Annotated in this window: 48 protein-coding genes, 1 tRNA gene and 1 pseudogene (1 of these 50 running past the window's edge); 16 read left to right on the top strand and 34 right to left on the bottom strand. The window is 70.6% G+C overall.

Features of this window, described 5'->3' with window-relative positions:
* Positions 1-673 carry the 3' portion of a serine/threonine-protein kinase gene (locus tag ACGFML_RS26980; RefSeq protein WP_393547895.1) on the top strand. The gene continues 1169 nt to the left of window position 1, outside the view, so the window shows 673 of its 1842 coding nt (coding positions 1170-1842); its start codon lies off the left edge, out of view; its stop codon occupies positions 671-673.
* 101 nt (positions 674-774) lie between these two features.
* Here the strand turns inward: ACGFML_RS26980 and ACGFML_RS26975 are convergent, their stop codons facing one another.
* On the bottom strand, positions 775-2061 hold the full coding sequence (locus tag ACGFML_RS26975; RefSeq protein WP_393547893.1) for an adenylosuccinate synthase: 1287 nt from the start codon (positions 2059-2061) through the stop codon (positions 775-777).
* Positions 2062-2297: 236 nt separating this feature from the next.
* On the opposite strand from ACGFML_RS26975, the gene ACGFML_RS26970 reads away from it, so the two are divergent.
* Positions 2298-3188 (top strand): hypothetical protein, encoded by an 891-nt coding sequence (locus ACGFML_RS26970; protein WP_393547891.1) that lies wholly within the window; start codon positions 2298-2300, stop codon positions 3186-3188.
* Positions 3189-3283: 95 nt separating this feature from the next.
* Here ACGFML_RS26970 and ACGFML_RS26965 read toward each other — a convergent pair whose 3' ends face one another.
* The gene (locus ACGFML_RS26965) at positions 3284-3811 is read right to left on the bottom strand and encodes a GbsR/MarR family transcriptional regulator (protein ID WP_393547889.1); all 528 of its coding nucleotides are present in this window, start codon (positions 3809-3811) and stop codon (positions 3284-3286) included.
* Positions 3812-3904: 93 nt separating this feature from the next.
* Here ACGFML_RS26965 and ACGFML_RS26960 point away from each other — a divergent pair, with 93 nt between their 5' ends.
* Together ACGFML_RS26960 and ACGFML_RS26955 are read left to right on the top strand one after the other, a co-directional pair.
* A complete protein-coding gene (locus ACGFML_RS26960) occupies positions 3905-4831 on the top strand; it encodes an ATP-binding cassette domain-containing protein (protein WP_393547887.1) in 927 nt (308 codons plus the stop codon).
* Positions 4828-6471 (top strand): ABC transporter permease, encoded by a 1644-nt coding sequence (locus ACGFML_RS26955; protein ID WP_393547885.1) that lies wholly within the window; start codon positions 4828-4830, stop codon positions 6469-6471. Before ACGFML_RS26960 ends, ACGFML_RS26955 begins: the two co-directional genes overlap by 4 nt.
* A gap of 103 nt (positions 6472-6574) precedes the next feature.
* Here ACGFML_RS26955 and ACGFML_RS26950 read toward each other — a convergent pair whose 3' ends face one another.
* The 13 genes from ACGFML_RS26950 to ACGFML_RS26890 form a co-directional block, all read right to left on the bottom strand.
* Entirely contained in the window at positions 6575-7231 is a 657-nt protein-coding gene (locus tag ACGFML_RS26950) for a response regulator (protein ID WP_393547883.1), read from the bottom strand.
* Positions 7228-8580, bottom strand: coding sequence for a sensor histidine kinase (locus ACGFML_RS26945; protein ID WP_393547881.1), 1353 nt, complete (start codon positions 8578-8580; stop codon positions 7228-7230). Before ACGFML_RS26945 ends, ACGFML_RS26950 begins: the two co-directional genes overlap by 4 nt.
* A 73-nt stretch (positions 8581-8653) precedes the next feature.
* Positions 8654-9430 carry an alpha/beta hydrolase family protein gene (locus tag ACGFML_RS26940; protein ID WP_393547879.1) on the bottom strand — a complete coding sequence of 259 codons (777 nt, stop codon included), beginning with the start codon at positions 9428-9430 and terminating at the stop codon, positions 8654-8656.
* Positions 9427-10722 carry a kynureninase gene (gene kynU, locus ACGFML_RS26935; protein WP_393547877.1) on the bottom strand — a complete coding sequence of 432 codons (1296 nt, stop codon included), beginning with the start codon at positions 10720-10722 and terminating at the stop codon, positions 9427-9429. The genes ACGFML_RS26940 and kynU overlap by 4 nt, the downstream gene beginning before the upstream one ends.
* Positions 10715-11602 carry a tryptophan 2,3-dioxygenase family protein gene (locus ACGFML_RS26930; protein WP_393547876.1) on the bottom strand — a complete coding sequence of 296 codons (888 nt, stop codon included), beginning with the start codon at positions 11600-11602 and terminating at the stop codon, positions 10715-10717. Before ACGFML_RS26930 ends, kynU begins: the two co-directional genes overlap by 8 nt.
* A gap of 194 nt (positions 11603-11796) precedes the next feature.
* A complete protein-coding gene (locus tag ACGFML_RS26925) occupies positions 11797-12210 on the bottom strand; it encodes a DUF3151 domain-containing protein (RefSeq protein ID WP_393547874.1) in 414 nt (137 codons plus the stop codon).
* A 37-nt stretch (positions 12211-12247) separates the two neighbouring features.
* Positions 12248-13798: an MFS transporter gene (locus ACGFML_RS26920; RefSeq protein ID WP_393547872.1), complete on the bottom strand. Its 1551-nt coding sequence runs from the start codon at positions 13796-13798 to the stop codon at positions 12248-12250.
* Between the two features lie 172 nt (positions 13799-13970).
* Entirely contained in the window at positions 13971-14993 is a 1023-nt protein-coding gene (gene fbaA / locus ACGFML_RS26915; protein WP_393547870.1) for a class II fructose-bisphosphate aldolase, read from the bottom strand.
* A gap of 205 nt (positions 14994-15198) precedes the next feature.
* Positions 15199-15741: an orotate phosphoribosyltransferase gene (pyrE, locus tag ACGFML_RS26910; protein WP_393547869.1), complete on the bottom strand. Its 543-nt coding sequence runs from the start codon at positions 15739-15741 to the stop codon at positions 15199-15201.
* 10 nt (positions 15742-15751) lie between these two features.
* Positions 15752-16612 carry an aldose 1-epimerase gene (locus ACGFML_RS26905; RefSeq protein WP_393547867.1) on the bottom strand — a complete coding sequence of 287 codons (861 nt, stop codon included), beginning with the start codon at positions 16610-16612 and terminating at the stop codon, positions 15752-15754.
* A 70-nt stretch (positions 16613-16682) separates the two neighbouring features.
* Positions 16683-17573 (bottom strand): carbon monoxide dehydrogenase subunit G, encoded by an 891-nt coding sequence (locus ACGFML_RS26900; RefSeq protein ID WP_393547865.1) that lies wholly within the window; start codon positions 17571-17573, stop codon positions 16683-16685.
* Between the two features lie 112 nt (positions 17574-17685).
* Positions 17686-19422 carry a polyamine aminopropyltransferase gene (locus ACGFML_RS26895; RefSeq protein WP_393547863.1) on the bottom strand — a complete coding sequence of 579 codons (1737 nt, stop codon included), beginning with the start codon at positions 19420-19422 and terminating at the stop codon, positions 17686-17688.
* Between the two features lie 212 nt (positions 19423-19634).
* Positions 19635-20156 carry a DUF2617 family protein gene (locus tag ACGFML_RS26890; RefSeq protein WP_393547861.1) on the bottom strand — a complete coding sequence of 174 codons (522 nt, stop codon included), beginning with the start codon at positions 20154-20156 and terminating at the stop codon, positions 19635-19637.
* A gap of 911 nt (positions 20157-21067) precedes the next feature.
* Here ACGFML_RS26890 and ACGFML_RS26885 point away from each other — a divergent pair.
* A complete protein-coding gene (locus ACGFML_RS26885) occupies positions 21068-22261 on the top strand; it encodes a pyridoxal phosphate-dependent aminotransferase (RefSeq protein ID WP_393547859.1) in 1194 nt (397 codons plus the stop codon).
* Positions 22262-22695: 434 nt separating this feature from the next.
* Here ACGFML_RS26885 and ACGFML_RS26880 read toward each other — a convergent pair whose 3' ends face one another.
* The 3 genes from ACGFML_RS26880 to clpB all read right to left on the bottom strand — a co-directional run bounded on the left by ACGFML_RS26880 (position 22696) and on the right by clpB (position 26559).
* Positions 22696-23181 carry a hypothetical protein gene (locus ACGFML_RS26880; RefSeq protein ID WP_393547857.1) on the bottom strand — a complete coding sequence of 162 codons (486 nt, stop codon included), beginning with the start codon at positions 23179-23181 and terminating at the stop codon, positions 22696-22698.
* Positions 23182-23286: 105 nt separating this feature from the next.
* The gene (locus tag ACGFML_RS26875; protein ID WP_393547855.1) at positions 23287-23823 is read right to left on the bottom strand and encodes a YbjN domain-containing protein; all 537 of its coding nucleotides are present in this window, start codon (positions 23821-23823) and stop codon (positions 23287-23289) included.
* Positions 23824-23922: 99 nt separating this feature from the next.
* The gene (gene clpB / locus ACGFML_RS26870; RefSeq protein ID WP_393547853.1) at positions 23923-26559 is read right to left on the bottom strand and encodes an ATP-dependent chaperone ClpB; all 2637 of its coding nucleotides are present in this window, start codon (positions 26557-26559) and stop codon (positions 23923-23925) included.
* A 299-nt stretch (positions 26560-26858) separates the two neighbouring features.
* On the opposite strand from clpB, the gene ACGFML_RS26865 reads away from it, so the two are divergent.
* Both ACGFML_RS26865 and ACGFML_RS26860 read left to right on the top strand, forming a co-directional pair.
* Positions 26859-27263 (top strand): pyridoxamine 5'-phosphate oxidase family protein, encoded by a 405-nt coding sequence (locus tag ACGFML_RS26865; RefSeq protein WP_393547851.1) that lies wholly within the window; start codon positions 26859-26861, stop codon positions 27261-27263.
* Between the two features lie 408 nt (positions 27264-27671).
* Positions 27672-28076 carry a hypothetical protein gene (locus ACGFML_RS26860; RefSeq protein ID WP_393547849.1) on the top strand — a complete coding sequence of 135 codons (405 nt, stop codon included), beginning with the start codon at positions 27672-27674 and terminating at the stop codon, positions 28074-28076.
* A gap of 95 nt (positions 28077-28171) precedes the next feature.
* On the opposite strand, the gene ACGFML_RS26855 is transcribed toward ACGFML_RS26860, so the two are convergent.
* Genes ACGFML_RS26855 through dnaK form a run of 4 tightly spaced genes read right to left on the bottom strand, consistent with a single transcriptional unit; the run spans position 28172 to position 32377 of the window.
* Positions 28172-28624: a heat shock protein transcriptional repressor HspR gene (locus tag ACGFML_RS26855; protein ID WP_393547847.1), complete on the bottom strand. Its 453-nt coding sequence runs from the start codon at positions 28622-28624 to the stop codon at positions 28172-28174.
* A 1-nt stretch (position 28625) separates the two neighbouring features.
* The gene (gene dnaJ, locus ACGFML_RS26850; RefSeq protein WP_393547845.1) at positions 28626-29798 is read right to left on the bottom strand and encodes a molecular chaperone DnaJ; all 1173 of its coding nucleotides are present in this window, start codon (positions 29796-29798) and stop codon (positions 28626-28628) included.
* Positions 29799-29843: 45 nt separating this feature from the next.
* Positions 29844-30518 (bottom strand): nucleotide exchange factor GrpE, encoded by a 675-nt coding sequence (gene grpE / locus ACGFML_RS26845; RefSeq protein WP_393547843.1) that lies wholly within the window; start codon positions 30516-30518, stop codon positions 29844-29846.
* Positions 30515-32377, bottom strand: coding sequence for a molecular chaperone DnaK (dnaK, locus tag ACGFML_RS26840; protein ID WP_393547841.1), 1863 nt, complete (start codon positions 32375-32377; stop codon positions 30515-30517). Before dnaK ends, grpE begins: the two co-directional genes overlap by 4 nt.
* A gap of 298 nt (positions 32378-32675) precedes the next feature.
* Here dnaK and ACGFML_RS26835 point away from each other — a divergent pair, with 298 nt between their 5' ends.
* From ACGFML_RS26835 to ACGFML_RS26820, 4 genes are all read left to right on the top strand, one after another.
* A complete protein-coding gene (locus ACGFML_RS26835; protein WP_393547839.1) occupies positions 32676-34943 on the top strand; it encodes a (Fe-S)-binding protein in 2268 nt (755 codons plus the stop codon).
* Positions 34944-35169: 226 nt separating this feature from the next.
* The gene (locus ACGFML_RS26830; RefSeq protein ID WP_393548000.1) at positions 35170-35901 is read left to right on the top strand and encodes a ribonuclease H; all 732 of its coding nucleotides are present in this window, start codon (positions 35170-35172) and stop codon (positions 35899-35901) included.
* A gap of 187 nt (positions 35902-36088) precedes the next feature.
* A complete protein-coding gene (locus tag ACGFML_RS26825) occupies positions 36089-36607 on the top strand; it encodes a GNAT family N-acetyltransferase (protein ID WP_393547837.1) in 519 nt (172 codons plus the stop codon).
* Between the two features lie 112 nt (positions 36608-36719).
* The gene (locus ACGFML_RS26820; protein WP_393547835.1) at positions 36720-37661 is read left to right on the top strand and encodes a Yip1 family protein; all 942 of its coding nucleotides are present in this window, start codon (positions 36720-36722) and stop codon (positions 37659-37661) included.
* A 109-nt stretch (positions 37662-37770) separates the two neighbouring features.
* Here ACGFML_RS26820 and ACGFML_RS26815 read toward each other — a convergent pair whose 3' ends face one another.
* Complete coding sequence (locus ACGFML_RS26815) at positions 37771-39342, bottom strand: ricin-type beta-trefoil lectin domain protein (RefSeq protein WP_393547833.1); 1572 nt, start codon at positions 39340-39342, stop codon at positions 37771-37773.
* Positions 39343-39581: 239 nt separating this feature from the next.
* Here ACGFML_RS26815 and ACGFML_RS26810 point away from each other — a divergent pair, with 239 nt between their 5' ends.
* A complete protein-coding gene (locus ACGFML_RS26810) occupies positions 39582-40142 on the top strand; it encodes a hypothetical protein (RefSeq protein WP_393547831.1) in 561 nt (186 codons plus the stop codon).
* Between the two features lie 147 nt (positions 40143-40289).
* Here ACGFML_RS26810 and ACGFML_RS26805 read toward each other — a convergent pair whose 3' ends face one another.
* The gene (locus tag ACGFML_RS26805) at positions 40290-40787 is read right to left on the bottom strand and encodes a phosphoribosyltransferase (protein WP_393547829.1); all 498 of its coding nucleotides are present in this window, start codon (positions 40785-40787) and stop codon (positions 40290-40292) included.
* Positions 40788-40833: 46 nt separating this feature from the next.
* A complete protein-coding gene (dcd, locus tag ACGFML_RS26800) occupies positions 40834-41409 on the bottom strand; it encodes a dCTP deaminase (RefSeq protein WP_393547827.1) in 576 nt (191 codons plus the stop codon).
* A gap of 565 nt (positions 41410-41974) precedes the next feature.
* On the opposite strand from dcd, the gene ACGFML_RS26795 reads away from it, so the two are divergent.
* Positions 41975-42048: transfer RNA gene (locus ACGFML_RS26795), tRNA-Gly, on the top strand.
* A gap of 229 nt (positions 42049-42277) precedes the next feature.
* Here ACGFML_RS26795 and ACGFML_RS26790 read toward each other — a convergent pair.
* Positions 42278-42649 (bottom strand): annotated as a pseudogene (locus ACGFML_RS26790) (ATP-binding protein); the annotation flags it as partial.
* Between the two features lie 658 nt (positions 42650-43307).
* On the opposite strand from ACGFML_RS26790, the gene ACGFML_RS26785 reads away from it, so the two are divergent.
* Positions 43308-43646 (top strand): MerR family transcriptional regulator, encoded by a 339-nt coding sequence (locus ACGFML_RS26785; protein WP_393547825.1) that lies wholly within the window; start codon positions 43308-43310, stop codon positions 43644-43646.
* 295 nt (positions 43647-43941) lie between these two features.
* Here the strand turns inward: ACGFML_RS26785 and ACGFML_RS26780 are convergent, their stop codons facing one another.
* The 5 genes from ACGFML_RS26780 to ACGFML_RS26760 form a co-directional block, all read right to left on the bottom strand.
* Positions 43942-44727, bottom strand: a complete 786-nt coding sequence (locus ACGFML_RS26780) for a hemolysin III family protein (RefSeq protein WP_393547823.1) — start codon at positions 44725-44727, stop codon at positions 43942-43944.
* A gap of 54 nt (positions 44728-44781) precedes the next feature.
* Positions 44782-45090 carry an SCO5918 family protein gene (locus tag ACGFML_RS26775; RefSeq protein ID WP_393547822.1) on the bottom strand — a complete coding sequence of 103 codons (309 nt, stop codon included), beginning with the start codon at positions 45088-45090 and terminating at the stop codon, positions 44782-44784.
* 178 nt (positions 45091-45268) lie between these two features.
* Positions 45269-46783, bottom strand: a complete 1515-nt coding sequence (locus ACGFML_RS26770; RefSeq protein ID WP_327703717.1) for a DEAD/DEAH box helicase — start codon at positions 46781-46783, stop codon at positions 45269-45271.
* Positions 46784-47130: 347 nt separating this feature from the next.
* Complete coding sequence (locus tag ACGFML_RS26765; protein ID WP_069775160.1) at positions 47131-47334, bottom strand: cold-shock protein; 204 nt, start codon at positions 47332-47334, stop codon at positions 47131-47133.
* A 917-nt stretch (positions 47335-48251) separates the two neighbouring features.
* Positions 48252-48785, bottom strand: coding sequence for a MarR family winged helix-turn-helix transcriptional regulator (locus ACGFML_RS26760; protein ID WP_393547819.1), 534 nt, complete (start codon positions 48783-48785; stop codon positions 48252-48254).
* Positions 48786-49054: 269 nt separating this feature from the next.
* Between ACGFML_RS26760 and ACGFML_RS26755 the strand changes: the two genes are divergently transcribed.
* Together ACGFML_RS26755 and ACGFML_RS26750 are read left to right on the top strand one after the other, a co-directional pair.
* Positions 49055-50125: an alkene reductase gene (locus ACGFML_RS26755; RefSeq protein WP_393547817.1), complete on the top strand. Its 1071-nt coding sequence runs from the start codon at positions 49055-49057 to the stop codon at positions 50123-50125.
* Between the two features lie 81 nt (positions 50126-50206).
* Positions 50207-51121, top strand: coding sequence for an NADP-dependent oxidoreductase (locus tag ACGFML_RS26750; protein ID WP_393547815.1), 915 nt, complete (start codon positions 50207-50209; stop codon positions 51119-51121).
* 629 nt (positions 51122-51750) lie between these two features.
* On the opposite strand, the gene ACGFML_RS26745 is transcribed toward ACGFML_RS26750, so the two are convergent.
* From ACGFML_RS26745 to ACGFML_RS26735, 3 genes are all read right to left on the bottom strand, one after another.
* On the bottom strand, positions 51751-54045 hold the full coding sequence (locus ACGFML_RS26745) for an MMPL family transporter (protein WP_393547813.1): 2295 nt from the start codon (positions 54043-54045) through the stop codon (positions 51751-51753).
* Positions 54039-54881: a lysophospholipid acyltransferase family protein gene (locus tag ACGFML_RS26740; protein WP_393547811.1), complete on the bottom strand. Its 843-nt coding sequence runs from the start codon at positions 54879-54881 to the stop codon at positions 54039-54041. Before ACGFML_RS26740 ends, ACGFML_RS26745 begins: the two co-directional genes overlap by 7 nt.
* A 927-nt stretch (positions 54882-55808) precedes the next feature.
* On the bottom strand, positions 55809-56363 hold the full coding sequence (locus ACGFML_RS26735) for a DinB family protein (protein WP_393547809.1): 555 nt from the start codon (positions 56361-56363) through the stop codon (positions 55809-55811).
* Positions 56364-57157: the final 794 nt, after the last annotated feature.

Here is a 57157-nt window from a genome sequence, read left to right as displayed (position 1 = left end):
GGGCCAGGTCCTGCGCGACGGCACGCCCACCGGCCAGCAGCGCCGCTTCGTGATCTCCCACGGCACGATCGGCGAGGTGGTCGCCAACAGCACCAGCCTCGGCGCGACCTACGAGTGCCGCAGCGACGGCAAGCTGGTCTCCTTCACCACGGACGACGGGCGCCCGGCCCTCCGCCTGGACACCACGGTCGTCCGGTCGATCCCGGCGGGCCGTTGCTCCGCCCTCGGCGAGCACACCCTGCGGCCGGGTCCTGCCGGCACCCTGACCTGGGCGGCCGCCGGCCGCACGGCCACCCTCCGCCGGGACGACGCCGTCAGCGGGACCGTCCCGGATGCCTTCGTCGGCACCTGGCAGCGCACCGACGACGGCGGCTCCGGCACCCAGCGCCTGACCATCAAGCGGGCCCCGGCGGGCAGCACGGTGCTGACCACGGTCATCGACGGCCCGGCCGGCCGCTGCACGGCACACGCCGACTTCTACGCCTCCGGGGCGGGCGCCCTCACGGTCGGCCCCTCGGTGATCGACCGCCCGCTCCCCGGCTGCGAGGCGAGCAGCACCTCCGTGCTGCGGCTGGGCGGTGACGGCACCCTGCGGCGGGAGTTCCGGGGGACGGACAAGGCGCCGCGGACGTACGGCCGGGCCCCCCACGGCCCCCCGGCCACCCCGTCCTGACAGGGCCCGCGGGCCGACGGCGGACGGCCGCGCCCCACGCCGTACGGAGAGAACTCCGGAAGGTGCGGTGCGCGGCCGTCGGGGCCGTACGCGGTCCGGTCCTACGAGAGGAACGAGTTGATCTCGATGGTCTCGTCGCGGCCGGGGCCGACGCCGATCGCGGAGATCGGGGCGCCGGACATCTCCTCCAGCGCCTTCACGTACGCCTGGGCGTTCTTCGGCAGGTCGGAGAAGGACTTCGCCTTGGTGATGTCCTCGGACCAGCCCGGCAGCATCTCGTAGACCGGCTTCGCGTGGTGGAAGTCGGTCTGCGAGTACGGGAGCTCCTCGACGCGCTTGCCGTCGATCTCGTACGCGACGCAGACCGGGATCTGCTCCCAGCCCGTCAGCACGTCGAGCTTGGTCAGGAAGAAGTCCGTGAGGCCGTTCACCCGCGTCGCGTACCGCGCGATGACCGCGTCGAACCAGCCGCAGCGGCGGTCACGGCCGGTGGTGACGCCCCGCTCGCCGCCGATGGAGCGCAGCGCCTCGCCGTCCTTGTCGAACAGCTCGGTGGGGAAGGGGCCGGCGCCGACGCGGGTCGTGTAGGCCTTCAGGATGCCGATGACGCGGCTGATCTTCGTCGGGCCGACACCGGCGCCGGTGCAGGCACCGCCGGCGGTCGGGTTCGAGGAGGTGACGAAGGGGTACGTGCCGTGGTCGACGTCCAGCAGCGTGCCCTGGCCGCCCTCGAAGAGGACGACCTTGCCGTCGTCGATGGCGTTGTTCAGCAGCAGCGTGGTGTCGGCGACGAAGCCCTTGATCTGGTCCGCGTAGCCGAGCATCTCCTCGACGACCTGCTCCGCGACGATCGCGCGGTGGTTGTAGAGCTTGGCGAGCACCTGGTTCTTGAAGTCGAGGGCCGCCTCGACCTTCTGGTGCAGGATCGACTCGTCGAAGAGGTCCTGGACCCGGATGCCGGTGCGGTTGATCTTGTCGGCGTAGGTCGGGCCGATGCCGCGCCCGGTGGTGCCGATCTTCCGCTTGCCGAGGAACCGTTCCGTCACCTTGTCGACGGTGATGTTGTACGGCGTGATCAGGTGCGCGTTACCGCTGATCAGCAACTTGGACGTGTCGACACCGCGCTCGTTGAGTCCGCTCAGCTCGGAGAGCAGGACCGCGGGGTCGACGACGACGCCGTTGCCGATGACCGGGGTGCACCCCGGCGAGAGGATTCCGGAAGGGAGAAGATGCAGCGCGTACTTCTGGTCGCCGACGACGACCGTGTGGCCGGCGTTGTTGCCGCCCTGGTAGCGCACCACATAATCAACGGATCCACCGAGCAGGTCGGTGGCCTTTCCCTTGCCCTCATCACCCCACTGAGCACCGAGCAGCACAAGTGCGGGCACAGGCGTACACCCCTTCCGGGCGGGGCATGTCCAACGTGCGTGGATGGCGTCGGCGTGCTTGTTCACGCGGACGTCATCGCTTCAGCCGTCGGACCGGTGCCCCGGAATAGACGAAGCCCCTGGCGCAATAGCGCAAGGGGCTCTTGCACCGAGATGCTACCTGAGGAAGGACCGAGGTGTCGGCGCAGCCTTCTGGGCACACCCCCGCAGACTCCGTTCGGGGGTACCCCCTGCTCGTGGTCATCGACCCGGTAGCGCGCAGTATCGACGGCGAATCCGTACGGATCGCGCGGGATGTGCTGTGTGCGGGCGCCGGGGCGAAGATCTGCCTGCCGGAGGGGCCGGAGGAATTCGCGCGGGCCCTCGCCCGGCGCGGCCAGCGCCGGCCGGTGGTGATCGGGGACGACCGCGCCCTGCTGCGGGTCGTCGGGCTGCTGCACAAGGAGCGGGAGCTGGCGCGGGTGGGCCTGTCGGTGGTTCCGGTGGGCGCGCCCGCCTCGGTCGCGCTGAGCCGGGCGCTGGGCGTCCCGACGGACACGGTGGCGGCGGCGCGGACGGTGCTGGACGGCGACGAGCGGTCGATGGACCTGCTCACCGACGACAGCGACGGCATCGTCCTGGGCGGCCTGCGGATCCCCGGCGGCGGCACGCCGGCACCGGAGACGTCCCTGCCGGGCGCGGCACACCCGGTGGAGCCCTCCCTCGGCGACCACCGGCCCTGGTGGGGTCCGGCCGCGCGGACGGCCCGTACGGCGCTGGGGCTGCTGGCGCCGGCGACGGGTCTGGGGCTCGGCGGGCGGCGCGGCCGGGTGCCGGCGCAGCGGCTGCGGATCGAGGCGGACGGCGTGGTGCTGGCGGATCTGGACCGGCCGGTGCGAGGGGTTTCGGTGCTGCCGGCGGCGGAGCGGGCGGCCTCCGGCCACGGCCCGGATGCCGACTCCGGCGGGCTGGCCGAGGTCGAGGTGCGCTGGCCGGACGAGGCGCGGCCCGTACGGGTCCGGGCGCGGGCGGTGACGGTGTCCGGCGCGGACTTCCACTACCGGGCCGACGCGGTGGTGGGCGGTCCGGTGCGGACGCGTACGTGGACGGCGCAGGCGGGGGCCTGGCGGCTGACGCTGCCGAAGTGAGCCGGCCCCCGGCACGGCGTGGGGTGGCCGGGCGGTGCCCACCACAGCCGGGTGCGCCGTCGTCCGCGGCCGTGCGGCGAGGCCTCTGAGGCCGGTCAGCTCCCCTGGCCGTCGAGCCGCAGCTGGTCGCGATGACGGCGCCAGCGCTCCATCAGCCCGCCGAGCTCACCCTGCAGGAACTCGAAGAAGGCGAGGGTCTCGGCGAGCCGGTGGCCTGCCGGGGAGCTCTCGCCGAGGCTCTGGACGCCGTCGCGCAGGGTGGCCTCCCAGCGGGTGAGGACGCTGTCCCGGCGGGTCAGGGCCTCGTACCACTGGTCGCTGTGGACGCGGTAGCGGTCGCGGCGGGAGCCGGGCTCGCGCTCACGGCTGACCATGGTGACCTGGGAGAGATAGCGGATCGCGCCGGAGACGGCGGCGGGGCTGATCCGGAGGCGCTCACCGAGCTCGGCAGAGGTCAGGACGCCGGAGTCGGAGGCCAGCAGGCAGGCGAAGACCCGGGACGGCATACGGGGCATTCCGGCGTCGACGAGCTGCGAGGCGAAGCGTTCGACGAACTCCGAGACCGCCTCGGTGTCGCGCTCGTCCACATCCCGCCGCGCCGTCTTCCGCTCCTGCTCCACCATGTCCGCATCATCTCCCCTGATCAGAACCGCAGCTCCAACTTAATACGCTTTCTTAACTTCACAAATTTGTGAATCTAACGTATCTTCAAAATCATGACGAAGGCAATCTCTTCCCCTGCCGCGATCCGGGTGGCCGGCCTCCACAAATCGTTCGGCCGCACCCACGCGCTGGATGGCCTCGACCTCAGCGTCGAGGCCGGTGAGGTGCATGGCTTCCTCGGGCCCAACGGCGCCGGGAAGTCCACCACGATCCGGGTCCTGCTCGGCCTGCTGCGCGCCGACGGCGGCACCACCGAGCTCCTCGGCAAGGACCCCTGGCGCGACGCGGTCGCACTCCACCGCCGCGTCGCCTACGTCCCCGGCGACGTCACCCTGTGGCGCAACCTCTCCGGGGGCGAGGTCATCGACCTCTACGGGAGACTGCGCGGCGGTCTGGACAGCACGCGGCGGGCCGAGCTGCTGGAGCGGTTCGACCTGGACCCGACCAAGAAGGGACGCACGTACTCCAAGGGCAACCGGCAGAAGGTCGCCCTGGTCGCCGCTTTCGCCTCCGACGTCGACCTGCTGATCCTCGACGAGCCGACCTCCGGGCTGGACCCGCTGATGGAGGAGGTCTTCCAGACCTGCGTCGCCGAGGAGCGCGACCGCGGCCGCACGGTCCTGCTCTCCAGCCACGTCCTGTCCGAGGTCGAGGCGCTGTGCGACCGCGTCAGCATCATCCGCAAGGGGCGGACGGTCGAATCCGGCTCGCTCGGACAGCTCCGGCACCTCACCCGCACCTCCGTCATCGCCGAACTGGCGGGACCGCCCAACGGCCTCGCCCGCCTCCCCGGCGTGCACGACGTCGACGTCCAGGGGCTGCGCGTCAAGCTTCAGGTCGACACCGACAAGCTCGGCCCCGTACTGCACTCCCTGAGCGAATCCGGCATCCGCAGCCTGACCAGCACCCCGCCCACCCTGGAGGAGCTCTTCCTGCGCCACTACCAGGGCGAGACCACCGAGAAGGCGGGCGCGCGATGACCGCCACAGCCGCCGCGGCCGCCCTCGCCCCGGCCCGCGGACCCCGCCATCTGGCGGGCACCGGCGCCCTGTTGCGCCTCGCACTGCGCCGGGACCGGGTGATGATCCCGGCCTGGGTGCTGGTCGTCGGACTGACCGTGGCCGGGATGGGCTCGTCCTACGAGACCCTCTACCCCACCACCGCACAGCGCGCCGGACTGGCCGCGTCGATGAACGCCAACGCCTCGCTGCGCGCGCTGTACGGGCCGGTCTTCGGCGACTCCATCGGCGGCCTCGTCGCCTGGCGGATGGCCGGCCTCGGCGCCGTCCTCGCCGCGGTGATGAGCCTGCTGATCGTGGTCCGGCACACCCGCGAGGAGGAGGAGACGGGGCGTCAGGAGCTGCTGTCGGCGGCGATGGTGGGGCGCCGCGCGCCGCTCACCGCCGCCCTGCTCACGGCCCTGGTCGCCAATGCCGCGCTCGCCGTGGTGGTCGCGGGCGGGCTCGCCGGTTCCGGGCAGCCGGCGACCGGTTCGCTCGCCCTCGGCATCGCCGTCGGCGGCGCCGGGATGCTCTTCGCGGGGGTGGCCGCCATCGCCGCGCAGCTCACCGAGAGCGCCCGGCCGGCCAAGGGCCTGACCGGCGCGGTGCTCGGCCTCGCCTTCGCGCTGCGCGCCGCGGGCGACGCCGCCACCGCGGGGGCGTCCTCCCCGCTGCTGTGGGTCTCGCCGGTCGGCTGGGCCGAGAACGTCCGCGCCTACGCCGGCGAACGCTGGTGGGTCACCCTCCTGTTCGCCGGCGGCACGGTCCTCGCGGTCGCCGCCGCCTACGCCCTGACGGCGCGTCGCGACATCGGGATGAGCTTTCTGCCGGCCCGCCCGGGCCCGGCCCGCGCGCCCCGCGCGCTGAGCGGCCCGTTCGGCCTGGCCTGGCGGTTGCAGCGCACCACCCTGCTGGGCTGGACGCTGGGGTTCCTCTGCGCCGGCGGGATCTTCGGCGGCATCGCCAAGGGCGCCTCGGACCTGGTCGGCGGCAACCAGCAGACCCTGGAGATCTTCCGACGGATGGGCGGCCAACAGGGCCTGACCGACGCCTTCCTGGCCACGATGGCCGGCATGCTGGGCATGATCGCCTCGCTCTACGCGGCCGGTTCGGTCCTTCGGCTGCACGGCGAGGAGACCGGCGGGCGCGCCGAACCGGTCCTGGCCGGCGCCGTCGGCCGCCTCCGCTGGGCCTGCGGCCACCTGGCCGTCGCCGCACTCGGCACCGTCGTGATCCTGGGTGCCGGCGGCCTGGCGCTGGGCGTCGGCTACGGCATCAGCGTCCATGACGTCGGCGCGGGACTCGGCCGGGTGCTCGGCGCCACGCTCTCCCAGGTCCCCGCCGTCTGGACGCTCACCGGGGTGGCCGTCCTCGTGCACGGCGCACTCCCCCGGGCGGCGGCCGGCGTCTGGGCCGTGGTGGGCGGCTGCCTGGCCATCGGCTGGATCGGGCCCGCCCTGAAGTTCCCCCAGTGGGCGATGGACCTGTCCCCCTTCAGCCATCTGCCCAAGCTCCCCGGCGGCCAGGCCACGGCCGCCCCGTTCCTCTGGCTGTTGGGCCTCTCGGTGCTGTTCACCGCCGTGGGGCTGGTGGGCCTCCGGCGGCGCGACATGGGCTGACCCGCCGCGCCGCCCCCAGCGTGCGCCGCCGGAGCCGTAGCGGACTCCGGCGGCGCACTTCGCGCTCCACAGGCTGTGGACAACCGTGCGCGCCGGTCGGGCGTCAGCCCCCCGGCGTCACCAGCCGAGCCTCGTACGCGAACACCGCCGCCTGCGTCCGGTCCCGCAGCCCCAGCTTCACCAGGATGCGGCTGACATGCGTCTTCACCGTGGATTCGGCGACGACGAGAGACTCGGCGATCTCACCGTTCGACAATCCCTGCGCGACCAGTACCAGGACCTCCGTCTCCCGCTCCGTCAGATCGCCGATGCGCTCCTGGGCCGGGGCGCGCGGGGTACCCAGGCGGGAGAACTCGGAGATCAGGCGCTTGGTGACGGTCGGGGCGAGCAGCGCCTCGCCGGAGGCGACGATGCGGACACCCTCGGCGAGCTGGCCGGCCGAGGCGTCCTTGAGGAGGAAGCCGCTGGCTCCGGCGCGCAGCGCCTGGTAGACGTATTCGTCCAGGTCGAAGGTGGTCAGCACGAGGACCTTGGCGTCCGCGTCGGCGGCCACGATCTCGCGGGTCGCCTCCAACCCGTTCATCTCCGGCATCCGGATGTCCATCAGCACGACATCGGGCTTGAGGACCGCCACCTTGTGCACCGCCTGCCAGCCGTCGACGGCCTCGCCGACGACCTCGATGTCCGGCATGGCGTTGAGCAGGACGGAGAAGCCCTCGCGGACCATCACCTGGTCGTCGACGATCAGTACGCGGATCATGCCGTGGTCTCCCCTGCCGTGTTCGTCACCGGAATGAACGCCGCGACCTCGAAGCCGCCGTCCTCGGTGGGCTCGGCCGTCATCTCACCACCGAGCATCTGCACCCGCTCCCGCATACCCAGCACGCCGTGCCCCGCACCCGGGGACGGCTTGGCCAGCCGGCTCGGGGCGCCGTTGACGATGCGCAGGCCCAGGCCGCCCAGGACGTAACTGATCTCCACCCGGGCGTCGGCGCCGGGCGAGTGCCGCAGCGCGTTGCTCAGCCCTTCCTGCACGATCCGGTACGCGGACAGCTCGACGCCCTGCGGTAGCGGGCGGGGCGCACCCGTGACGACCGCCTCCACGGTGAGCCCGGCGCTGCGCACGCTGGACAGCAGCGAATCGAGGCTGGCGAGGGTCGGCTGCGGGGCCTCCGGGTCCATCCCGACGAAGGCGTCCGGGTCCTCGGACCGGACCACGCCCAGGATGCGGCGCAGCTCGGTGAGGGCCGCCACGGCATTCTCACGGATCGTGGCGAAGGAGGTGGCGAGCTCGGGCGGGGTGGTCTCCACGCGGTACGGAGCGGCCTCGGCCTGGATGGCGATCACCGACATGTGGTGTGCGACGACGTCGTGCAGTTCGCGGGCGATGGTGGCGCGCTCCTCCAGGAGCGTGCGCCGGGAGCGCTCCTCGGCGGTGACGGTCTGCGTCTCGACGACCTGCCGGCGCTCCTCGCGCCAGGCCCGCACCGCGGCCGCTGCGACCAGCACCAGCCCCGAGACGAACGCCACCGGCGCCAGATCACCCATGCCGTCACCGATGAGCGCGGCCGGCACCGCCGACACGGCGAAGGTGACCAGCCACATCTCCACGGCCATCCGGGGCCGGGTGCGCAGCACCACCAGCGTCATCACCGCGAGGTGGGTGGGGAAGACGGTGCCCGAGAAGATGCTGCCGCCGTACGGGGAGAAGACGGGAGCGACCACCGACACGAGCAGCGCGAACATCGACAGCCAGTAGGCGCCCACCGGCCGGAAGAGGGTGATCGCCGCGGGGACGGCGACCAGCGCGGCGCAGCCCGTGCTGAGGATGCCGCGCACCGGCCCCTCGCCGTAGATCGAGGCGGAGGTCGCCAGGAAGACGCACGCGGAGAACAGGCCGACGGCGAGGTGCGGCAGCCAGCGTGCCCAGTTCCGGATCTTCTCGGGCAGCCACGGCACCCACCGGGCGACCTTGGCGTCCTCCAGCGGCGGCAGCGGGCGGAAGGCGAAGGCATCGACGAACAGGTCCTGGCGCAGCCGGTGCAGCGCGCCATGGGCTATCCGTGCCTCGGAACGCAGGGAGCTCTGCGTCTGGGTCGTCTCGTTCACGCAGTCAACGGTAAGCAAGACCGGCCGCGGGGGCGTCCGCTCCGCCGCGTATCTTCCGTCTCCCCCGCAGGTACTACGCGACGGAGGACCGCCCGCGCGTGCCCACCCGCGCGAGGAGCTCCCGGCAGGCCGCGGTGCCCGGGGTGACCGGCGCGTAGTGGCCGACGCCGGGCAGTTCGTGCAGGTCCGTGGCGTCCGGGAAGGCATCGGCGTAGCGGCGGGAGAGCTCCGGCGGGACGTCCGGATCGGCGGTGCCGTGCAGGATCGTGACGGTAGTCCCGGCGGGCGGGTGGCGGAGCGGGTCGGCCGCGGCCAGGCGCTCCGCGAAGCCGGGGCCGTCGCCGCCGAGGAGCCCGGCCACCGCGCCGTCGCTCAGGTCCAGCTCGTGGGCCAGCGCGAGATCGGCGACCGGCGAGACGGCGAGCACCCGGGTGGCCGGTGACTCGGAACGGGCCGCGGTGAGCAGGGCGAGGTGCCCACCCGCGGAATGCCCGACGAGGACGACGCCGCGGTGCGCCCCGCGCGCCTCGGCCACGGCCGCCCCGACCGCCGCCGCCACGTCCTCGAACGTCTGCGGCGCACCCCCGCCCGCCCCCACCCTGCGGTACTCGGCGAGCGCGACCGGCACCCCCCGCCCCGCCAGCTCGGCGGCGAGCGGTGAGAGGTGACGGCGGTCGTACGCGGCGCGCCAGAAGCCGCCGTGCAGCAGGACGACGAGCGGCCCGGCGTCGGCGCCCCACGACCCGTACAGATCCAGTACCTGGTCCGGATGCGGCCCGTAGGCCACCGACCGGTCCGGCGCCACCGGGGCGAGCCCCAGCAGCGCCGTCTCCTCGTCCGGTGCGCTCACCCGCCGGCCCCGGCCACGCCCTCTTCGGGCACCGCCCGCAGCACCTCGCCCAGCACCCACGCCGCCCGCTCCGCGTCCGCGAAGGAGGTGTAGAGCGGAGTGAAGCCGAAGCGCAGCACATCGGGGTGACGGAAGTCGCCGACCACCCCGCGCCGGATCAGCTCCGCCATCACCGCGGCGGCACCCGAGCACTCCAACGACACCTGGCTGCCGCGCCGGACGTGGTCGTACGGCGTGACGGAGCGCACCCGGCCGGGCGGCGCGTAGGCGGCGACGCAGTCGAGGAAGAAGTCGGTCAGGGCGAGGCTCTTGGACCGGACGTCCTCGACGGTGACGCCGTCCCAGACGTCCAGCGCCGCCTCCAGGGCCAGCAGCGACAGGATGTCGGGGGTGCCGACCCGGCCGCGGGCGATGCCCTCGGCCGGGTCGTAGTCGGGGGCCATCCCGAAGGGTTCGACGTGCGAGTTCCAGCCGGGCAGTGGCGAGTCGAAGCGCTCCTGGAGGCTCTCGCGCACATAGAGGTACGCGGGCGAACCGGGGCCACCGTTGAGGTACTTGTAGGTGCAGCCCACGGCGAGGTCGACGCCGCACGCGTCCAGCCCGACCGGCAGCGCACCGGCGCTGTGGCACAGGTCCCAGACGGCGAGTGCACCGGCGGAGTGCAGCGCGTTCGTGATGCCGGGCAGGTCGTTGAGTCGGCCGGTGCGGTAGTCGACGTGGTTGACCAGCGCGAGCGCGGTCCGCTCGGTGACCTCGTCGGCGATCCGCGCGGGCTCGACCGGACGCACCGCGAGACCCGTCATCCGCGCCGCCGACCTGGCGATATAGCCGTCGGTCGGAAAGGTCGTCGCGTCGACGAGGATTTCCGTGCAGCCCTTCCCGGCCATCCGGATGCCGCCGACCACGGCCTTGAAGACATTGATGCTGGTGGAGTCGCCGACCACGACCCGGCCTGGCGCCGCCCCGATGAGTGGTGCGATCTTGTCGCCGATCCGCTGGGGCGCGGTCCACCAGCCGGCCTCGTCCCAGGAGCGGATGCGCAGCTCGCCCCACTCGTGGTTGATGACATCGGCTATCCGGCCGGGCACCGAACGGGGCAGCGCGCCCAGGGAGTTGCCATCGAGGTAGACCGTGTCGTCGAGGACGAACCGGTCGCGGACCGTCGCGCCGAGCGGGTCGGCGGCGTCCAGCTGCCCGGCCTGCGCGGTGTGTTCGCGGGCGACCGCGCTGTCCTCGTGGGCCGCAGCCGTGTTCTCGGGAGTCTCGGCGGCGTTCTCGGGGGTCTCAGACATGGCTACGCGCCGTCCACAGCTCGGGGAACACGTTCTTACGGGCCCGCTTCTCCAACCAGGCCACCCCGGCGGAACCGCCGGTGCCCATCTTGGATCCCATCGCCCGCCGGGTGGCGACCAAGTGGTCGTTGCGCCATCGCCAGACCAGCTCGCCGACGTCGGTCAACGCCTCGCCCAGCCGGACCAGTTCGGACTCCTGCGGCCCGGCATAGATCTCGGCCCAGACGGCCTCGACCGCCGGATCGGGCTCGTAGCGCAGCTCCGGGTCCCGCTGGAGCACGCTCTCGGGGACGGCGTGGCCCCGGCGCGCGAGCAGCCGCAGCACCTCGTCCCACAGGCTCGGTTCCTGGAGGGCCTTCTCCAGCTCGGCGTGCTCGCGGGGCGCGCCGCGGTGCGGTACCAGCATCGACGCGGACTTCTCGCCGAGCAGGAACTCCAGCCGCCGGTACATCGCGGACTGAAAGCCGGAGCCCTCGCCCAGCGCACTGCGGTAGGCGTTGAACTGCTCCGGGGTCAACCGGGCCAGCGGCTTCCAGGCGGCGTTCAGCGCCTCCAGCTCGTAGGTGGAGCGACGCAGCGCGTCCATGGCGACCCGCACGTCGTCGCGGCGCAGCGCATCGGCGGCGGTCTGCCACTCATGGACGATGACCGTGAACCACAGCTCCATGACCTGGGTGGTGACCAGGAAGACCATCTCGCCGGGGTCGTCGGAGAGCGGGTGCTGGAGGTGGGTGAGGACGCCCGCCTGGACATAGTCCTCGTACGGGGTCGTGGTGCTGCTGCCGATGCTCAGATCGGGCGCGAACGGCGCATCCACCGTGGTTTCACGTGAAACGGTGTCGGCCGGCCCGGCCGGCGAAAACGGAGAAGGCTGCGACATGAGGGACTCCTCAGGTGCGAACTACCGGGTAGCGGTCCGCTCCTTCCTTGTCGGCTCCGGAGCCCCGGTCCCCTCGGGCGCGGATCACCGGCCCACCTGAAATCATCGGTGCAGTTCCCCGACCGCGCAAGGGCCGACCGCGATCATGCGGCCGGCCCGTTCGCCCGGGCCGCCTCCGGGCCCGGCTGCTGCCCTCAGGTCAGGGTGTCGGCCGCGGTCGGCGAGGAATCGCGCAGGAACGCCGAGCAGCGCTCGTACTCCTCCTGCTCGCCGATCGCCTGTGCGGCGCGGGCGAGGGCGTGCAGGGCGCGCAGGAAGCCGCGGTTGGGCTCGTGCTCGAACGGCACCGGGCCGTGGCCCTTCCAGCCGGCGCGGCGCAGGGAGTCCAGGCCGCGGTGGTAGCCGGTGCGGGCATAGGCATACGACTCGACGACCCGGCCTCCCTCGAACGCGTCGTCGGCGAGCTGCGCCCAGGCCAGCGAGGAGGTCGGGTACTTCGCGGCGACGTCGGACGGCGCCGTGCCCGCGGCGAGGAGCTCGCGGGGCTCGGGGTCGTCGGGCAGATGGGTCGGGGGCGGTCCCCCGAGGAGATTCTCGTGAATGGCCATGTCTCAAGTCTGCCTGGTCCCCGCCGGTCGCCGCGGGTCAGCCCGGGGACTCCCACTCATCGGCGGCCTCCCCGGGCCGCCCGGACCGGATTTCGCCCGGATCCAGCGGTGGTGCGCTCACCCCGCAGTGATACCGGCACTCCGGGTGACACGACTCCGGCGCCGTGGGCTCGGCGTGCAGCACATCACTCCGTACGGTCAGCCAGGCGATCAGCGCCCCGACCAGCAAAATCCCCGCGCACAGCGGCATCGCGCGCCGGAAGGCGGCCCCGAATTGGTCCGCCGAGCGGTATGCCTCCGGGCCGGTGCCCGAGAGCAGCGGCAGCGCGGCGACCGCCACCAGGCCCGCGGCCCGTGCCGCGGCGTTGTTGATGCCGCTGGCCAGGCCCGCCCGGTCCACGTCCACCGCCGCCAGCACGGTCGAGGTGAGCGGCGCGACCAGCGTCACCATGCCGATCCCCAGCACCACCAGCGCGGGCAGCACATCCGCCAGGTACGAGGCGTGCTCGCCGACCCGCACCATCAGCAGCATCCCGGCGGCACACAGCACCGGCCCGACGGTGAGCGGGATCCGCGGCCCGATGCGCTGGCCGAGCGCACCGGAGCGGGCGGACAGCAACAGCATCAGCACGGTCGTGGGCAGCAGCGCCGTACCGGCCTGCAGTGCGCTGTAGCCCGCCACGACCTGGAGCTGGAGCACGGAGAGGAAGAAGAAGCCGCCGAACGCGGCGTAGACACAGACCGTCACGGCGTTGACGGCGGTGAACTGGCGGATGGCGAAGATCGACGGTGGCAGCATCGGATGCGCCCGCCGCCGCTCGACCGCTACGAACGCCGCCCCGAGCAGCAGGCCGAGCACCGCCGGCACGACCACCCTCGGGCCCAGACCCCCGTCCGGCGCCGCGATCAGCGCATACGTCACCCCGGCCAGCGCCAGCGCCCCCAGCACCGCGCCCGTGACATCGAAGCCGCGGTGCTCGCCCGCCGCGCGTTCCCGGGTCTCGGGGACATGCCTCAGCGCCACCGGCACACACACCGCCGCCAGCGGCACGTTCAGGAAGAACACCCAGCGCCAGCCCGGACCGTCCACCAGCCAGCCGCCGATGAAGGGCCCGACCGCCGCGGCCACCCCGCCGAGCCCCGACCATGCGCCGACCGCCCGCGCCCGGTCGTCCGGGTGGAAGACCGCCTGCATCATCGCCAGCGAACCCGGCGTGAGCAGCGCCCCGCCCACACCCTGGAGCGCGCGGGCCATGATCAGCACTCCGGCGTTCGGCGCCAGCCCGCACAGCAGCGACGCCCCCGCGAACCACAGCACGCCGATCACGAACACCCGCCGCCGGCCGTAACGGTCGCCGAGCGAGCCGCCCAGCAGGATCAGCGAGGCGAGGGTGAGCATGTAGGCGGAGACGGTCCACTGGAGGACCCCCAGGTCCGCGTTCAGGTCCCGGCCGATGCTGGGCAGCGCGACATTGACGACCGTGCTGTCGAGCATCGCCATGCCGGATCCCAGCACGGACGTCGTCAGCACCCATCTGCCCTGGGCCGAGGACAGCCGGACCCCGCCGGGCACACTCGGTTCGCTCATACCGTGAGCATGCCCGGGCCGGCGCCCGCTCGCCCGCTCGCCCGCCCTGCGGAATGCCGAGGAGCCGCCGCGCCACACGGAAGAGCCGCTTCGCCACGCGGAACAGTCCGTCGGGAACGCGTCAGGGCCCCGCATCCCGGAGGATGCGGGGCCCTGACGAACCCTGACGGGCTTACTTGATCTTGGTGCCCGTGGAGCGCAGGTTGGCGCAGGCCTCGGTCACGCGCTTGGCCATACCGGCCTCGGCCAGCTTGCCCCAGCTGCGCGGGTCGTAGGTCTTCTTGTCGCCGACCTCGCCGTCGACCTTCAGCACACCGTCGTAGTTGCGGAACATGTGGTCCGCGACCGGGCGCGTGAAGGCGTACTGGGTGTCGGTGTCGAGGTTCATCTTGACCACGCCGTTCTCCAGCGCGGTGGCGATCTCCTGCTCGGTGGAGCCGGAGCCGCCGTGGAAGACGAAGTCGAACGGGGCGGCCTTGCCGAACTTGGCGGCCACCCCCTCCTGCAGGTCCTTGAGCAGCTCGGGACGGAGCACGACGTTGCCCGGCTTGTAGACGCCGTGGACGTTGCCGAAGGAGGCGGCGAGCAGGTAGCGGCCCTTCTCGCCCAGGCCCAGGGCCTCGGCGGTGCGCAGCGCGTCGTCCACCGTGGTGTAGAGCTCGTCGTTGATCTCGTGGGTGACGCCGTCCTCCTCGCCACCGGTCGGGGTGATCTCGACCTCAAGGATGATCTTGGCGGCGGCGGCCTTGGCGAGCAGCTCCTGGCCGATGGAGAGGTTGTCGGCGAGGGTCTCGGCCGAGCCGTCCCACATGTGGGACTGGAACAGCGGGTTCAGGCCCTTGGCCACACGCTCCGCGGAGACGTCCAGCAGCGGGCGCACGTACCCGTCCAGCTTGTCCTTGGGGCAGTGGTCGGTGTGCAGCGCGACCGTGACGTCGTACTTGGCGGCCACGACATGCGCGAACTCGGCGAGGGCGACGGCGCCCGTCACCATGTCCTTGTTGTACTGCCCGCCCAGGAACTCCGCACCACCGGTGGAGATCTGGATGATGCCGTCGCTCTCGGCCTCGGCGAAACCACGCAGCGCTGCGTGCAGAGTCTGCGTCGAGGTCACGTTGATGGCCGGGTAGGCGAACTTGCCCGCCTTCGCCCGGTCGAGCATCTCGTTGTAGACCTCGGGAGTTGCGATGGGCATCTGTCCGCTCCTTGTGTATACGGGTGTGCGTTCTTGGCCCTGACCAGGGGGCGAGGACTTCGCCGGGGCCATCTTCCCAGACTCGGTGCGTTGCTCCACATCGCCCATCCGGCCTTCATGCAAAAGGGCGGCCGGTTTCACGTGAAACCAACCGCCCCCTGTGAAACCCCGTGGTCAGGGCTCCTCGTGGCCCCAAGGGCCGCGCTCAGCCCAGGCCGAGGTCGCCGAGCTGGTAGCCGGTGATGTAGGGAAGACCCGCCTCGGCGATGGCCGATGCCGCGCCCCGGTCCACGATCGTCGCCACCGCGACGACCTCGGCACCCGCCTCGCGCGCCGCCTCGACGGCCGTCAGCGGCGAGCCACCGGTGGTGGAGGTGTCCTCGACGACCAGCACCCGGCGGCCGGTGATGTCCGGGCCCTCGATCCGGCGCTGCATACCGTGCGTCTTCTGCGCCTTGCGGACGACGAAGGAGTCCAGCCGGCGCCCCCGCGCGGCGGAGGCGTGCAGCATCGACGTCGCGACCGGGTCGGCGCCGAGCGTCAGCCCGCCGACGGCGTCGTAGTCCAGGTCCGCGGTGATGTCCAGCATCAGCCGGCCGACCAGCGGAGCGGCCTCGCCGTCCAGCGTGATCCGGCGCAGGTCGATGTAGTAGTCGGCTTCCTTGCCGGAGGAAAGCGTCACCTTGCCGTGCACCACGGCCTTGTCCTTGATCTGCTGCAGCAGCTCGCCGCGCACGTCGTCACTCATGCGCACGAGCTTAGGCGGTGCCCCCGGCCAGGCTCCGCCAGCTCCAGGTCGTGGAGACCTCCAGCGGATCGATGGGCGTGACCAGGCGAGGAAGCGTGTTGAGCCCGTTGGGCGGGCCCGACTGCGGCTCCACGCAGACCGCCGCCTCCTGCTCGTCGTAGACCACGACCCACTCGGCCCGCCCGGCGACCGTCAGCTCCAGCCGCCCCGGCCAGGTGAGGGTGACGTCCACGCCCTCCGGCATCCCGAAGCAGTCGTCCCACGGCCCCGCCTCGGGCGGGATCCGCCGGCCGGTCGGGAGATGGTCCGCGCCCCGCTCCTCCTGCCACGCGGCGGCGAAGTCGACGGTGACGTCCGCGCCGCCGTCGCCCAGGTTCCGCAGGAACCACGGGTGCCAGCCGACCTGCGCCGGGAAGGAGTCGGCGGACGCCTCGACGCACAGGGTGAGGGTGAGCGAGCCGCCGTCCTCGGCGAGCTCGACCACCTGCGTCACCGTCCCCGGATACGGCCAGGGGGCGGCCGGGTCGGCGAGTTCGTAGGTGAAGACGGCCTGCGTCGCGCTGGTCCTGGCGGTCCGCCAGCGCAGGTCGCGGCCGGTGCCGTGGATGGCGTGGGGCGCGGCGTTGACCGGCATCCGGTGCAGCTCACCGCCGTTGCGGAAACGGCCGTGGTCGATCCGGCCGCACCACGGGACCATCGGGAAGCTGCCGTACTTGTCGCCCTGCCGCAGCAGTTCCAGGCCGTCGACACGGAGGCTGCCGACGCGGCAGCCGTTTTCCGGATGCACGGTCACTTCGGCGTTCCCGGCGGCCAGCCGGACACCCTTGGACGGCGTCCGCGAAGCGCTCTGCGTGGTGTTGTCGGTACTCACAGGGCCGACCCTAACGGTGGGCAGCCACGCGGCGCCCGCACCCGCTCCGACCCGATCCGAACCGACCCGCTCAGCGGCGCCGGCGCAGCACACGCCCGACGACCACGGCGGACGCCAGCACCACCGCCGCGGCGGGCGCCGCCCAGCGCAGCGTCGCCGAGGCGCTGTTCACCTCGGGCGGCGGCACCGGCGCGTACCGTCCGCGCGGCGGCGCATGGTCGACCTCCTCGGCGCTGCGCCCGATCATCGTCCGGCGCGCATGGGCGGCCTCGGCGGGCGACTCGTCGTCCGCGTCGCCGTCGTAGGCGTGGTCCGCATCCCGCGCGGCGGCGCCGTCGAGTGCGGCGTCCACGTCATCGAGGTCGTGCACATCGTCGAGCTCACGGCCGGGCCGGGCGTCCGCTTCGCTGCCCGGATCGAGCGACGGCGGCAGCTCGGCCTCGAAGACGCCCCGCCCGGTGTCTTCGCCGGCCGGGGTCTCCGGCGAGGCCTGGACCGGCCGCTGCTCCAGATCGCCCGCCAGGTTCTCCGCGAAACGGTCGAGCAGCCGGCGACCCGCGGTCTCGGCGGACCGGTCGGTGGCCTCGGCGAGGCGGCCGTCGCTGCGCAGCGCACCGGAGCACGCCAGAGTCGTACCGGGCGCGGGCTCCGCCGTCGGTGTCAACCGCACGGTGAGTGTCAGCGCGACCGCACCGTCGCCGCGCGACTCGGTGCCCTTCGCCTCGAAGATCAGCGCGGCGTCGTCCGCGGCGTCTCTGCCGCCCTCGTCCGCAATCGTCAGCGTGCCGCGGTAGGTGATGGTGGAGCTGCCGATACGCAGTCGGAGACGGCCCTGAGGGATGCTCGGCGCCGCGTCGGCGTCGAGCTGGACTCCTGGGACACAGCGGGCCACCCGCTCCGGCTCGGTGAGCGCCTGCCGCACGGTCCTGACGGGAAACGGAACGAACACCTCATGCTCCATGGCATGGGAGCCTACCCAGCGCCCCCCGGCACCGTGCCTGCCCCCGCGCAACTTTCTGCGCTCCCCGCCGGATCGCCCCGGTCCGGCCCCTGCGGGCGTACCCTGCCCGCGCTCACTCGCGGTACTGCGGGTGCATCAGCGTCGAGGGCCGTACGGACCGGATCCGCTGGCCGGCCATGTCGCGCTCGCCGGCCCGCAGGCCGTCGTCGGTGACGGCCGCCAGCGGGGGCGCGTCCGGTGCCAGCCCCAGCCGCGGCTGACGCCATGCGGCCAGGACGAAGCCCCAGAACCTGGGCCGCCGCGCGGCCGGCGCCGGATTCTCGCCGCCCGGTGCGCGGTGCGGCGGCGACCCGGCCGGTCCGAGGGCACGGTCCGGGGCCCCGGAGAAGCCGGCGAACCGCCCCGGGGCGCGGTACGGCACCGTCGCCAGGCCCACCGAGCGCACCGTCGCCTCGACCGTCCAGTACGAACGCGGTCGCTGCGCCGGCGCCCCGGCGTGCACCACCATGCGGCCGTCAGTGGCCAGCACCCGTGCGGTGAGCCCGAAGAACTCCTGGGAGTAGAGCTTCGTGCTCGAGGTGATCCCGGGATCGGGAAGGTCGGAGACCACGACGTCATAAGGCCGCGAAGCCCGGCCCGCGACGGCCTCCCCGTCCCGCTTGCGCAGCCAGTCGAAAGCGTCCGCGGTCACCGTGTGCACCCGGGGGTCGCTCAGCGAGTGGCGGTTGAGACGGGTGAGGCCGGGGTCCGTACGGGCCAGCCGCAGGAGCCCGGGGTCGAGTTCGACGACGGTGACCGAACGGACCGCGCGGTAGCGGAGGATCTCGCGCACGGCCAGTCCGTCACCGCCGCCGAGGACCAGCACCCGGCCGTGCGGGCCACCCGCCATCGCCGGGTGCACCAGCGCTTCGTGGTAGCGGAACTCGTTGTCCGCGCTGACCCGCAGGCGGCCGTCCAGATACATCTCGAGCGGTCGGCCGGAACCTTTCCTCCCCCGCCCCGCACCGGATCCGCCGCCCGTGCCACCGGTCATCACGACCTCCTGGACGCCGGTCTGGACCGCGACCCGCACCGCCGAGCCGTACACCGCGCGCCGGGCGGCCTGTTCGAAGGACGAGGCCAGCAGCGTGCCTGTGGCGAGCAGCGCGAGGACCAGCACATTGACCAGGAGCAGCAGCCAGCGTCCGCGGGCGCTCAGATCGCGGCGGAAGAGCCACAGCACCAGCGCGCCGCCGGCCACCGCGTTGACCCCGCCGGTGACCAGTGCGCCGGTCAGCTGGCCGAGGCGGGGCAGCAGCAGAAACGGGAACGCCAGCCCGCCGACGAGCGCACCGACGTAGTCCGCGGCGAAGAGGTCGGCGACCGCGCCGCCGGCGTCCTGCCGGCGGACCCGCTGGATCAGGGTCATCAGCAGCGGCACCTCGGCCCCGATCAGGGCACCGATCGCCAGAGAGAAGCCGACGAGCGCGGAGCGGGACTGGCCGAACCAGGCGAAGCAGGCGTAGAGCGCCATCGCGGAACCGCCGCCGACCAGTGCGAGGAGCGCCTCGACCACGCCGAAGCCGGCCGCCGCACGGCAGCGCAGCCGCTTGGCCACGAGCGCGCCGATGCCCATGGCGAAGACCATGACGGACAGCACGACCGATGCCTGGGTGACGGAGTCGCCGACCAAGTACGTGGCGAGTGCGACCAGTTCGAGCTCGTAGACCAGTCCGCAGGCGGCGCAGACGAAGACGACGGCGAGGACGAGCAGACGGCCGAGCCCGGACGGCACTGGCAGCCGTGCCGGTGCCATGGCTTCCGGCGGCCCGAGGGCGCCGGTGAGGACGGGCTCTGGCGGGTCGATCATGAAATGAACGCTACGTGACGGTTCCGTACGCTTTTGTCACCCACACGAGTGCAGTCTCCGTTCTACACACAAGTCATTGCCGCCCATGTTGATACGCACGGGGCATGTCGTCATGCACAGGGCATATGTCGCGTCGCGGCGGAGATGCCAGGACACCGCGCCCGGGGAGTCCCGGCGCGACGACGCCGGGCACGCCCGCTGTCGGACCCCGTCTAGACGGCCGCGACCGCCGCCCGTACGCCCACTCGTGTGCGGGTGGCCACCAACCGCCCCTCCTGTGGATACGCATGCCAGGTCCGCCAGCGCACCTGGCCGTGCTGGCGCTGCGCCAGCATCGCGGTGAAGGCGTGCGGCGATCCGGGGAACGTCCCCGCAAGGCCGTGCGGATGCTCGGCGACCAGCGCCAGCAGCTCCTGGGCCCGGCCGGCGAACGAACCGCGCGACAACGTCTCCACATGCGCGGCGAATTCGTATTCCCAGTCACCCAGCCGCTTGGCCACACCGAGCGGCAGAGGGGTGCTGCTGCCCGGCATACAGGCGACCGTCTCGGAGCAACTGCCGTGTTCCTCCTGGAGAAGCACCTGGTGAGAGGCTCCGAGCAGTCTCAACTGAACCAGCGAGTCGTCGAGTTGGAGGTCGAGCACCGCCAGCGCCGGCAGGGGCTCCCTGCCGAGGGCCCAAGCGAGGTCGGAGGCACGGGTATCGGTGTATGCCGTTTTCAGGGTGGTGAGCATGGGTCGGCTCCACAAGCACGCAAATGGATGGTGGGCCGGCCCGCCCGAGAAGGAACAGGCATGTACGACTGCCTGCCGGCTTGTGCCCACGTGGGATGCGAGAACTGGGGGATTCTCTGAGGGAAGGGAATCACGGATGAGAGGTCGACCACAGCCGTTTTACCCATCTTCGATGGGTTTCCATCCCCTAGAGGGCTCCTCAGTTCAGTTGTTCAACACGCAAGCGTCAGAAGGATGTTGGCCGTACCACCGCGGCACGCCGCGCGCATATGCGGTCAAGCATGAGCCGCGTGCATGTGTGCAGTTGGGGAGGGCACCGACCGTCACGGAAAGGGGCGCCGGGGCAAGCCGGAACGGCCGCCCCGGGTACTCCGGAACGGCCGTCGGTCATGCACCGGCGCAGGCGGGCGGCCGGCTCAGCAGCCCCTGCCGCCCCGCGGCCCCCGGCCGGGCTCAGGAACCCCCGCCCCCGCCGCCGCAGCCACCGCCACCACCGCCGCCTCCACCACAGCCGCCGCCACCGCAGGAGGAACCCCCGCCGCAGCCGCCCCCGCCGTGGTGACCGCCATGGTGACCGCCGGACGATCCGCAGCTGCTGCCGCCGCCACCGCCGGCCCACCAGCTGCCGCCGCCACGACCGCCGCGCTTACGACCGCCGCCACTGCCCCGCGAGGCCAGGCTCACCAGCCACACAACCAGCAAGCAGATCAGCAGAAAGATCGTGATTCCCATCCGCCTCACACTCCTTTCTCTCCCCCGAAGCGAGGCATCCGCTCCGTCCGGCGCCGTGTGCGCCGCTGGCCGCCTTCCCCGGCGGCCGTCACTGTCTGTTGTGCGGAGCTGATGCCCGGAGCCCCGGGAGCTCAAAGCACAGTTGAGGAACTCCAGAGGTTCGGCGGAGGATGGCCCGCATGGACCGACCGCTGCTCAACCGCCGTCTCGCCGAATTCGGCACCACGATCTTCGCCGAAATGTCGGCACTCGCCCTACGGACCGGCTCCATCAACCTGGGCCAGGGCTTCCCCGACACCGACGGCCCCGAAGAGGTCAGAGAGGCGGCGGTCCGCGCCCTGCGCGACGGCCGCGGCAACCAGTACCCGCCCGGCCCCGGCATCCCCGAGCTGCGCACCGCCGTCGCCGCCCACCAGGACCGCTTCTACGGGCACCTCGGCCTGTCCTACGACCCCGACACCGAGGTCCTGGTCACCGCGGGCGCCACCGAGGCCATCGCCGCCGCGCTCCTCGCGCTCCTCGAACCGGGCGACGAGGTCATCGCCCTGGAGCCCTACTACGACTCCTACGCCGCCTGCATCGCCATGGCCGGCGCCCGGCGCGTCCCGGTGACCCTGCGCCCCGACCCGTCGGCCGGCTCCTACCACCTCGACCTCGACGAGCTCCGCGACGCCGTCACCGACGACACCCGCCTGATCCTCCTCAACACCCCCCACAACCCCACCGGCACCGTCCTCACCCACGACGAACTCGCCGCCGTCGCCGAACTGGCCGTGGCACGCGACCTCCTCGTCATCACCGACGAGGTCTACGAGCACCTGGTCTTCGAGGGCGAGCACATCCCGCTCGCGTCGTTCCCCGGTATGCGCGACCGCACCGTCAGCATCTCGTCCGCCGGGAAGACCTTCTCCTTCACCGGCTGGAAGGTCGGCTGGATCACCGCCGCCCCCGAGCTGATCGGCGCCGTCCGCTCGGCGAAGCAGTTCCTCACCTATGTCTCCGCCGGCCCCTTCCAGTACGCCGTCGCCGAGGCCCTCGCCCTCCCCGACGCGTACTACACCGCCCTGCGCGACGACCTCCGCGCCAAGCGCGACATCCTGGCGACCGGCCTCACCGACGCCGGCTTCCAGGTCTTCCGCCCCTCCGGCACCTACTTCATCACCACCGATATCCGCCCCCTCGGCGCCGAGCTGTCCAAAGAAGGCGACGGCTTCGCCTTCTGCCGCGCCCTCCCCGAACGCGCCGGCGTCGTCGCCATCCCGAATGCGGTCTTCTACGACCACAAGGACGAAGGCGCACCCTTCGTACGCTTCGCGTTCTGCAAGCGCGAGGAGGTCCTGCGGGAGGCGGTCGGACGGCTGCAGAAGCTCTGAGGCTTTTTGGGGGGAGCCGCCGGGCATGACGTCCGACCGCTACGCGCCGCAGCCCTCGGGCGGCGGCGCTTGCGGGTCGGTGCCACCGGCGGCTCTTCCGGTCACCGTAGAAATGGTCCCAGAGGTCCTGGAGGCAGGCGTAGCGGCGGCCGTGCTTCCAGGCGAAGACGCCGGTCACGGCGACCCGCTCGTCCCGGAAGACGGACCGCTACTGCGGGGCGACCGGCATGGCGTCGAAGTCCTCGAAGAGATAGGCGTAGACCTGCGCGAGCGGACCGCCTTCTGGACCACCATCCCGAATTTGCCCTTGCCGAGCAGCTTGCCGCGCGTCTTGGCGTCCAGATTGCTACTGAACCGCTCCACCCCCTCCACATGGCCGTGGGCTTCCTTGGCCGCCTTCGCCAAGTGGTCGGTGTGTGCCTTGAATCCCTTGCTCACGCGGCACCCGCCGCCGCACCCAGTGCCGCGTCAACGCCCTTGAGAACAAGGCCGGACACGGCTTTTTCGATCTCGGCCTGGAACGGCTCGATCGCCATGGTGACGAGTTCGGCGAGGTGGACATCCTCGATTTCCTGGATGACGGCCCTGATGATGCGTTTGCCGATCTCGATGGCTGCCGCCTCGGCGGCAGCCGCGATACCGAGGGTCGCCACGGTCGCGGCCGCTGCCGCCGCCATCTCGACGGCGGTGACGACCAGTTGGGCGATGACCACTCCCTCGGCCACGACCACGCCGGTGGCCGCGACCTCCAGCGCGGTGGCCGGCACGTCACAGCAGTTGGTCAGGACTGTGTGGTGCTGGGCGGATGCCTGTTCCCAGCGGCTGAGCAGGGCATCGTAGGACGCCCCCTCGTAAGCGTCCGCAAGCCCCTTCAGCGTGGAGTCCAGCCCGCTGTGCCCCTCCGCGAGGCCCTGCGACAACGCCGCACGACGGCCAGGACACCAGGGCGGGCCCCGCACACGAACGCGGGCCCCGGAGCCAAAAGCTCCGGGGCCCGCGCAGCCGAGAGGTGACAACGCCGAGGCTCAGGCCTCGTCGTCACCCGGCTTGTCGTTCTGGTCGCCTTCGATCTCGGCTTCGAGGCCGAGCTGCTCGACGATCCACTTGTCGAATTCGATCGACGCACGCACCCAGCTGACCGTGCTCGACACGAAGTGTTCGAGCGAGACGCCGGTGCCGATCAGCATCGATGCCTCACCGATCAGACGGACCGTGCCGTCGTCATGGGTGTGGGTGTAGGCCTTGGGCCACAGGGTCCGGCGGTTCCAGTCGTCGATCGCCTCCAGCAGCTTCGACTTGTCGTCGATGCCGTGGGAGCGGTCGTAGAACGTGCGGACGGAGAAGATCTGCTGCTCCTCCTCGCCGCGGAACATGAAGTACGTGCGGAACTGCTCCCACGGGGCGGCGAGGTCACCCTCCTCGTCGACGACGTACTTCAGCTCCATCTGGTCGAGGAGCTGCTTCACCAGATCCTGGTCAGGCACGACGGGACCATCAGGCCCCGACGGCTCGGGTTCGGGCTGGCCCCCGAAATTCGGAATCGAGGACGGGTCGATGCTCACCGTGGAATTCCCTTCGTATGGTCCTTGCCATCCTCCCCCACATCCGCCCCGTCCTGGCAAGTGCGGGACGGACGGGGCGGTGTGTGGCGCGGATGGTGGTCAGGCGGCGGCCCTGGCGGGTGTGACGGAGAGGCGGTCCCCGTCCACATCCACCCGTACCGTGTCTCCGTCCAGCACATCACCTGCCAGGATGGCGCGCGCGAGCTGGTCGCCGATGGCCGTCTGGACCAGGCGGCGCAGGGGGCGGGCGCCGTAGGAGAGGTCCGGGGCCGGGGCGTCGACGACCGGTTCCCGGCCCAGCCAGGCGAGCCAGGCCAGGGCGCGGTCGGTGACGTCCAGGGTGAGCCTGCGGTCGGCCAGGCGGCGCTGGAGGTGGTCGAGCTGGATCCGGGCGATGCGCTGGAGCTGATCGGTGCCCAGGGGGTGGAAGACCACCACGTCGTCGAGGCGGTTGAGGAATTCGGGGCGGAACGAGGCTCGGACCGTCTCCAGCACCCTCTCCTTCTTCTGGTCCTCCTTCAGCAGCGGGTCCATGAGGAAGTTGGAGCCGAGGTTGGAGGTGAGGATGAGGATGGTGTTGCGGAAGTCGACGGTGCGGCCCTGGCCGTCGGTGAGGCGGCCGTCGTCGAGGACCTGGAGCAGGACGTCGAAGACCTCGGTGTGGGCCTTCTCGACCTCGTCCAGGAGGATCACCGAGTACGGGCGGCGACGCACCGCCTCGGTGAGCTGGCCGCCCTCCTCGTAGCCGACGTAGCCGGGCGGGGCGCCGACCAGGCGGGCGACGGAGTGCTTCTCGCCGTACTCCGACATGTCGATCCGGACCATGGCCCGCTCGTCGTCGAAGAGGAAGTCCGCGAGCGCCTTGGCCAGCTCGGTCTTGCCGACGCCGGTCGGGCCGAGGAAGAGGAAGGAACCGGTGGGGCGGTCCGGGTCGGCGATGCCGGCGCGGGTGCGGCGTACCGCGTCGGAGACCGACCGTACGGCCTCGGTCTGGCCGATCAGCCGCTTGCCGAGCTCGTCCTCCATGCGCAGCAGCTTCTGCGTCTCGCCCTCCAGCAGCCGGCCGGCCGGGATGCCCGTCCAGGCGCCGACCACGTCCGCGATGTCGTCCGGCCCGACCTCCTCCTTGACCATGGACTCCTTGGCGTCCTTGGCCGCCTCCTGCTCGGCCTCCGCCTCCGCGGCCTCCTCCAGCTCCCGCTCCAGGCCGGGGATCTCGCCGTACAGCAGCTTGGAGGCGGTGTCGAAGTCGCCGTCGCGCTGGGCACGCTCCGCCTGGCCCCGCAGCTCGTCGAGCTTCTCCTTCAGCTCACCGACGCGGTTGAGGCCCTGCTTCTCCTTCTCCCAGCGGGCGGTCAGCCCCCGCAGCTCCTCCTCCTTGTCGGCGAGGTCCTTGCGGAGCTTCTCCAGGCGCTGGACGGAGCCGGCGTCGGTCTCGTTCTTGAGCGCGAGTTCCTCCATCTTGAGGCGGTCGACGGCGCGCTGCAGCTCGTCGATCTCCACCGGGGAGGAGTCGATCTCCATACGGAGTCGGGACGCGGCCTCGTCGACCAGGTCGATGGCCTTGTCGGGCAGGAAGCGGGAGGTGATGTAGCGGTCGGAGAGAGTGGCGGCGGCGACCAGCGCGGAGTCGGCGATCTGGACCTTGTGGTGTGCTTCGTAGCGTCCCTTGAGGCCGCGCAGAATGGCCACCGTGTCCTCGACGGTCGGCTCGGCTACCAGTACCTGCTGGAAACGCCGCTCCAGCGCGGGGTCCTTCTCGATCCGCTCGCGGTACTCGTCGAGGGTGGTCGCGCCGACCATCCGCAGCTCGCCGCGGGCCAGCATCGGCTTGAGCATGTTGCCCGCGTCCATGGCCGAGTCGCCGCCGGCGCCCGCGCCGACGACGGTGTGCAGCTCGTCGATGAACGTGATGATCCGGCCGTCGCTCGACTTGATCTCGGCCAGGACGGTCTTGAGCCGTTCCTCGAACTCACCGCGGTACTTCGCGCCCGCGACCATCGCGCCCAGGTCCAGCGCGACCAGCCGCTTGTCGCGCAGCGACTCGGGCACGTCGCCCTTGACGATGCGCTGGGCCAGGCCCTCGACGACGGCGGTCTTGCCGACGCCGGGCTCGCCGATGAGCACCGGGTTGTTCTTCGTACGGCGGGAGAGGACCTGCACCACGCGGCGGATCTCGTGGTCGCGGCCGATGACCGGGTCGAGCTTGCCCTCACGGGCGGCCGCCGTGAAGTCCGTACCGAACTTCTCCAGCGCCTTGTACGTGCCCTCCGGGTCGGCGCTCGTCACCCGCTGCGCGCCGCGGCCGGCCTCGAAGGCGGCGACCAGTTTCTTGGCGCTCGCGCCCTGCTGCTCCAGCAGTTCGCCGGTGCGGCCGCCCTTGGCCGCGATGCCGATGAGGAGGTGTTCGGTGGAGACATAGGCGTCGCCGAGATCCCGCGCGCGCTTGGTGGCGTCCGCGATGGCGGCCAGCAGATCGCGGTCCGGCTGCGGCGGCGCCACGGTCGAACCCTGGACGCTGGGCTGCCCGGCGAGCTGGCGCTCGGCTCCGGAGCGCAGCGCGGCGGCGTCGGCCTCGACACCCGCCAGCAGGTCCATGATGTTTTCGTTGTCCTGCCCGGCCAGCAGCGCGAGCAGCAGATGCGCGGACGTCATGTCCGCGTGTCCGGCGGTGACCGCCCGCTCGTTGGCGGCGGCCAGCGCCTCCCGGCTCTTGTTGGTCAGCTCGGCGTCCACGGCCTTGTGATCCTCCTCGTTACTGGTGCCTGTACTCGGTCTACTGCCCGTGCTCGTCCACTGCTCGCACTCGTCGTGGGCGGCTTCACCGGTCCAGCCGCCTTACCCTGCACACTGCAACGTGCGATAAGTTGAGTCTATTCCACTCAAGGCCGTTCCGGCCAAGCCCGCCCGGCCTCGCCGCGCACACACGGCGCCGGATGCGCCGCCCCCTTCCCGTACGGCCCCGGATGCCACCGGGTTCCCCCGGGGCCGCGGAACCGGCTCGCGCCCGGCCACCCGCAACTACCCTGGCCACCATGGCCCACGACCTCTCCGCCCTCACCCCCGAGTACCTCGCCTTCTGGGACGAGTACCTGATGCCGACCCTGACCACGCTGCGTACGAACGGGACACCGCATGTCGTCCCGGTGGGTGTCACCTACGACGCCGGGCAGCGGATCGCACGGGTCATCACCCGCAAGGACAGCACCAAGGTCAAGAACATCCTCGCCGCCGGGCCGGACGGGGCCACCGTCGCCGTCTGCCAGGTGGACCGTGGCCGCTGGGCGACGCTGGAGGGCATCGCGCGGGTGCGTACGGACGCGGAGTCGGTGGCCGACGCGGTCGCCCGATACGCCGGGCGGTACCGCCGCACACCGGAGCCGAACCCCGACCGCGTCATGATCGAGATCGCGGTGACCAGGGCGCTGGGCCGGGCCTGAGTCCGTACGGGCCGTCCTACGGCTCGGAGCTGGCCGAAAACGGATGGTGCGCGTCCGCCGCCTTGCGCGCACCTGGTAACCAGGAAGAAGAAATCGGCAGGCATCGAACAGTTCCGCGCTCCAAGCGGACCTCATCGACCCTCCTTCGAGCACAAGACGGCAGCCGGAGGCCCGCATGGCGCAGGCGCTGCGCAGCGCGACATCTGCTCCCCGCCGCCCAGGGCCTCCCCCTGCGTACCCGCGCGCGGAACTCTGCCCCCGGTGCGGCGGCCAGCTCGCCATCAACCAGGACGGCTGGAAGATCTGCCATGCCTGCGGATATGCCTCACCACCGGGCACAAGCCCTCCACCCCGGGGCGTCCGCGGGGGTATCGTCGCCCCCACAATCGCCACGCCCCGGAGGGCACGATGAACTCGGTCCGAGTGACGGCGATCGCCTGCCTGATGCCGCTGTCCGAGCTGGACGAGGATCCGTTTCTGGTCGACGACCGCAGCCAGCACGACATGTGCACCCAGTGGGCGGCAGCCCGTGACTACCACCTGACCTGCCGGCTCAGCCTGCACCAGCTGCGCGCCGACCACAGCGCGCTGTGGAGCGATGTCGAAGAGGGCCTGGTCGATGTGTTCGTGGTGCCCAACCGCCGTGCGCTGGAGTACGCGATCGACGGCGCCGACGACTTCAGCGCCCGGTGCTCGGCGGCGGGCGTACGCCTGGAAACCGCCGACCTGGACGAGCCGGAGTACACGCTGACGATGAAGTCCCATGTGCACCGCCGACTGTCGATGCCGACGGCCGGCTACAACGGCTGCTGAAGCCCGCACGACCACGGAAACGGCACAGGGCCGGGGAGATGTTCCCCGGCCCTGTGCCGATTCGTCTGCGCGCCGTGCCGTACGGTCGGCGCCCGCTACTCCGGGCGCTTCGGCCGCCACACGACCAGCGCACTGGTCTGCTGCACATCCTGATACGGCACCAGGTCGCGGCGGTAGGAGGCGTGCACCGCCGCCTCCCGCTGCTGCATCGCACTGGCCGCGCCCTCCACGGCGCCCTGCAGCTCGGCGACCCGCTGCTGCAGGGCCGCGACCTGGTTCTCCAGCTCGATGATGCGCTTGATGCCGGCGAGGTTGATGCCCTCGTCCTGGGACAACTGCTGCACCGTACGCAGCAGTTCGATGTCCCTGGCGGAATAGCGGCGGCCCCGCCCGGCCGTGCGGTCGGGCGAGACCAGACCCAATCGGTCGTACTGACGCAGGGTCTGCGGATGCAGGCCGGAAAGCTGAGCCGCGACGGAGATGACGTACACCGGCGACTCTTCGGTCAGTTCATATGGGTTACGACGCTGCCCGCCCCGGCTGTCCATCTCAAGCTCCCTTCGCGGCCTTGAACAGCTCCGCCCGCGGGTCGGATCCCGCGGTCGCCTCGCGATAGTTCTCCAGCGATTCCTTCGCCTTGTCGCTCAGGTCGTCGGGCACCTGCACCTCGATGGTGACCAGCAGATCACCCCGGGTGCCGTCCTTACGGGTGGCGCCCTTGCCGCGGGCCCGCATGGTACGGCCGTTGGGAGTGCCGGCCGGCAGTTTCAGCGTGACCGGCGGGCCGCCCAGCGTCGGGACCTTGATCTCGCCACCCAGCGCGGCCTCCGGGAAGGTGACCGGCACGGTGACGGTGAGGTTGTCGCCCCGGCGGCCGAACGCCGGGTGGGCGTCGACATGCACCACGACGTACAGGTCGCCCGCCGGGCCGCCCTGTTCACCGGGGCCGCCCTTGCCGCGCAGCCGGATGCGCTGCCCGTCGGAGACGCCCGCCGGGATGCGCACCTGCATGGTGCGGGCGCTCGTCGCGCGACCGCTGCCCTTGCAGACGTCGCACGGGTCCTGGGCGATCAGGCCCCGGCCCTTGCAGTCCGCACACGGATCGGTGAGCGAGAACCCGCCGCCCGCGCCCCGGCTGACCTGACCGGTGCCGACGCAGGTCGGGCAGACCCGCGGCGTGCCGTTCTTGTCGCCGGTGCCCGAGCACGACTTGCACGGCGCCTGGCTGGACATCCGCAGCGGGACCGTGGCGCCGTCGACCGCTTCGGTGAAGCTCAGCGTGACTTCGGACTCGACGTCCTGGCCCCGCCTCGGCTGGGTACGGGTACCCGCGCCGCCGCGGTTGAACAGGCCGCCGAAGACGTCCCCGAGGCCGCCGCCGAAGCCGCCGCCCTGGCCGCCCTGGGCGGTGCCCCCGAAGAGGTCGCCCAGGTCGAAGTTGAAGTTGCCGCCGCCCGCACCGGGGCCGGGCCGGAAGCCGCCGTTGCCGAACAGCGTCCGTGCCTCGTCGTACTCCTTGCGCCGCTTGGGGTCGCCCAGGACGTCGTTCGCCTCGGAGATCTCCTTGAAGCGCTCCTCGGCCTTGTCGTCGCCCTTGTTGGCGTCCGGGTGGAACTCGCGGGCGAGCTTCCGGTACGCCTTCTTGATCTCCGCTTCGGTGGCGTCCTTCGGGACGCCGAGGACCTTGTAGTAGTCCTTCTCGACGAAGTCCTTGGTGCTCATCCCCGACGTCCCTCCTTCCGCGCGGTTTCCTTGTACGCCCTCACGTCAGCCCTCGTCCGGGCCACCGTTTTCCTCGTCCGAAGCCTTGGCGTCCTCTTCCGAGGCGGACTTGACGGTCTGCGCGCCCGGCTGCGGTTCGGCGACGGCGACCCGCGCGGGGCGGATCGTTCGTTCACCGATGCGATACCCGGGCTGCAGGATCGCCACGCACGTGGTTTCCGTGACATCCGGCGCGTACGAGTGCATCAGCGCCTCGTGGATCGTCGGGTCGAAGGGCTCGCCCTCCTTGCCGAACTGCTGCAGACCCAGCTTGGCGACCACGGTCTCCAGCGATTCGGCCACCGACTTGAAGCCGCCGACCAGTTCGCCGTGCTCTCGCGCACGACCGACGTCGTCGAGGGTGGGAAGGAGCTCGGACAGGACGTTCGCCGCGGCGATCTCCTTGACCGTGACCCGGTCCCGTTCCACCCGACGGCGGTAGTTCTGGTACTCCGCCTGGAGCCGCTGGAGGTCCGAGGTGCGCTCGTTGAGCGCCGTCCGTACCTGGTCCAGCTGCGCCGTCAGCGCCGTGTCCTGGGCGTCTCGGGTGCTGTCACTGGCGTCCCCGGCCGGGGCCGAGCCCGCCTTCTCGGCGGACTCGGCTTCCTGCGCCGCATCTTCGGGAGCGGCGTCGGAGGGGACGTCAGGCTTCTCGTCGAAGCCCGGGGTCTCCTCCGTCACGCGGCACCGTCCTTCTTGGGCTTCTCGTCGTCGACGATCTCGGCGTCCACGACGTCGTCCTCGGCCTTGGCCTGCTCACCGGCGGCACCAGCGGCACCCTCGGCGCCCTCGGCGCCACCGGCGGCCTGGGCATCGGCATACAGGGCCTGGCCCAGCTTCTGCGAGACGGCCGCGACCTTCTCGGTGGCGGTGCGGATCTCGGCCGTGTCCTCGCCCTTGAGCTCCTCCTTCAGCTCATTGACGGCTTCCTCGACCTCGGTCTTGACCTCACCGGGGACCTTGTCCTCGTTGTCCTTGAGAAACTTCTCGGTCTGGTAGACGAGCTGCTCGGCCTGGTTGCGGGTCTCGGCGGCCTCGCGGCGCTTGGTGTCCTCGTCCGCGTACTGCTCGGCCTCCTGACGCATCCGGTCGACCTCGTCCTTCGGCAGCGAGGAGCCGCCGGTGACGGTCATCTTCTGCTCCTTGCCCGTGCCCAGGTCCTTCGCGGTCACGTGCATGATGCCGTTGGCGTCGATGTCGAAGGAGACCTCGATCTGCGGGACCCCGCGCGGGGCCGGCGGCAGGCCGGTCAGCTCGAACATCCCGAGCTTCTTGTTGTACGCCGCGATCTCGCGCTCGCCCTGGTAGACCTGGATCTGCACCGACGGCTGGTTGTCCTCGGCCGTCGTGAAGATCTCGGACCGCTTGGTCGGGATCGTGGTGTTGCGCTCGATGAGCTTGGTCATGATGCCGCCCTTGGTCTCGATACCGAGGGACAGCGGGGTGACGTCCAGCAGGAGGACGTCCTTGACGTCACCCTTGAGGACACCGGCCTGGAGGGTGGCGCCGCGGGCGACGACCTCGTCCGGGTTGACGCCCTTGTTGGCGTCCTTGCCGCCGGTCAGCTCCTTCACGAGCTCGGCGACGGCCGGCATACGGGTCGAGCCGCCGACCAGGACCACGTGGTCGATCTCGGACAGGTTGATACCCGCGTCCTTGATGACGTTGTGGAACGGGGTCTTGCAGCGCTCCAGGAGGTCCGCGGTCAGCTGCTGGAACTGGGCCCGGGTGAGCTTCTCGTCCAGGTGCAGCGGGCCCTCGGCGGACGCCGTGATGTAGGGCAGGTTGATCGTGGTCTCGGTGGACGAGGACAGCTCGATCTTGGCCTTCTCGGCGGCCTCGCGGAGGCGCTGGAGGGCCATCTTGTCCTTGGCCAGGTCGACGCCGTGGCCGTTCTGGAACTGCTTGACCAGGTAGTCGACGACGCGCTGGTCCCAGTCGTCACCACCGAGGTGGTTGTCACCGTTGGTGGCCTTCACCTCGACGACGCCGTCGCCGATCTCCAGCAGCGAGACGTCGAAGGTGCCGCCACCGAGGTCGAAGACCAGAATGGTCTGGTCTTCCTTCTCGAGGCCGTAGGCCAGCGCCGCGGCGGTCGGCTCGTTGACGATCCGCAGGACGTTGAGGCCCGCGATCTCGCCGGCCTCCTTGGTGGCCTGGCGCTCGGAGTCGTTGAAGTAGGCGGGGACGGTGATGACCGCGTCCACAACCTTCTCGCCCAGGTACGACTCGGCGTCACGCTTGAGCTTCTGCAGGATGAAGGCGCTCATCTGCTGCGGGTTGAAGCCCTTGCCGTCGATGTCGATCTTCCAGTCGGTGCCCATGTGGCGCTTGACCGACCGGATGGTCCTGTCGACGTTGGTGACCGCCTGGCGCTTCGCCACCTCGCCGACCAGCACCTCGCCGTTCTTGGCGAAGGCGACGACGGACGGCGTGGTCCTGGCGCCCTCGGCGTTGGTGATGACGGTGGGCTCACCGCCTTCGAGAACACTGACGACGGAGTTCGTCGTGCCCAGGTCGATGCCGACCGCACGTGCCATTTCAATTCCTCCAGCTGACTTGAGTGGAACAGGCTCAAGAGTGCAGCACGGAAGAAATCCTGTCAACAGAGCTGAGCCTTGGGCGCTCAAGTTTTATGTCGCTCTTATCGTCACCGGGACTCCTCCCCGAAGGAGCGGGGCGCACACAGGGTTGCCTTCGCGACGCAGATCACCGGTCAGGCGGCTTCATGGCGCCGGGGAGAATGGGTAACCTCAGCCGCAGACCAAAAAAGTTACCGCTTAGTAGTCCCGCTCGGATTGCTCAGTTTTCCGCTCTCGCAGGTTCGAGGAGCCCCCAATGCAACTCGCCGCGATCATCGTGTCGCTGGTCCTGATCGTGGTCGGCGTGGCGCTGTTCGGCCGCGCCCTCCTGCAGATCTACCGCTTCGTACGGCTCGGCCAGCCCGTACCCGCCGGCACCAGGACCGACGAGCCCGCGCAACGCACGGTCACGGTGGTCAAGGAGTTCCTCGGCCACACCCGGATGAACCGCTGGGGCATCGTCGGCGTGGCGCACTGGTTCGTGGCGGTGGGCTTCTTCTCCCTGCTGCTGACGATCGTCAACGCCATCGGCCAGCTCTTCAAGGCCGACTGGATCCTGCCGATCATCGGCGAGTGGGCGCCGTACAACGTCTTCGTCGAGTTCCTCGGCCTGATGACCGCGCTCGGCATCCTGACCCTGATCGTCATCCGGCAGCTGAGCAAGCCGGGGAAGGCGGGCCGCAAGTCCCGCTTCGCGGGCTCCAACTTCGGCCAGGCCTACTTCGTCGAGGCCGTCATCCTCATCGTCGGCATCTGCATCGTGACGCTGCACGCCCTGGAGGGCGCCCAGCACCACGTGGCGGGCTACGAAGCCTCGTTCTTCGCCTCGTACCCGCTGGTCGCGTGGTTCAAGGGGATGAGCGTCGCCACCCTGCAGAACCTGACGTACGTCTTCGCGCTGATCAAGATCGCGACGTCCTTCATCTGGATGATCACGGTCGCGCTCAAGACCGACATGGGTGTCGCCTGGCACCGCTTCCTGGCCTTCCCCAACATCTGGTTCAAGCGCGAGGCGGACGGCGACGTCGCGCTGGGCGCGCTGCAGCCGATGACCAGCGAAGGCACGCCGATCGACTTCGAGGACCCGGGCGAGGACGACCAGTTCGGCGTCTCGCAGATCGAGCACTTCTCCTGGAAGGGCATCCTCGACTTCTCCACCTGCACCGAGTGCGGCCGCTGCCAGTCGCAGTGCCCGGCCTGGAACACCGGCAAGCCGCTGTCGCCCAAGCTGCTGATCATGGCGCTGCGCGACCACGCGCACGCCAAGGCGCCGTACCTCCTCGCCGGCGGCGGCAAGGACGACGAGGGCAACGAGAAGGCCACCGCCGAGCAGCTCGCCGACGTGCCCGCGGCCGCGCTGGCCGAGGCCGAGCGCCCCCTGGTCGGCACCCTCGAGGAGAACGGTGTCATCGACCCGGACGTCCTGTGGTCCTGCACCACCTGCGGCGCCTGCGTCGAGCAGTGCCCGGTCGACATCGAGCACATCGACCACATCGTCGACATGCGCCGCTACCAGGTGATGATCGAGTCCTCGTTCCCGTCCGAGGCGGGCACGATGCTCAAGAACCTGGAGAAGAAGGGCAACCCCTGGGGCCTGGCCAAGAAGCAGCGCCTCGCCTGGACCAAGGAGGTCGACTTCGAGGTCCCGGTCGTCGGCCAGGACATCGAGGACCTCACCGAGGTCGAGTACCTCTACTGGGTGGGCTGCGCCGGTGCCCTGGAGGACCGCGCCAAGAAGACCACCAAGGCCTTCGCCGAGCTGCTGCACATCGCGGGCGTGAAGTTCGCGATCATGGGCGGCGACGAGAAGTGCACCGGTGACTCGCCGCGCCGCCTGGGCAACGAATTCCTCTTCCAGCAGCTCGGCGCGGAGAACGTCGCCACGCTGAACGCGGCGTTCGGTGAGGATGACGAGGACGAGTCGACCAAGAAGCCGAAGTCGTCGAAGAAGATCGTCGCGACCTGCCCGCACTGCTTCAACACCATCGCGAACGAGTACCCCCAGCTGGGCGGCGAGTACGAGGTCATCCACCACACCCAGCTGCTCCAGCACCTGGTGGACGAGGGCAAGCTCACCCCCGTCACCCCGGTCGAGGGTCTGATCACCTACCACGACCCCTGCTACCTGGGCCGCCACAACAAGGTCTACACCCCGCCGCGCGAGATCATCGCCAAGGTGCCGGGCCTGCGGAACGAGGAGATGCACCGCCACAAGGAGCGCGGCTTCTGCTGTGGCGCCGGCGGTGCCCGCATGTGGATGGAAGAGCGGATCGGCAAGCGCATCAACAACGAGCGCGTCGACGAGGCACTGTCGCTGAACCCCGACATCGTCTCGACGGCCTGCCCCTTCTGCCTCGTCATGCTCACCGACTCCGTCAACGGCAAGAAGAACGACGGCAAGGCGAAGGAATCCATCCAGGTCGTCGACGTGGCCCAGCTGCTGCTGGACTCCGTCAGGACCCCGGCCGACCCGTCGGACGCCGCGGAGTCCGAGGACGCCCCGGAGCCCGAGCCGGTGAAGTAGCGCCGCTCGCCCACCGTTACGGCCGGTCCCGCCAGGCGCGGGGCCGGCCGTCGGCATGAGGGCCGGGAGCCCCTGCGAGCCCGGGGGCTCCCGTTCCCGGCCAGGAGCGCCCCCGGCGGATGCGCACGCCGGGCCACGGGCAGCCACGCGGACGGCGGCGAGAGCGGCGGCGAGAGCGGCGGCGAGAGCGGCGGGCGCGGCTTCGCCCGGCGCCCGGGGGCCTGGCATCATCGCCCGCATGGCTGAACGCGTGATCGCCGCTTGCGACGGCGCCTCGAAGGGAAACCCAGGGCCCGCGGGCTGGGCATGGGTCATCGGCGACGACGCGGGAACCGTCACCCGCTGGGAGGCCGGCCCGCTCGGCACCGCCACCAACAACGTCGCGGAACTCACCGCGCTGGAGCGCCTGCTGGCGTCCACCGATCCGGCCGCACCGACGGAGATCCGGATGGACTCCCAGTACGCGATGAAGGCCGTCACCACCTGGCTGCCCGGCTGGAAGCGCAAGGGGTGGAAGACCTCGGCGGGCAAGCCGGTCGCCAACCAGGAACTCGTGATGCGCATCGACGCACTGCTCACCGGGCGCCCCGTGGAGTTCACGTACGTGCCCGCGCACCAGGTGGACGGCGACCCGCTCAACGACTTCGCCGACCGCGCCGCGAGCCAGGCCGCCGTCCGCCAGGAGCCCGCCGGCAGCGGACTGGGCTCCCCGGAGCCGCCCCCCTCGTCCGACACACCGCGGCCCGGCAGCACCCGCCGCCGCACCAACGGCTCGGCCGGGAAGGCCACCGCGTCCCCCGCGCGGCGGCGCGCCTCGGGGAGCTCGACACGCACCCTCGACGCCAAGTTCCCGGGCCGCTGCCGCTGCGGCCGCTCCTACGCGGCGGGCGAGCCCATCGCCAAGAACCCCGACGGCTGGGGACACCCGTCGTGCCGCACCGGTACGGACGGCGCCTGACCGGGCCGCACCCCGGCCCCCGGGGCCCGCTCCCCGGGGGTTCGGACGGCCCACCGGTGCGCCAACTCGTGCGCCAACTCCCTCCGCACACACGGATGATGGCCCCGACCCGGCCCGCCCCGGGAGGCCCGGCGCCCGCGCACGGAATCCGGTTGCCGCCGGCACGCCCCGCCCCGATCATGACCGCATGGCAGACGACCCCGACGAGGCCCGGCGCACCGCGCCCATGCGGATCCGCACCGCCGTGCGCGCCGACGCCCCCGCCATCGCCGCCGTGCACCAGGCGTCGCGGAGCGCCACCATGCCCTACCTCCCGCCCCAGCGGCGCACCCATGCCGAGGTCACCCACTGGATCCGGGAGGTCGTGCTGCCGCAGTGCGCGACCGTGGTGGCGGCCCGCGGCCCGGAGATCCTCGGCTACGCCGCCGTGGACCGCGACCTCCTCGACCACCTGTACCTGCGCCCGGACGTCCGCCGTGCCGGCATCGGCACCCGGCTCCTCGCCGAGGCCCGGCGGCTCAGTCCCGGCGGCCTGACCCTGCACGTCTTCCGGCTCAACACCGAAGCCCGCGCCTTCTACGCCCATCACGGCTTCACGGTCGTCGCCACCGGCGACGGCAGCGGCAACATGGAGAACCTGCCGGAGCTGACCCTCAGGTGGACACCGGACCCGCCCTTCCCTCCGGGTTCCCCCCAGGGAGTGTGACGAGACCCCCTAGGGGATGTCACAGCTCAGCAGCAAACCCCCGCCCGCTCTCCGGGCATGGCCACCGAATCCGTACGGACCAGGTACTTTCGAAGATGTGGCTGGATTCAGGATGGGGCGCGGACAAGATCCCCGCACCGCACAGGACGGACAGCAGGCTCACCAGGGGCAGCAGACCCCGTACGGACAGCAAGGACCGTACGGACAGCGGCCCCCGCAGGGGCAGTGGCAGCCGCCGCAGCCCCCGCAGGGCTATGGCGGCACGCCGCAGGGCGGGCACGACGAGCCCGAGTACTTCGGCGACGGCGGCTACGCGCCCCAACAGCCGCAGCAGGCGCCGTACTCCAACGACAACAGCGCCGGTCACACCCGCCAGTTCAGCATCGGCGAGGCTCCGGACGCGTACGGCGCCCCCTCGGGCCAGTACGACCACGGCGCGGGTCGGAGCCCCGACGACCGTTACGACGACGGCGGCACCTACCGCGCCGGCCAGACCACGGCGCCGCCGGCCGGCCCCCGGCTGCACTGGAAGCAGCTGCTGCCCGGCATCGTGCTGCGCCCCACGCCCACGTTCTGGCAGATGCGCGACCACACGGTCTGGGCACCGGCACTGACCGTCACCTTCCTCTACGGCCTGCTCGCGGTCTTCGGCTTCGACAAGGCCCGCGAGGACGTGCTCAACACCACGCTCGCCAACAACCTCCCCTGGGTGGGGTTCACCGCCGTGATGTTCGTCATCGGCAGCCTGATCCTGGGCACGGTGACGCACACCATGGCGCGGCAGCTCGGCGGCGACGGCGCCTGGGCGCCGACCATCGGCCTGACCATGCTGATCATGACGATCTCGGACGCCCCCCGACTGCTCTTCGCCATGTTCCTCGGCGGCGACAGTCCCCTCGTCCAGGTCCTGGGCTGGCTCACCTGGCTGGGGACCGGCTACCTCCTCACCTCCATGGTCGGCAAGTCGCACGACCTCCCCTGGCCCAAGGCGCTCGGCGCCTCCGCCATCCAGCTGGTCGCGCTGCTGGCGCTGGTCAAACTCGGCACGCTGTAACGGCGGTTCGCCCGCCCCTCTTCCGGCCGTACCTCCACCGAAGGGCCTGCTACGGACATCCGTGACAGGCCCTTCGGCGACGTGACCGGGGCGGAAGGGCGGACACCCCCTAGGCGAACCGCTGCGCCGCCGACCCATCACATCCCTGCAGCCGCAACGGCTCCTTGGCGCCGCCCAGCGTCAGGCACAGCGACGGCGCCCCGGCCGGCCGGACGGCCCCGGCGTCGTCCCGTACGAACTGCTGGTGGGCCGCGCCCGAGCAGTTCCACAGGACCAGACCGGCCCCCGGTTCGTACCGCCCGCCGGGCACGTCCAGGCAGCGGTCCTGCGTCAGTCCCACGTGCACCGACCGCCGGCCGGCCGTCGGGTCGTACCACCAGCTCTGGTTGCGCTGCCCGTTGCAGTCCCAGCCGGCGACGGCCGTCCCGTTACGACTGGACCCCCCGGTGGCGTCCACGCAGCTGCCCGTGGCGGCGTTCTTCAGCGGCCGGTACGCGTCGTCCCAGGCCCCGGCGTACAGCATCGGCCGCCCGGTGCTCGCCGGATCCGCACAGGACGCCTCCCGCAGCCCCGGGGCCGCGTACAGCTGCGTCAGGCACGAGGCGAAGGCGGCGTGCCCGCGCACGTTCGGGTGGAAGGACTGCCGCACCGAATTCGCGTCCGGCGGGAAGGGGTTGGTGAGGTCGACGTACAGCCCGCGGGCCCAGGTGTCCTCCATGCACACCTCGTGGCCGTGGAAGAGCCGGGAGGCGTCGAGATAGGTCGCCCCGGTGTCGTGCGCGGCCTTCCTGATACCCCCCTCGAAGCCGGGTACTGCGGCGTTGCGCCCCCACCCGGCGTCGGACGTGTATCCGGTGCAGCCGCCCGGCAGCTTCCCGGGGTACTGCGGGTTGTCCTCCACGTCCGGTCCGATCGGGCTCGGGTAGGACATCATCACGAGCTTGTAGTCGTCGTCCGCGTAGCCCGCGTCCCGCATGACGGTCCGCAGATCGTTCACCGTCTGCTCGACCTTCGGCACCAGCCCGTCGACCCGCGCCTGCCACCCCGGCCGGTACTTCGGCTCGCACGTTCCCTGGAGCAGGAACCACCGCTCGACGCAGTCCGTCATCACCGGCCCGAACTGCAGGTCGTCGTTGGCCCCGGCGACCAGGAGCACCATCTTCAGCCGCGTGTTGCGGGCCTTGACCGCGAGGCTGTCGCTCTGCACCAGCTCGTCCGCGTACTGCTTGCTGCCGCCGATCCGGATGTTCTGGCTGTACGCCCCCGAGCAGGCGACGTTGTAGGTCACATCCGCCGCGATGCCGGTCCGGTGGATCGCCGCGTCCGGTGACCGGTGACACCAGTTGTCGGGCCCGTCGGTGCCCGGCTCGTACGTCCCGACGCCCTCCCCCGAGATCTCGCTGTCCCCCAGCGAGATCAACGAGGTCTTGCGCTGCCCGAGCGGCCGCTCCGCCGGGTCCCCGTACAGCTTGGTGGCCTCCGCGGCCCGAATCTTCTCCAACTCGGGCGGCAACGGCTTGCCGGCCACGGCCGCCGGGCGGCCCCCCTCACCGGCGGTGGCCGCGCCGGCCGCGCCGGCGCCGCTCACCAACAGGGCCACCGCACCGACGGCCGCCCAGCCGGCTCGCCGGCGCGGCCGTCTCGCCCTTCTCGACGCTCTCGTCCATCCCGCACGCACCATTGGGGCTCCCCTCCGGTCTGCTGTTACCGCCGGTTTCTACTCGGAGGTAGTCACCGGCGGAACACCCGGAACGGGATTGGCCGAAAGCCGCGCAAGCACCACAGCGGCGGCCGCGCGAGCGGCCAACTCCCTTACGAGAGGGGGTAGTCGGGGCAGTCGTCCGGCTGTGCCCCAGGCGACCCCCGGGCGTCAGGGGCAGTCACGGCCCGAGGCGGGTGGCTCTGCCATAGGGTCTGTCCATGCCCACCACGAGTGACCTGCGGCCCACCATCGGAGGCCGCGCCGCCGGCGTCATCGGCCTGCTGGCGGCCCTCGCCGTCTGCGGCATATCCACCTCCCAGGCCGCCGTCGCCGGCGGACTCCTGGGCACCGCCGGCAAGCTGATCGTCAGCGACTGCCACAGCGGCAGTGGCGGCCGCGGGGGCCTGCGCCACTGCTACGGCACCTTCCACCCGGCCGAGGCCGACGGCGGTGCCGGCCCGGCGAGTGAGCCGCGCGCCCGAGTGGACACCCGGGAGGCCGGCCCCGGCGACACGCTCCAGGTCCGCAAGGGCGGCAGCGGCTACGTCGTCGCCGGCATGGGCTCGGCCTGGGGCCACATCGCCTTCGCCTTCCTGGGCCTGCTGATCGGCTCGGCGGCGCTCCCCGTGACGGCGAGCGGCGTCCTGCCGCGAAGGGGCGCGGGTCAGGACCTCGCCGCAGCGGTACGCGGCACCCGGCTCGCCTGGCTCACCAAGCGCCTGGCGCTCACGTCCCTCGCCGGAACAGCCGTCTCCGCCTACCTGGCCTGGCTGTTCTGAGCCTCCACGTACGCCACGGACTCGCCCCACACCCCGACCCGACGACGCAGCGGGCACGCCATGGTCACGCGGCGAGGCGCGGTCGCCCAAGGCGTCACCTCAGACATCCCCTCAGCCATCCCCTCAGGCGTCGCCCCAGACGTCCCCTCAGGCGTCGAGCACCTGATTCTCGCGCCGCACCACCGGAGGCAGGACACTCCACGGGAAGTTGATCCACTCATCCGTGCGCTTCCACACGTACTCGCACTTCACCAGCGAATGCGCCTTCTCATAGATCACCGCGCTGCGGACCTCCGCCACCGTCCCCTGGCAGAAGTCGTGCACCAGCTTGAGCGTCTTCCCGGTGTCCGCGACGTCGTCGGCGATCAGCACCTTCTTGTCCGAGAAGTCGATCGCGTTCGGGACCGGCGCGAGCATCACCGGCATCTCCAGGGTGGTCCCCACCCCGGTGTAGAACTCCACATTCACCAGGTGGATGTTCTTGCAGTCCAGCGCGTACGCGAGGCCGCCCGCGACGAAGACCCCGCCGCGCGCGATGGAGAGCACGACATCGGGCTCGTACCCGTCGTCCGCGATCGTCTGCGCCAGCTCCCTGATGGCCCCGCCGAACCGCTCGTACGTCAGGTTCTCCCGCACTTCACTCACGTATCTCTCTCAAACCCTCGTCGGACCTTCGCTCGTCGTACGCCGGTCAGACCTGCGTACGGTGAAAGTTCATGAACGACCGCGACGCCGTCGGCCCGCGCTGCCCCTGGTAGCGGGAGCCGTACCGCTCGCTGCCGTACGGGTGCTCGGTCGGCGAGGTCAGCCGGAACATGCACAGCTGACCGATCTTCATGCCCGGCCACAGCTTGATCGGCAGCGTGGCGACATTGCTCAGCTCGAGGGTCACATGACCACTGAACCCCGGGTCGATGAAACCGGCGGTCGAATGGGTCAGCAGTCCCAGCCGCCCGAGGCTGGACTTGCCCTCCAGCCGCGACGCGAGATCGTCCGGCAGGCTGATGACCTCGTACGTCGAGGCGAGCACGAACTCACCCGGGTGCAGGATGAACGCCTCGTCCCCCTCCGGAACGACCTCCCGGGTCAGGTCGGTCTGCTCGACGGCGGGGTCGATGTGCGGGTACCGGTGGTTCTCGAACACCCGGAAATAACGATCAAGGCGCACGTCGATACTGGACGGCTGCACCATCGACTCTTCATAGGGGTCGATACGCACCCGACCAGCGTCGATCTCGGCCCGGATGTCCTTGTCTGAGAGAAGCACGCAGACGAGGATACGCGCCCGCACCACCCCCACCGCACGACGAGGGCCCGACCCCCCAGGGGTCGGGCCCTCACTGCTCATCTCCCGTTCCTGCCTCCGCTGCGCCGGCCCGGTCCGCTACCTCTTCGCGTACTCCACGGGCACCGACTGCCGCAGCCGAGCGCAGCGCGGGCAGCGCAGCAACCGTCCGGGACCAAGCCGGTCGGTCGTCTGCATGGGGAACGAAGCGGTGCTGAACACGTGGCCCTCGGCACAACGTACGACGGTCGGCTCCATCAAGTCCCTCTCCCAACTGCGTGGACAACAAAAGCCACATTAGGGGATGAACTGGGCGCGATCACATGCGGCACTCCGCCCCTCAACCGTACGCCCCAACTCCCGGACCCCGCAGCCGCATCCCACCCCGCCGGACACCCCCGACACGACCGGCCGGACCCCCTCCGGCCACCCCCTCGGCGGGCCGTTCCACCCTCACCCCGCACCCCGGAAACGCCAAACGCGCCGACGGGCTGCGATGGGGTAGAGTGTGCGACGATGCTTCGCTCTGCATTCCGGAGCGGCTCACGCGGGTGTAGTTTAATGGTAGAACATGAGCTTCCCAAGCTCAGAGCGCGGGTTCGATTCCCGTCACCCGCTCCATAGTTGAGGCCCAGGTCGGCGACCTGGGCCTTGTTCGTTGTCTGGACCGGTTCAGGCGTCCCGCACCAGATCCGCACCAGAAGACTTCTGAGCGGGCTTGTTGCGGGCGGCCCGCACGAGGCGCAACGCGGCCTGCCCCTCCGGCCACATGGGACCGTACGCAGCCAGGAAGACCATCAGACGCCAGCGAGGCCCCGCTGCCGGGGAGTTGGGCATGGATGGTTTTGCCGGTTCCGGGGGCGGGGGTGAGGGTCAGGTGGCTGGTGAGGTGGCGGATCATGTGCCAGCCGAAGCCACCGCTGCCGCCGTTGAGATCAGGTGTGCGTTCGCGGGGGGCCGCTGAGCTGAGGTCGCTGACCGCGGCGGTCAGCGTGTCCGGGCCGGCAAAGAGCTCGAGGGTGTACCGGCCACCGCCGTGGCGCAGTGCGTTGGTGGCAAGTTCGGAAACCACCAGGAGGAAGGTGTCCGCGCGCTCGGGGCCCGGTGCTGGAGTGAGGTTGCCAGTGAATGCGCGGGTCGCCTCGCGGGCCCGGTGGATGCTGTCCGGGCTTTCGCCCCGCACCACGGTCGGTACGGGATGAGGGGCGCTGGTGATCTTCATACCGTTCATGCGCGTACACCCCACCTGTGATCTGTTGCGCCTTTTTGCCGTGGCAGGCAATGTGCCCGCCCCTTCGGTTCCCACACCCCGGACAGCGCGCTTCCTGGTGCAGTTTCCATCAGGTGTGGATGACAGAAGCCCGACCCTCACCTTCACAGAAAATCTGTCATGGCGGCGGTAGACATGTGCGCCCTCGGGGTTTAGGCTTTTCCTCGTAGCCAAGAGATCGAAGGGCGCGGCAGAGGTCGAACTGCCGCGCGTGCAGTGTCAGAAGAGGCACGGCAGTGGAGTCGCGGGGCCGAGAGGTACGCATGTGGGCCCCGCGACTGGCTGCCGGGTCGGGCGGCCCCCGGGGTCGCGAGCGGAATCGCAGGATCCGCAGTAGCAAGCAGGCTGACAGAAGGAAGAGAAGGAGGCAGACGCCATCAGGATCGCCCGGGCGAGGAAGTGAGCCGCTCGGGTACCGCAGGCCCCGGATTGGAAGGTGGTCCCCGGTCACGCATCCGCGATCCCCGCACTTCCCGCCCTCTCCCGGGCGACGGTGCGGAAACAGAAAGCCGGCACCGCAGTAAGTCGGCAGATGGTGTTCGATCCCTCGGGGCCCTGGTGCGTGTTCGGCACCAGGGCCCCACGACGCATTCCCCCATCAGAGGTGCAAATGACCGCAGAAATCTCTCACGACCGTCTCAACGACGAGGACTACCCCGCCTACACCATGGGTCGAGCCGCCGAGATGCTCGGCACCACCCCCGCCTTCCTGCGGGCCCTCGGTGAGGCCAAGCTGATCACGCCGTTGCGTTCCGAGGGCGGCCACCGCCGCTACTCCCGCTACCAGCTGCGTATCGCCGCACGCGCCCGCGAACTCGTCGACCAGGGAACCCCCGTCGACGCCGCCTGCCGCATCGTCATCCTCCAAGACCAGCTCGACGAGGCTCAGCGCATCAACGAAGAACTGCGCACTTCACCCTCCGGGCCCCGGCCCAAGGCCGACGTCTGAGACTCCGCTTCCGCGCCCGCGCACGGCCGCAGCGCCCCGGGGACGTTCAGTCGGCCACTCGGCGTCGGACACGCCGGCGTCACAGCCCGTCCCACAACAGCCACGCGGACGAGCTCCGTCGATATCGTCGCCGGAGCTCTTCGCCGTCGGCCTGGCGCCAACGGGGCTGAGCACCGCGGTCGAGGTGTCCCCTCTCGCGGCGGCCTCCGAAGGTCCGCGACTCTGATTCACCGGGAGCCGGGCGGGCCATCGGGACGTGGGACGGACGAGCCCACGCGCCAGGACACCGCCGTGGTCAGCAGACGGCGAGGGCGAGGGCGATGTAGTGCGCGGTGAAGCCTGCCACCGTCAGGGCGTGGAAGACCTCGTGGAAGCCGAACCAGCGAGGTGAGGGATCGGGGCGCTGGAGGGCGTAGACCACCGCGCCCACGCTGTAGAGGAGACCGCCGGTCACGATCAGGGTGAGTACGGCCGCTCCGCCGGTGTGCAGGAAGTCGGGCAGGTAGCGCACCGGTGCCCAGCCCAGGGCCAGGTAGCAGGGGGTGTACAGCCAGCGGGGAGCTGCGACCCACAGGACGCGGAAGGCGATGCCGACCAGCGCCCCCGTCCACACGACCCACAGCAGGACGGGCCGCTGGTCCGAAGGGAGGAAGAGCACGGCCAGGGGGGTGCAGGTGCCGGCGATGATGAGGAAAATATTGGCGTGGTCGAGACGACGCAGAACGGCCTCACCGAGCGACCCCCAGGTGCCGCGGTGGTAGATGGCGCTCGTCCCGAACAGCAGCAAAGCCGTAACCGAGTACACAGCGCAGGCCAAGGCCGCCTGCGGGGTGCGAGCCAGGCAGATGAGCGCAACGCCTGCGATCAGCGCGGCGGGAACCATGCCGGCATGGAGCCAGCCACGCAACCTCGGCTTGATCGGCGCCACCAGGCCGGCCGCCCCCTCCGCCGGAGCGGCAGCCGGGTGAGAGCCCTCCCCGACACTGTCACGGTGTGCTCCGCGGGGTTGGCCGGCTGGAGCACGTTCCCCCCTCACCGGGGCGAGGGGCACACTTGCGGATTCGGCGGCGTCGCGGGACACAGCTTCCGTCCTCCTTCGGACTGTCGGGCCTCGCTGACAACCAGACAGCCACGGTCAGGCCCGGGCCGGGTGCCCCAGCAAGGCCGACGCCGTCTCCAGTGGGGTGAGACCGGTCAGCGGCACGAGCGCGGCAGCCGGGCGGCACACGAAGCCGAGACGGCTCAGAGCTCGGGTCACTTCGCCGGTGGAGAAGTCACGACGGTCCTGCCCGGTGATGATCTCCCCGACCTGTTTGACGGGGTAATGGCGGCGGCCGATGAGCACTGACTCACCCATGACGGGTTCGGGTCTGATGCCCTTCATCGCATCCTGCACCTCGGTCTTGAGCAGGTCGAAGGGGAAGCGGGCGATGACAACGCGCATAGTGCCTCTACAAGGTCGAAGAGAAGCCGGAAACGGATCACCGGCCCGGGCGGAGAGGTATCAACGGGCAATGGCACTGCCTGGCCACTCGCTACGACAAAACCGCCACCATCCACCTCGCCGGACTTCACCTCGCTGCCATCTTCATCTGGTCAGCGAGGTGATCCGAAAGAAACGTCTAGGCGGCCCGGGCCGAGGTGGTCTGCCGTGCAGCCGGTGTCGCGGTTCGGGCTGCCCCGGCGGCACGGCGGGCCTGGGCGGGGCGGCTGCGGCGGCCGCGCGTGGAGGAGCCGCTGCGCTTGGCGCGTTCGACGACTGGTGCGGCGATGGTGACCGGGATACCGGAGGGTGCCTGGGCGCCGGTGATGCGGCTCAGTTCGGCCTCGCCGGAGCGGACCTGGGTGGACTGCGGGGTGATGCCGGCGTCCGCCATCAGGCGATTCATGGTGCGGCGCTGGTTGGGCAGGACGAGGGTGACGACGCTGCCGGACTCGCCGGCGCGAGCGGTGCGTCCCCCGCGGTGCAGGTAGTCCTTGTGATCGCTCGGCGGGTCGACGTTGACGACGAGGTCGAGGTTGTCGACGTGGATGCCGCGGGCGGCGACGTTGGTGGCCACCAGGACGGTGACATGGCCGGTCTTGAACTGGGCCAGGGTGCGTGTGCGTTGGGGCTGGGACTTGCCACCGTGCAGTGCCGCGGCGCGCACGCCGCTGTTCAGCAGGTGTTTGGTGAGGTTGTCGACCGCATGCTTGGTGTCCAGGAACATGATCGACCGACCTTCGCGGGCCGCGATCTCAGTGGTGGTGGCGTGCTTGTCGGCACCGTGGACGTGCAGCACGTGGTGCTCCATCGTGGTCACGGCACCCGCCGAGGGATCGACGGAGTGGACCACCGGGTCGGTGAGGTAGCGGCGGACCAGGAGGTCGACGTTGCGGTCCAGGGTGGCCGAGAAAAGCATGCGCTGCCCCTCGGGCCGGACCTGGTCGAGCAGGGCGGTGACCTGAGGCATGAAGCCCATGTCGGCCATCTGGTCAGCCTCGTCCAGCACGGTGATGGCGACCTGGTTGAGGCGGCAGTCGCCGCGCTCGATGAGGTCCTTGAGCCGTCCGGGCGTGGCGACGACCACTTCGACGCCGCCGCGCAGTGCGCTGGACTGGCGGCCGATCGACATCCCGCCGACGACGGTGGCCATCCGCAGCTTCAGCGATCGGGCGTAGGGGGTGAGTGCGTCGGTGACCTGCTGGGCCAGCTCCCGGGTGGGGACCAGGGCCAGGGCCAGCGGCTGGCGGGGCTCGGCGCGCTGTCCGGCGGTGCGGGCCAGCAGGGCCAGACCGAATGCCAGCGTCTTGCCCGATCCGGTGCGTCCGCGGCCGAGAACATCGCGTCCGGCCAGCGAGTTCGGCAGCGTGGCGGCCTGAATGGGGAACGGGGCGGACACGCCTTCCGCGCCGAGGGCCGCCAGCAGTGCCGGCGGCATGTCCAGCGCGGCGAAAGTCTCGGCCGGGGGCAGGGCGGGAGTGTGGGTGACGGGCAGGGCGAACTCTCCCTGCAGGGTCGCGGGACGCCGTCCAGGGCCTCCGGAACGGCCCGTGCCCGAGCGGTTCGGCCCACCGGAGCGGTAGCCGCCGCGGCCTGAGCCGGACGAGCCGGCAGAGCGGGAGTAGCGGTCATTCGTGCGAGCTGTGCGGTTCATGGAGAACCTTCCTCGATGCGGTACGTCGAGGAATTCCCGGCAGCGATGAGCCGCACACAAAGAATCGCAAGAACGAACCGATGAATTGAGATGAAACGAAGCGGGGCGGAAATATTTCGCCCCTGCACGCCGAAGCGGGAACGGCAACGTCGCAAAAGAAGAGCGAAACAGTTGCCGAATCATGAATCCGGGCGGATTGCCCGCCGTGTCATAGCGGTCGGGAAGTCGAACTGGCTGCCCGCACGCCGCGTGTGCGGCCGTTGTGGGGCACACGGGAAACACCGAAAAGCAACGAGCTGGGGCCCGCACCCAAGGTGCGGGCCCCAGCTACGGTGTACGCGTCAGCGTCAGGCGGGAACGATGTTCTCGGCCTGCGGGCCCTTCTGGCCCTGCGTGACGTCGAAGTTCACCTTCTGGCCCTCCTGCAGCTCGCGGAAGCCCTGGGCGGCGATGTTCGAGTAGTGGGCGAAGACGTCGGCGCCGCCACCGTCCTGCTCGATGAAGCCGAAACCCTTTTCCGCGTTGAACCACTTCACGGTGCCAGTAGCCATGTCATATCTCCTTCGGGGCAGTGCCCGGAGCCCGCACCATGCAGGCTCCGTGTCGCTGCGTTGATTGCCCGTCCGGAAATAAACACCGGAAATACGAAAGCGCTCCGCCGTGTACGACGGCGAGCACGCTTGAAGTCTTGGGAACCACAACTGCAACTGAGATCGACGGTAGCACGGTACTGGCGGACATACGCGGCACATGATCCAGACGGTTTCGAGAGGGTAAAAAACCCTTACCGCGCCAGTGGCCATTTCTACAGTTGCGGCATGAGATATTCAGCATCGACGCTCGCCCGTATCCGACCCGAAATGCGTCGCCCCCCTCAGCCACCGCCCAGGCTCCGCCGGTGCGGCCGAGCACCGGCCGTGCCTGGCCGAACCACACCACACCACACAGCCGTCGGGGCGCCTCGCGGCGCGGCACGCCGGGCCACAGTCCTCGTTTATGCAGGTCAGGCCCGCAATGGCGCGTGCACGCCCCATTGATTCCCAAGCTCAGAGCGCGGGTTCGATGCCCGTCACCCGCTCCATATGAAAGCCCCAGGTCAGCGACCTGGGGCTTATCTGTTCTCCGGTCCACTCGTGGGTCGCGCGCCATGCACGTGCCATAACGCGCCCACCAGCGGGCGCAGTTGGCACCCACAAGCCTCCTCGCGGCTATGAACTCGCGCAGAAGCGCGGTGGTGTGGATGCGAGCGCGGGCCAGGAGGCGCGCACCCCTTTCCTGCCGCAGATCATGACGTTCCTCGTCGGGACGACGGTTCAGATGCCGTCCGCCTCGGCCACCGTGAACGCCTGCGGCGTCCCGGGGCCCATCGGGCCGCCCTTGTCGAACTGGGAGCGGACGACGAGCGTCCGGCCGCGGCTGTGGACCCTTTACCCACAGCCCTTTTGCTGCCACTGCATCCGTCGAGGTGCTAATTCCCCCCGCACGCTCCGTCGGGATCGGCGGCAGCCTGGACGAGGTTCTGTTCCAGGCGTTCGAGGGTGTGCAGGGCCGCGGTTCGCTCGTCGGCGGAGAGGCCCGCCGTGGAGAGCTCCTCCAGGTGGTTCCAGACCTGCTCGACCTCGCGGCGCAGGGCATGGCTGGCCGCCGTGGGTTCGATGAGTGAGGCGCGCTTGTCGGTGGGCGAGGGGCGGCGACGGACGAAGCCGGCCTGCTCCAGGCGCCGGACGGTGCGGGTCATGGTGGCGGCGTCGGAGTCCATCAGCCGCACCAGGTCGGCCTGCCTCTGGGCGCCGAGCTCCCACAGGTGCATCATCACCAGCTCCTGGCCCGGATGCAGGCCGATCCGGCGCAGTAGTTGCCCAGCGAACATGCGGTGCAGGCGGGCCAGGCGGAAGATCGCGTGACTGACCGGCCCGCCGCCGGCCGCGGCCGGTACCGGAACGGTGACCTCCTGCCCCGCCTCTGCGGGGCCCTTCCCCGTTTCCGGTGTGGACTGCGTCATCGGAACCTCACTTTCCTGCTTAGGCAGCATAAGCCTACCTTCCGACGCGACACCCGGCGGCGACTGGCGGCACCTGACGACACCCACCCCACCACCAGGGCATATACGGGCAGGTAGCGACGTGTTACGTGCTTCACACGGGACAGCGGGAATGGATTCGGGACGGTTACCTGTTCGAGCAGGTGATTTACTTGTTCAGGCAGGCATCTGCTGGTGCGGGCTCATGAGCGCCCGGCCACGGAGCACTACTCACCCGAAGGAAGAGACCCATGACCACCGCTTTCGATCCGATCACCCTGGGCGGCAAGCGCCTGGCGAACCGCCTCGTGATGGCGCCGATGACCCGCAGCCGCGCCAACGGTCCCGGCGCCGAGCCGACCGAGCTGATGGCGACGTACTACGCGCAGCGGGCCGCCGCCGGGCTGATCGTCACGGAGGGCATCCAGCCCTCGACGGTCGGCCAGGGCTACCCCGACACCCCCGGCCTGCACTCGGCCGGGCAGGTGCGGGCATGGCGGACGGTGACCGACGCCGTGCACCGTGAGGGCGGTGCGGTCTTCGCGCAGCTGATGCACACCGGCCGGATCGGGCACCCGAGCCTGCTGCCCGACGGGCTGGTGCCGGTGGGGCCGTCGGCGGTGACCGCCGAGGGGCAGGTCTACACCCACGAGGGGCCGAAGGAGTTCGTGACGCCGAAGGAGCTGAGCGAGGCGGAGATCCGGCAGACCATCGCCGACTTCGCCGACGCCGCCAGCAACGCGGTCGAGGCCGGGTTCGACGGCGTGGAGCTGCACGGCGCCAACGGCTACCTGATCCACCAGTTCCTCGCGCCCCACACCAACCTCCGCACCGACGAGTGGGGCGGCACCACCGAGGGCCGGATCCGTTTCGCCGTCGAGGTCGTCACCGCCGTGGCCGAGGCGATCGGCGGCGACCGGGTGGGCCTGCGGATCTCGCCCGGGAACCGGTTCAACGACATCTCCGAGGACACCCCGGACGAGATCTACCTCGCCCTGCTGGACCGGCTCGCCGGCCTGGACCTCGCCTACCTGCACCTGATGGAAGGGCCGAACCGCGACCTGACCCCGCGGCTGCGCAAGAGCTGGCCCGGCACGTTCGTCCTCAACCCCTTCACCTATCCCGACGCCACCGGCCTCGACGCGCTGGGTCTGATCGAGGACGGGAGCGCGGACATGGTGGCCTACGGGTCGCTGTTCCTGGCCAACCCCGACCTGCCCCGGCGCCTCGCCTCCGGCGGTCCGTTCAACGACCCCGACAAGGCCACCTTCTACGGCGGCGACCACCGCGGCTACACCGACTACCCCACCCTCACCGCCTGAGCGGCGACCGCACTGAGGCAGCCGCGCGGTGCGTCACAGCGCGTGCGGCCCCTCTCCACTCGCCCCTTCCTGGGAGTTTCGATGTCCAAAGCAATCACCTTCTCCGAGTACGGCGCGCCCGAAGTGCTGCGGCCGTCGGAGGTCACCCCGCCGGAGCCCGCGCCGGGCCAGGTCCGGATCCGGGTGCGGGCCGCCTCCGTGAACCCCCTCGACCTCAAGATCCGGTCCGGTCTGATGGCGAAGGCCGCCCCGGCACGCTTCCCCGTGGTCCCCGGTCTGGACGCGGCCGGTGTCGTCGATGCCGTCGGCGAGGGAGCCGATGCGGCCGTGGGGGACGAGGTCCTCGGTGCCGTCATCGGCGGCAGCTACGCCGAGTACGCCCTGCTGGAGCGGCCGGTGGCCAGGCCCCGGGCCCTGCCGTGGGAGGTCGCCGCCTCGCTGGTCACAGTCGGCGAGACCGCGTCCCGGGTCCTGCGGCAGCTCGGTGCGCAGGCCGGGCAGACCCTGCTCGTCCACGGCGCCGCGGGCAGTGTGGGCACCATCGCGGTGCAACTGGCCGTCGCCCGCGGCATCACCGTCGTCGGGACCGTCGGCGAGCACGACGTCGAGCGCCTCACCGCACTGGGCGCCACCGCGGTCCGTTATGGCGACGGCTGGGCGGAGCGGGTGAAGGCCGCGGCCCCGGAGGGAGTCGACTTCGCTCTCGACGCCTCCGGCGCCGGCGTCCTCGCCGGCTCCGTCGCCCTGACCGGCGACAGCGGACGCGTGATCACCATCGCCGATATGTCCGCCGCCGAGCACGGTGTCCGCTTCAGCGCCGGCGGCGCGGGCAGCGCCGACCAGGCCGAAGACTCCCTGCCGCAGCTGGTGCAGCTGGCCGCGGCCGGCGAACTCGACGTCCCCGTGTGGTGCACCTATCCGCTCGACCAGGCCGCCACCGCCCACCGGGACATCGAGGCCCGGCGCAACAGGGGCAAGGTCGTTCTCCTTCCCTGAACCTCCGTGCCGCCGCCCGAGCCGCCGGAGCCGACGAGGCGGCCCGGGCCGCGGCCGCCCCCCCCGGCCGGCTCCCGCCCGGGCCCGCCGCCTACTCTCCGGCTCGGGCGCGCCCTCCATGTGCCCCATCTCTCGGAAACTCCCACGACAAGCGGACTGTCGACGGCCTGCGCGCGCCACCCAAGGCGTGGGCGTCCCGGATATCGAGACGCATCTTCCGCGACCTCCGTCAGCGTCAGGTCCGGGCGTGTGAATGTGCCCATCAGAAGAGGCAGTTCACGCGGACGGTACGCAGCTCTCCGACTCTCCGGTGCGGGGTCCTCAGCAACGCACCCATGGGCTGGGCCCGGCTTGTCCCTCCTCGTGTTCTTCGACAGAACCCGCGGCACCTCGGTGGAAGCCGCGGTCGACGCTCCGCCGGCTCTTTGCCGGCGACTCGGATCCGGCGTCACACAGCTGCCTGCGGCGCATCTGCTGGGGCGTCTCGGTTGCGTACGCCTCCTCCGGTTCCGGCACCGTCCGGCGCCTTCGTGGCCGATGTGACGTCTGCGGTGTCCCTGTCTCCGAGGCGGACGGGGGCAGAGACGGCGTCACCGTCGCCTGCCCGGTACGGGCTCTCCGGGGCCTGGTCAACGGGCCAGGAGGGGTTTGTTCGTGGTGAGGCATCGAGGAAGCCACCAGTTGGCCGCGCCGGCGAGACGCATGACCGCCGGGACGAGGAGTGTTCGGATCAATACGGTGTCCAAAAGGATGGATACCTCAATGGTGACGGCGAGCATTTTTACGCCGGTGACATTTGAGGTGGCCATGGCTACGAGGACAGCTGTCATCACTGCGGCAGACGCGGTGAAGAGTGGGGCGGCGGACTGCAACCCCTTTGCGGTGGCCTCTGCCGTGCTGTTGGTTCGGCGGTACGCCTCGCAGATGCGCGACAGCAGCAAGACCTCGTAGTCCATGGACAGGCCGAAGGCAAGGCAGAACACCACGAGCGGAATGATGAGATCGATGGAACCGGTGACGGCGAAGTCGCCGACGAGCCAACGGCCGTGGCCTTGCTGAAAGACGAAGACCATCGTGCCGAAACTGCCGGTAAGGCTGAGCAGGTTGACCAACAGGGCCTTGCACGGGAGGAAAAGGCTGCGGGTGGAGATCAGCAGCAGAACGAACATTCCCGCGGCGATCAAGGCCAAGGCGAGGGGAAGCCGTTGGGCCAGGGCGCTGCGGGCGTCCAGGAATTCGGGGGTCTGTCCGGCGAAGAGGGGTGGTACGGGGCCGTGGACCGCTCGGAGCCGTTCGGGGAAGCCGAGTCCCTGTGGAGTGAAGGGGTCACAGCTGCAGGTCACGGTCAGCAGGGTCGACGACGGCGCATCGCCGTAGCGAGCCGGCGCCGGGGCACATCCGGCGGATGTGGACGGGTTCACCGGCCGGGTGGCGGGAGCGCAGGCTGCAGGCGGCACGGCGCTGGGCGTGTACGCGACCGGCGAGGTGCGGATGTTGCTGACCCCCTCAACGCTGGACAGGCGCCTTACGTAGGCGCGCAGTTCCGTGGCACGACCTTTACCACTGCTTGCCGACCAATGCGGAAGCAGCACGTCGACCTGATTGTGAGACTGCGGGAACCCGGTACGCAGCATGTGCGCCGCTTCGGCCTGCGGGGTGTTCGAGGGCAGCGCACGGTCGTCGCTGAAGCTGAATCTCACGTCGTGGAACGGCATGGCGAGAACCAGCAGAAGCCCGGTGACGGCCACCGTGACCCGGACCGGTCGCCGGATGACCTGGCGGGCCAGGCGGTACCAGCGAGTACGTGGCCGATGGGCCGGCCGGCGCCATCGCGCGAAGAGGTCGCCGCGGAAGAGACGGTCGCCCCAGCAGGCGAGGGCCGCCGGAACCACCAGCAGGACGGCTCCGGCGGTCAGGAGCACGACGCTGATGCCCGCCAAGGCCAGTGAGCGTGTCAGGAACATGGGGAAGACGAGCAGCCCCAGCATCGCTGAGACCATCGCGGCGGCAGAGACCGCCACTGTGCGTCCGGCTGTCCGCGTGGTCTCAAGGATCGCATCGTGGGTCGCCCTGCCGGACGCTGTCTCCTCCCGGTAGCGGGCGACCATGAACAAGCTGTAGTCCACGGCGAGGGCCAGCCCGACCGCGGTGGTCACGTTGAGGGCGAAGATCGATACATCGGTGAGCGCGCTGAGCGCACGCAGCACAGCCTGTGAGCCGAGAACGGCCAAGGCGCCGATCGCCAGCGGCAGGCAAGCGGCCGGCAGGCTGCCGAAGCACAGCAGGAGCAGCAGCAGGACAATTGGCGCAGCCAGCATTTCGGTGCGGGCGAGATCGTTCTCCCCGTAATGCTGCAGAGCCTTCGCAGTGACCGCAGAGCCGCTGGCCTTCACCTCCAGCGCACCGTGCCGGCCGGTCACCTGCGGCAGGAGCCGGTCCAGAACCGCACGGAATTGCTGCGGCCCTCCGGCCAGACGCACGGAGACGAGCGCCGAGCGGCCGTCCGTCGAGAGCATGGGGTGCGCGTTGGCCACGCCGGGGGCAGCGCGGTCCGGGGTATTGGCCACGTGCGACGGGTCCGCCGGAGTGGGGGGAACCGTCGTCCAGTACGCCTCGACACTGCGGACACCTGAATCGCTGCGCAGTAGCTGAACCAGCCGCAGGCCGGCATCGCGAGCGGCCGGAGCATTGGGTGTCCCACTCGTCCGTGCCAGCAGGACGAGATCGGGTGTTCCGCCGTTGTGGTCTTCACGTACCAGCGCCGCCGCTCGCTGTGACGGGGAGCCCTGTACCAACCATCCGCCGGGCAGCAGGCGCTGGGAGACATCGCTTCCCAGAACGGCGCACACGACAGTGACCACGGCCGCCGCGGAGAGAACGAGCCTGCGATGGCGCACTGCCCACCGCGCCAACGCAGTCAGCACGTTGGCCGATCCACCGCGGCAGGGGGAGGGGCAGGGATGCTGGCGGTGGGAGCGAAGGTGTCGACGTAGGTCTGACCGGAGAGGTCGGCGATGCTGACCATGAGATGCCGGGTGAGAGCACGAAGTTCGAGGGCAGCAGGCCGTACAGCATTCCCGCTCGAAAAGGATGACGCATCAACGGCAGGCCCGAACCGAATGCGAATACTGCGAGGGCACCGGTGCACGCCGACATCTCGGTGGCGGCAGGAACTCGTGATGCCGACAGGAATGAGCGGAACCTGGGAGGTCAGGGCCAAATGCGCGGCACCCGAGCGGCCGCGGTGCACGTTTCCGTCCAAGGAGAACGTCCCCTCAGGAAAGATCACTAGGACTCTTTTGCCGGCCAGGACACGGGACGCCCTTCGCAGAATGCTTCGAATTGCATCGGGTCCGCCGCCACGCTCGGTAGGAAGACACCCGATCCGCTTGAGATAGTTGCCGCGGATGCGGCCGGCGAGACTGGTAGAGGCGAAGCTTTCTTGCTTGGCCAGAAAAAACAGCCGTCGTTGGGCTGCGGCCATCAGAAAGAATCCGTCAGTGGCCGCAAGGTGGTTGGGGGCCAAGATGGCCGGCCCAGCGGAGGGGAGATGGTGGGCACCCTCAACGACGAGAGGGCAGAACGTCGCTCCATAAAGGCCGAACAGTGCGCGAGTCGCTCCATACAGAGGCGGGACCCTTTCCAAGAAAATCTCTCCTTTCCTGCCTTTCCGTGATGTGCATGTATGTTTTCCAGCGCCGAAGAATAGGCTACGCCACGTCCCTTCATCACGCTTCGGTGTCTGACCCAATCGGGGCATGGGCGTGGGGCACGATCATTCATGGACGACAGGCTGCAAGATGCACGACATCGATCAGATTCCGTGAACATTCCGCGGAGCGGCAGTAGCGCGAATACCGATGACGGGACAATGTTCGCACTCTCAACGGTAAGCAGTGGGCCTCGCCGTCGAGTTGAAGTGATCGGGCGTCCCCTACTGCCCCGCAGAATTTCTCGAAGTTCCGTTCCTGTCTGCACAGATCAGGGGCAGGCAAGACACCGAGTCACGCCTGCCCCGACACTCAGACGTACCGCACAGCCCGCTGCGTGGAAAGAGCGCCCTACGCCAGGGCGCAGAGCGCTCCCCGCGTACGTACGTCCACGGCCCCGATGGTCATCTCATCGCGGCCACCGACCAGTTGAACGGAGACCGCGCCTACGAGCTTGAGCAGGCGGACGACCTCTCGGAGACGTCGGCGGCCGGCAGCGTGCGCGCGGTTTCGGTTGGGCGGGAGGCACGGTGAGCCGGACTGTGACGGCTGCCTTCGCCGACCCCTGGACCCGCACGACCGAAAACTCGCACGCCTGGAGTTCCGCGAGCGCCGGCGAGTCGCCTGCCGACGTGCGACGTGTTCCTCCCGGGCGGCCGCACGCTGCGCGCCCGCTCGTCGACCCCCTCCCACTTGTTCACCGCGTCGGCGTGTTTCCCACGAGCACACTGTGCGGCGCCCAGAACTGACGGCACGAGACACTCAAGCGGCCGCGTACAGCCCGCTCAGCACACTGTTTGCGCAGGTCAGGGGCGTCCGTAGCGCGCGAAAGCGCCCTGGTTCCCAAGCTCGGAGCGCGGGTTCGATTCCCGTCACGGGTGCCACACCTCAAGGCTCGGCTCCCTCCCCAACCCCGTTGGATTCCAGGGGACTTGGTGCCGACGCGCCGGTCCCGGGCGGCCGGACCGCGCCGCTGGTCAACCCATGCTCTTGGCGCCGTCCAGGCACTCGCGGATGATGTCTGCGTGGCCGGAGTGCTGGGCGGTCTCGGAAATGATGTGCATCAGCACCCGGCGGGCCGACCACCGGTCTTCAGACTCGAACCACGGCGCCTTCGGCAGCGGCTGGGTGGCATCCAGATCGGACAGGCCGGCGACCACGTCGTCGGTCCGGCGGGCCACCTCAGCGTAGTTGTCCAGCACACCCGCCAGCGTCTCGTCGGGCAACATGCGGAAATCGTCGGCCCGGCGAGCCCAGTCGGCCTCGGTCATGGTGGTGAAGTCGCCCATCACGGTCGGTCCGTCCAGGATGAAGGCGACCCAGATCCGCTCAACCGCGGTGACGTGCTTGATCAGGCCACCCACGCACAGCTCACTGGCGGTGGTCCGCAGCCCCGCCTGCTCGTCGGTGAGGTCGCGGGCGGTGAAGCGCAGCATGTGCCGGTGCTTGGCCAGCATCGCCAGCAAGTCCGCGCACTCGCCGGTGGCCACTGACGCGTGGGCCGTGCTGGTGGTCAGCTCGAGGGAGGTCATGGTGTCCGCCTTTCTTGGTCCTGTTCCGCGGGATGGGACCAAGCTAGAGACCATCTAGGTCAGTTGCTGTCCTATACCGAAGATCCCCGCGGGGGGCGCCAACGACCCGTGCCGCACGGTCGGCCATCTGGTCGGCAAGCGCAGCACCGACGACCGTTGCCCGAGTGGGGCTCGGTGCCGACTGGACCACGCTCGCGCGGGAAAAGACCGCCAGAGCCCGGCACCGACCTACCCGATCACAGCCTTCTGCAACACGCTTTAGGGTGATCGGGAAAGGGCGGCGGGCGCTGTGCAGCCAACAGGAGGTGACAGATGGGGCCATCCGATCCCCCGGTGATACGCGTGCCGGTCGGGGAAGGCTCCGATCGTTGGGTCAGCCGGGCAACACGTCGCCGTGTCCTTCTCGTGGTGCACAACGTCGCCTCCGCCGGACGTCTGCTGGACGTACTGCCGCTGTTCCACGACGACCTCCGGGTACAACTGCTCATCACCTCGACGGAATCATCCGTATTCCAAGGCGGAATCCGAAAGCTTTTCGCCGAATTGAACCTGCCTGTCATGCCCTGGGCGCAGGCCCTGCTCACCCCCGTGGACCTTGCGATTTCCGCCAGCTTTGGTGGTCAACTGCATCGCCTGAAAGGTCGCTTGACCGTTTTGTCGCACGGTGTGGGATATACTAAGAGGTTGGCCAAGCCGGGAGCCGGGAGCCGGGAGCCGGGAGCCGGGAGCCGGGAGCCGGGAGCCGGGAGCCGGGAGCCGGGAGCCGGGAGCCGGGAGCCGGGAGCCGGGAGCCG

This window comes from Streptomyces sp. NPDC048650, assembly GCF_043199095.1.
Lineage (GTDB): Bacteria > Actinomycetota > Actinomycetes > Streptomycetales > Streptomycetaceae > Streptomyces.
This window is presented reverse-complemented; position numbering and strand designations above follow the sequence as displayed.

Excerpts from the sequence above, each read along its gene's own strand:
- ACGFML_RS26925 (WP_393547874.1), bottom strand. The coding sequence starts at position 12,210 with ATGGCCATTCACGAGAATCTCCTCGGGGGACCGCCCCCGACCCATCTG.
- ACGFML_RS26900 (WP_393547865.1), bottom strand. The coding sequence starts at position 17,573 with ATGGAGCATGAGGTGTTCGTTCCGTTTCCCGTCAGGACCGTGCGGCAG.
- ACGFML_RS26755 (WP_393547817.1), top strand. The coding sequence starts at position 49,055 with ATGACCACCGCTTTCGATCCGATCACCCTGGGCGGCAAGCGCCTGGCG.
- kynU (WP_393547877.1), bottom strand. The coding sequence starts at position 10,722 with ATGTCTGAGACCCCCGAGAACGCCGCCGAGACTCCCGAGAACACGGCT.
- ACGFML_RS26860 (WP_393547849.1), top strand. The coding sequence starts at position 27,672 with ATGAACTCGGTCCGAGTGACGGCGATCGCCTGCCTGATGCCGCTGTCC.
- ACGFML_RS26930 (WP_393547876.1), bottom strand. The coding sequence starts at position 11,602 with ATGTCGCAGCCTTCTCCGTTTTCGCCGGCCGGGCCGGCCGACACCGTT.
- ACGFML_RS26825 (WP_393547837.1), top strand. The coding sequence starts at position 36,089 with ATGGCAGACGACCCCGACGAGGCCCGGCGCACCGCGCCCATGCGGATC.
- ACGFML_RS26760 (WP_393547819.1), bottom strand. The coding sequence starts at position 48,785 with ATGACGCAGTCCACACCGGAAACGGGGAAGGGCCCCGCAGAGGCGGGG.
- dnaK (WP_393547841.1), bottom strand. The coding sequence starts at position 32,377 with ATGGCACGTGCGGTCGGCATCGACCTGGGCACGACGAACTCCGTCGTC.
- ACGFML_RS26955 (WP_393547885.1), top strand. The coding sequence starts at position 4,828 with ATGACCGCCACAGCCGCCGCGGCCGCCCTCGCCCCGGCCCGCGGACCC.
- ACGFML_RS26865 (WP_393547851.1), top strand. The coding sequence starts at position 26,859 with ATGGCCCACGACCTCTCCGCCCTCACCCCCGAGTACCTCGCCTTCTGG.
- ACGFML_RS26770 (WP_327703717.1), bottom strand. The coding sequence starts at position 46,783 with ATGAACCGCACAGCTCGCACGAATGACCGCTACTCCCGCTCTGCCGGC.
- ACGFML_RS26835 (WP_393547839.1), top strand. The coding sequence starts at position 32,676 with ATGCAACTCGCCGCGATCATCGTGTCGCTGGTCCTGATCGTGGTCGGC.
- ACGFML_RS26890 (WP_393547861.1), bottom strand. The coding sequence starts at position 20,156 with ATGCTCACCACCCTGAAAACGGCATACACCGATACCCGTGCCTCCGAC.
- ACGFML_RS26885 (WP_393547859.1), top strand. The coding sequence starts at position 21,068 with ATGGACCGACCGCTGCTCAACCGCCGTCTCGCCGAATTCGGCACCACG.
- ACGFML_RS26920 (WP_393547872.1), bottom strand. The coding sequence starts at position 13,798 with ATGAGCGAACCGAGTGTGCCCGGCGGGGTCCGGCTGTCCTCGGCCCAG.
- ACGFML_RS26765 (WP_069775160.1), bottom strand. The coding sequence starts at position 47,334 with ATGGCTACTGGCACCGTGAAGTGGTTCAACGCGGAAAAGGGTTTCGGC.
- ACGFML_RS26810 (WP_393547831.1), top strand. The coding sequence starts at position 39,582 with ATGCCCACCACGAGTGACCTGCGGCCCACCATCGGAGGCCGCGCCGCC.
- ACGFML_RS26950 (WP_393547883.1), bottom strand. The coding sequence starts at position 7,231 with ATGATCCGCGTACTGATCGTCGACGACCAGGTGATGGTCCGCGAGGGC.
- pyrE (WP_393547869.1), bottom strand. The coding sequence starts at position 15,741 with ATGAGTGACGACGTGCGCGGCGAGCTGCTGCAGCAGATCAAGGACAAG.
- dnaJ (WP_393547845.1), bottom strand. The coding sequence starts at position 29,798 with ATGAGCACCAAGGACTTCGTCGAGAAGGACTACTACAAGGTCCTCGGC.
- ACGFML_RS26965 (WP_393547889.1), bottom strand. The coding sequence starts at position 3,811 with ATGGTGGAGCAGGAGCGGAAGACGGCGCGGCGGGATGTGGACGAGCGC.
- ACGFML_RS26820 (WP_393547835.1), top strand. The coding sequence starts at position 36,720 with ATGGGGCGCGGACAAGATCCCCGCACCGCACAGGACGGACAGCAGGCT.
- ACGFML_RS26895 (WP_393547863.1), bottom strand. The coding sequence starts at position 19,422 with ATGATCGACCCGCCAGAGCCCGTCCTCACCGGCGCCCTCGGGCCGCCG.
- ACGFML_RS26775 (WP_393547822.1), bottom strand. The coding sequence starts at position 45,090 with ATGCGCGTTGTCATCGCCCGCTTCCCCTTCGACCTGCTCAAGACCGAG.
- ACGFML_RS26815 (WP_393547833.1), bottom strand. The coding sequence starts at position 39,342 with ATGGTGCGTGCGGGATGGACGAGAGCGTCGAGAAGGGCGAGACGGCCG.
- ACGFML_RS26855 (WP_393547847.1), bottom strand. The coding sequence starts at position 28,624 with ATGGACAGCCGGGGCGGGCAGCGTCGTAACCCATATGAACTGACCGAA.
- fbaA (WP_393547870.1), bottom strand. The coding sequence starts at position 14,993 with ATGCCCATCGCAACTCCCGAGGTCTACAACGAGATGCTCGACCGGGCG.
- ACGFML_RS26960 (WP_393547887.1), top strand. The coding sequence starts at position 3,905 with ATGACGAAGGCAATCTCTTCCCCTGCCGCGATCCGGGTGGCCGGCCTC.
- ACGFML_RS26735 (WP_393547809.1), bottom strand. The coding sequence starts at position 56,363 with ATGACCTCCCTCGAGCTGACCACCAGCACGGCCCACGCGTCAGTGGCC.
- ACGFML_RS26750 (WP_393547815.1), top strand. The coding sequence starts at position 50,207 with ATGTCCAAAGCAATCACCTTCTCCGAGTACGGCGCGCCCGAAGTGCTG.
- ACGFML_RS26785 (WP_393547825.1), top strand. The coding sequence starts at position 43,308 with ATGACCGCAGAAATCTCTCACGACCGTCTCAACGACGAGGACTACCCC.
- ACGFML_RS26740 (WP_393547811.1), bottom strand. The coding sequence starts at position 54,881 with ATGCCCCGATTGGGTCAGACACCGAAGCGTGATGAAGGGACGTGGCGT.